This window comes from Streptomyces sp. PA03-1a (genome assembly GCF_033792805.1).
Classification (GTDB): Bacteria; Actinomycetota; Actinomycetes; order Streptomycetales; family Streptomycetaceae; genus Actinacidiphila.
Window position 1 is genome coordinate 1 of the sequence record NZ_JARAVO010000021.1, and the last position, 55357, is coordinate 55357.

Here is a 55357-nt window from a genome sequence, read left to right on the forward strand (position 1 = left end):
CTGTAGATGACGAACGGCTCCTGCCACAGCACCGTGGAGTCGAAGGTCCAGCCGTGGGTGAAGCCGTTGCGCTCGGCGCGCCGCATCAGCTCCACGACCTCCGAGGCGGGCGGGTCCGTCTGCAGGACGAGTCCGAAGTCCATGGGTCCACGCGCCTTTCTCAGATGAGGTACTGGCAGGTTCCGCGCGGGGTGTACTGGCCGTGGCCCGCCCGTCCGACGTACTCCCGGCCGTCGATGACGGGCTCGCCGCGGGAGAGCACGGTGTCGACCCGGCCGGTGATCCGCCGGCCCTCGTAGGCCGAGTAGTCGACGTTCATGTGGTGGGTGGAGGCGGACATGACCTGCTCCGCGTCGGGGTCGTAGATGACGATGTCGGCGTCCGCGCCCGGCGCGATGGTGCCCTTGCGCGGGTACAGCCCGAACATCCGCGCCGGGGTCGCGCAGGCGATCTCGATCCACCGGCGCCGGCTGATGTGCCCGTCCACCACCGCCTGATGGAGCAGGTCCATCCGGTTCTCCACCCCCGGCAGACCGTTGGGGATCTTCGAGAAGTCACCCCGGCCCAGTTCCTTCTGCCCCACGAAGCAGAACGGGCAGTGGTCCGTGGACACCACCTGCAGGTCGTTGGTCCGCAGGGCCCGCCAGAGCACCGCCTGGTGCTCCTTCGGGCGCAACGGCGTCGAGCAGACGTACTTGGCGCCCTCGAAGTCCGGCTCCGCCAGGTTGTCCGTGGACAGGAACAGGTACTGCGGGCACGTCTCCCCGAAGACGTTCAGCCCCTCGTCCCTGGCGAGGGCGATCTGCTCGACGGCCTGCTGCGCGGAGACGTGGACGACGTAGAGCGGGGAGCCCGCGACCTGGGCCAGCCGGACCGCGCGGTGGGTCGCCTCGGCCTCGAGGAGGGCGTGGCGCACCTCGCCGTGGTAGCGGGGGTCGGTCTTGCCCGCGGCCAGCGCCTGCTCGACGAGCACGTCGATGGCGATGCCGTTCTCCGCGTGCATCATGATCAGGCCGCCGTTGTCGGCACCGCGCTGCATGGCCCGCAGGATCTTGCCGTCGTCGCTGTAGAAGACACCGGGGTAGGCCATGAACAGCTTGAAGCTGGTGACGCCCTCCTCGACGAGGATGTCCATCTCCTTGAGGGTGTCCTCGTTCACGTCGGAGAGGATCATGTGGAAGCCGTAGTCGACGGCGCACTGGGCGTCGGCCTTGGCGTGCCAGGTGTCGAGTCCGGCACGCAGCGACTCGCCCACCGACTGGACGGCGAAGTCCACGATCGTCGTCGTACCGCCCCAGGCGGCGGCCCGGGTGCCGGTCTCGAAGGTGTCCGAGGCGAAGGTGCCGCCGAAGGGCAGCTCCATGTGGGTGTGGGCGTCGACACCGCCCGGGATGACGTACTTCCCGGTCGCGTCGATGACGCGGTCGGCGGACGCGGTCCAGCCCTGCGCCGCGTCGGAGTCGTGCGACGCGAGGGCGGCGACCCTGCCCCCCTCGACGAGGACGTCGGCGTGGACCTCCTCCGCGGCGGTGACGACCAGTCCGCCCCGGATGACGATGCGGCTCATGCTCCCACTCCTTCCACTGGCTGAGGGCGGGGTCCCCGGAAACCTCGATGCCATGTCGGAAAGGCTCTACGCACGTAGACCCCGCCATGGTGGAAAACGTATGACCGGTCACCCACGGTGGCAATACCGCTGCTCCCCATCGGCGGGGGCGCTCGCTCCTCCTCCGCACCCCCGTACGGCGAACGCTCACAATATGCCATGAACCGGGCGTGCGGGTCTGTAGGCGACGAGGTGCGAAATCGCGTTGCCCCGGCCGCGGCGGCACGGCGACCATGGCAGGATGGAGGACCCCGCATGCGGCTGAGGCTGCGTCACTTCCGCCCGCGTACCGGCCCGGTGGAGCCCCGCGTCGTGCAGACCTGGCATCCCCCGCGTCACACGGCGCTCACCGACCCCGCCGCGCACGGCTTCCCGGTCGGCGACCACGCAGGGCTCTCGACGCCGGCCGGACTGTTCTCCCTCGCGGTCCACGTCCCGCTGCGCGACGGCCGCGGCGACCTCGTCCTGGTCCACCACTCGGCGGGCCTGCGGGTGAGCCGGTGGCCCCGGCTGCGCCACCGGCTGACGGGCGGGGTGCCGCTGACGGTCCGCACGGACGAGGCGCGCACGGCGCGCGACGCCGACGCATGGTGGCGGCCGTTTCGTCACGCGGACTCCCGCGACCGGCTGCGGCCGGTCGGCCACGCGTGGACGCTGTTCCTCGTCGGCGGCCGCGGCACGTTCTCCTTCGCCGCCACGCAGTTGGCGTGGGCGGCCGGTCAGGGGCCACGTCAGAAGGGCGTGGTGAAGGCGCACATGGCCCTGGTCGAGCAGTTCACCCCGGCGCTGGAGCCCGGAGGCCGGCGACGCGGGCCCGAGCTCGACGTCGCCTTCGAGGCGTACCCGCCGTGCGCCCACTTCCGCAGACCGGGCCGTCCGCGACGCCGGGCCGACGCCCCGTCACCCTCGCCCGCCGCCGCACCGCGGGTGGGGCGCCCATGAGGCTCGCGACGTTCAACGTGCTGCACGGCCTGCCGATCAGGGACGGCGGACCGGCCCCCTTCCCCGGCGGTGCTGCCGCCGGGGAGCCGCTCGCCCGCGCCGTCGCGTCCCTGAACGCCGACGTCCTCGCGCTGCAGGAGCTCGACCGCTTCCAGGAGCGGTCCGGCCGGGTCGACCAGGCCGCGGCCGCCGCCGCGGCGTCGGGCGCCCGGGACTGGCGCTACGCGTCGGCGGTCCACGGCCGCTCGGTGCCCGGCACCGGGTGGGTGCCCGATCCGGCCGTACCCGGGATGCGGGTGTCCGGGCCCAAGGACACGGACCGGGGCGAGGGCCCGCCGTCGCACGGGATCGCCCTGGCGACCCGGCTCCCCGTACGGGAATGGCGGGCCCGGCGGCTGTCCCCCTCGCCCGTGGGCATGCCCCTGCGGGTGCCCGGGCTCGCCGGGCTCCGGATGACGGCCGACCAGCCGCGCTGCGCGCTGGCCGCCGTCCTGGAGGGCGCCCGCGGCCCGTTCACGGTGGTCGCCGTGCACCTGTCGTTCGTCCCCGGCTGGAACGTGGGCCAGTTGACCGCGGTCCGCCGCTGGATCGCCGGTCTGCCCCGGCCCCATCTGCTGCTGGGCGACCTCAACCTGGTGGGCCCGGTGCCCTCACTGGCGCTGGGCGGGGCCTGGCGGGCGCTGGCCCGTACGCGCACCTACCCCTCGCACCGTCCCGTGGTGCAGTTCGACCACGTGCTGGCGGCGGGGGTCGGGCGGGCCGCCGTGCGCTCGGCGTGGGCGCCGGCCGTGCCGGTCTCCGACCACCGGCCGCTCGTCGTCGACCTGAAGCTCTGACCGCGGCGGCGCGGGCCGGGGCCCGTGGCCCCGGCCTTGTGGCGTACCGTCAGGCCGGGCCGTCGCCCAGCTCGCTCTGCGCCTGCTTGAGCGCGGACTCCAGGATCGAGGCGCCTTCCTCCGCTTCGGCGACGGTCAGCGAGAGCGGCGGCGCGATGCGCAGCGCGTCGCCGGCCCGCCCGCCCTTGCCGATCAGCAGGCCCCCCTCGCGGGCCGCTTCGAGGACCACGCCCGCCGCGGCCGGCGAGGCCAGCTCGACGCCGAGCATCAGTCCGCGGCCGCGCACCTCCCGGACCACCGGGAGCCCGGCGGAGATGGCCTCAAGCCGCGACTTGAGCAGGCCGCCCACGCGCCGTGCGTTGCCCTGCAGGTCGTGGTCGAGGAGGTACTGGAGGTTGGCCAGCGCGCCGGCCGTGGTGATGGGGCTGCCGCCGAACGTGGAGATGGAGTTGGCGGTGAGGCAGTTCATCACCTCGGCGCGGGCGACGACTCCTCCCATGGACAGGCCGTTGCCGACGCCCTTGGCGAAGGTCAGGACGTCCGGCGGGCCGGAGCCCTCGTGCGCCTGCCAGCCCCAGAAGTGCTCACCGGTGCGGCCCCAGCCGGTCTGCACCTCGTCGGTGATCCACAGGATGCCGTGCCGGTCGAGGACCTCCTTGAAGGCCGCCAGCAGCCCGTCCGGGCCCGAGGTGAAGCCCCCGACGCCCTGGATCGGCTCGGCGATCAGGGCGGCGACCTGGCCGTTGGCCTGGCCGAGCATGTCCTCCAGGTCCGTCACGCACGCGGCCGTGAACTCGGCGTCGGACAGGTGCGCGTACGGGCCGCGGTGCCGGACGCCCCCGTGCACGTACAGCGTCTGCAGCGGCGACAGGCTCGTCGGCGACCAGGAGGTGTTGCCGGTGATGCCGATCGCCGAGAAGGAGCGGCCGTGGTAGCTGTTGCGCAGCGCCAGGATCTGGTTGGACCTGCGGTACGTGGTGGCGAGCAGCAGCGCGGTGTCGTTCGCCTCCGTGCCGGAGGTGGTGAAGAAGACCCGGGCGTCCGGGATGCCCGACAGACGGGCGATGCGCTCGGCGAGGTCGACCGCCTGGGAGCTCAGGTAGAGCGTGGAGGAGTGCAGGATCCTCCCGGCCTGCTCGCGGACCGCGGCGGTGACCTCGGGCAGGGCGTGCGCGGTCATGGTGGTGAGGATGCCGCCGAAGAAGTCCAGGTACTGCCGGCCTTCGGCGTCCCAGACGTGGCGGCCCTCGCCGTGGGTGATCTCGATCGGCTCCCGGTAGTACGTCGCCAGCCACTGCGGCATCACGGCCTGGTGGCGGGAGTGGAGCGCGGCGTGCGGGTTCTCGGTGATGGTCATGGACGTGTTCACGCCTCCGTCAGGGTGCCGTAGGCGTCAGGGCGGCGGTCCCGGTAGAAGGCCCACTGCTGGCGCACCGCGGGGATCAGGTCGAGGTCCAGGTCGCGCACGATCAGTTGCTCCTCCTTGTCGGAGGCGACGTCGCCCACGAACTGGCCGCGCGGGTCGACGAAGTAGGACGTGCCGTAGAAGTCGTTGTCGCCGTAGTCCGGTTCCTGGCCGACCCGGTTGATGGCGGCGACGAAGTACTCGTTGGCGACGGCCGCGGCCGGCTGCTCCAGCTGCCACAGGTACGAGGAGAGCCCGCGGTGCGTCGCCGAGGGGTTGTAGACCAGTTGCGCGCCGGCGAGGCCGAGTGCCCGCCAGCCCTCGGGGAAGTGGCGGTCGTAGCAGATGTAGACGCCGACCTTGCCGACGGCCGTGTCGAAGACCGGCCAGCCCAGGTTGCCGGGCTTGAAGTAGTACTTCTCCCAGAAGCCCTTGACCTGCGGGATGTGGTGCTTGCGGTACTTGCCGAGGTAGCTGCCGTCGGCGTCGATCACGGCGGCGGTGTTGTAGTAGAAGCCGTCCTGCTCGATCTCGTAGACCGGCACCACCATCACCATGCCCGTCTCCCGGGCGAGCGCCTGCATGCGCTGCACGGTCGGGCCGTCCGGCACCCGCTCGGCCCACCGGTAGTTCTCGGCCTCCTGCACCTGGCAGAAGTACGGGGAGTTGAACACCTCCTGGAAGCCGATCACCTGGGCTCCCCGCGCGGCCGCCTCGCGGGCGTGCTCCTCGTGCTTAGCGATCATCGACTCGGTGTCACCGGTCCACGTCGCCTGGACGAGCGCGGCGCGTACGACATTGGGCATGACAGCTCCTTTGACGCGAGGTCACGCCGGAACGGCGGGCTGGTCTACGCACGTAGATCCGGCGCTGGGACGAACGTAAGAGCCCACAGCCCACTGTGGCAATACCGGCGCCGTTACTCAACGAAGCCGATCAGATTTCGCGGCCGGGCAGACCCGCTCGGCGCAGTGCGGCGGCCACGTCGCGGCGCTTGGACACCGACACCAGACCCGCCGCGTCCAGGAGCGGGCCGACGAGCCCGGCGCCCTCGTGGGCGATGCCGGCGGCCGTCTCCGGGCTGCGGGCGCGCACGAGGGCGACCAGCAGGCTCAGCGCCGCGTCCCGGTGGCCGGCGTCGAGGAGGGCCCCGGCGGTCGCGGCGATCTCGGCGGCGGGCCGGGCGGCCGCCTGGTGCAGCAGGGTCCTGCAGTCGTCACCGCGGCCGGCCGAGTCCAGGGCGCTCGCGGCGGCCGCGAGACGGTGCGGGGGCTGCGCGGCCAGCTCCCACAGCAGGGTGGCCACGTCGGCGGCCAGTCCCGAGCGCTCCAGCGCGGCCGCGAGCTCGGGAGCGTCCTCGGGCGGGCCTGCGACGGCCTCGCTCATCAGCACGTACGCCTCGCCGGTGCGGCCGGTGCGGCGCAGCTCCGCCATGCGTGCCGCGGTCGCCCGCGCGGCCTCCCTGCGGACGTGCGCCTCCCGGACGTCGGTGTGCCCGTGCGCGGCGGAGCACGGTACGGCGGGGCGGGAGCGGACCGCGTCGAGGCGCGCCTGCACCTCCGCGCAGCGCGCGACGGCCCGTTCGCGGTCGTCGCGGGCCCAGGCAAGCTCGTTGCCCAGACGCTCCGCCTCCGCGGGGGTGGGGGCGCCGCGCAGCGCGGCGGCGACGTCACGCTCGTGCAGCACCGCGTACTGGCGTTCCCGGAGTAAGACGTCCAGCCGTGAACTCAGCGCCGCCTCCCCGCCCGGTACGGCGTCGTGGGCGGCGACGGCGGCAGCATGCAGCCTGCGGGCGCGCTGGGCCGCCTCCTGCGCCGGATGGGTGCCACGGGCGGTGGCGACGTCCTGGAGGAGGGCGAGGACGACGTCCCACGGCGGGACGTCGGTGCCGTCGAGCCAGGCCCGTACGCCGTCGGGATCACGTTCGGCGAAGACCGCGTACCAGCCGGGCGTGTCGCCCGCCGCGCCGACGAGCCCCCGGAGGTACCCGGCGAACTCGCCTACCTGCTCGATGGCCTGGCTGTGCGCCCCGCGCTCCACTGTCGCTCCTCCCTGTCCGCCGCCTGGCGGCGGAAGCGTGTGGTCCGCACGGCATTCGACACCCGCTGTGTTACGGCGGTGCTACGGAGAGTTTTCACGGAAGGGGCAGAGGCTGCACGGGCGCCCGGGCCCCGCGCGGAGGCACGGCGGCGCGCCCCCGGCCGGGGCCGCCGCCGGAGGCGTCCCCCGGCCCTCAGGACCCGGCCGCCTCCGGGTGGTGACGACGGTAATGCCGGGCGACACGGGCCCGGTTGCCGCAGGACGGCTTGCACCACTCCTGACGGCCGTGGGACTTGACGAAGTACCGGACGCACCGGGGCGCGGTGCAGGCACGCAGCCGTTCCCGCTCGGGTCCGGCCAGGAAGTCGACGGCCGCGCGGGCCAGTTCGGCGACGATCCGGGCGGCGGGGTCGTCGCGCTCCGCCCCGGGCACGAGACGGGCCACGGGAGCCTGCTCCGCCTCCCACACGAGCCGGGGGACGACGGGGACCCGAGCCGCGGCGGCGTTGAGGTGGGCGAGGGCCTCCTCCGCGGGCATCAGACGCCGGGCGTCGGCGGAGCTGGACGGCCCGGGCGCCACGGCGCGGGCGAACAGGGCCCGGACGGCACGGCGGAGTGCGAGGACGTCGGCGAGGGCGGCATCGTCGGCGGTGAAGCCGCCGGACCCGGGAAGGTGTTCGCGGACCCACGCCGTCAGCGCGGAGGGGTCGCCGAGGTCGTCGGCGACCCCTCCGTCGCCGTCGTGCCGGATGGTGCTCACCAGTTCCAGGGCCAGGTAGCGCTCCACGGCGCCCCTCCTCTTGATCGTCCGCCCGCCGCACCCTACCGTTCTAATGTTAGGACTCGAATTAAGCATTAAGCCTAGAGGGGAGCGGCCCATGCTGCTGCTGGCTCACATCAGCGACCTGCATCTCGACGGCACCGAACGCTCGACGGAGCGCGCCACCCGCGTCATGGCGTACCTGCGCGGGCTTCCCCGGCCGCCGGACGCGCTGCTGGTCACCGGGGACATCGCCGACCACGGCGCCCCCGCCGAGTACGAGGAGGCGGCCCGGATCCTGGAAGCGCCCTTCCCGGTGCTCCCCTGCCCGGGCAACCACGACCGGCGGGCCGCCTACCGCAAGGCGCTGCTGGGCGAGGCCGAGGCGGCGGAACCGGTGAACCGCGCGCACCTCGTCGCCGGGACCGCGGTGCTGATGTGCGACTCGACGATCCCGGAGGAGGACGACGGCCTCCTGGACGAGGAGACCCTGCGGTGGCTGTCCTCGACGCTGGACGGGCTGGCCCCCGGCACGCCCGCGCTGGTGGCCTTCCACCACCCGCCCGTCGCGCTCCACCATCCGCTGCCCGACGGCTACCGGCTGGGCGGGCCCGGGCCCCTGGAGGAACTGCTGGCCGCGCACCCCGAGGTGATCGCCGTCCTGACCGGGCACGCGCACACGCCCGCCGCCACCACCTTCGCCGGGCGGCCCCTGATCGCCGCGCCCGGGGTGACGTGGACGCTGCGCATGCCGTGGGAGGGCGCACAGGACGGCTCGGTCGCCGACCGTTCGGCGCCGCCCGGCGTCGCCTTCCACGTGCTGGACGACGAGCGGCGCCTGACGACCCACTACCGCGTGGTGCTCTGAACCACCATCGCCGAGCCGCCGCCGCGGCGCACCGTCTCGGCGGCAGCGAGCCAGCGGCCGTCCGGCAGTCGCTGGACGCCCGTCGTCGCACCGATCTCACCCGCGTCGGCGAAGCTGTGCCCGATGTCCTTCAGCTCCGCCGCCACGTCGCTCGCGAGGAAGGCCGGCTCGACCTGCGTGGTCGCGGCGTTGCGCTGGCTCGCGCGCGGCGCGGCGATCGCGTCCACCAGCGGCAGCCCGCGGTCGACGTGCTCGGTCAGCACCTGCAGCACGGTGGTGATGATCGTGGCGCCGCCGGGCGAGCCGAGCGCGAAGTCGACGCGGCCGTCCTTCAGCACGATCGTCGGCGACATCGAGGAGCGCGGCCGCTTCCCGGGGCCCGGCAGGTTGGGGTCGTGCACCGAGGCGCTCGCAGGGACGAACGAGAAGTCGGTCAGCTCGTTGTTGAGCAGGAAACCGCGCCCGGGGACGGTGATGGCGCTGCCACCGGTCTGCTCGATGGTCAGCGTGTACGCGACGACGTTGCCCCACTTGTCGGCGACCGTGAGGTGCGTGGTGTTCTCGCCCTCGTACGTCGTCGGGGCGGCCTTGCCGCCACTGCCGCAGCGCGCCGGGTGGTACGGGTCGCCCGGGGCGACCGGGCTGGTCAGCACCGCGTCGTCCTTGATCAGGCAGGCCCGGGAGTCCGCGAACGACTGCGACAGCAGCCCCGCGGTCGGGACCTTCTCGAAGGCCGGGTCGCCGACCCAGCGTCCGCGGTCGGCGAAGGAGATCCTGCTCGCCTCGAGGAAGCGGTGCAGGTACTGGGCGTCGGAGAGCCGGGAGAGTCTGCCGGTCCGCTCCAGGATGTTCAGCGCCTCACCGACGGTGGTGCCGCCGGAGGAGGAGGGCGCCATGCCGTAGACGTCCAGGCCGCGGTAGGAGACCCGGGTCGGGTCCTGCGGCTTGGCCTTGTAGGCCTTCAGGTCCGCCGTCGTGAGGTCGCCGGGGCGGACGACCCGCGTCGCGGCCGGGTCCACGGGCGGCTTGCGCACGGTGTTCACGATGTCGGCGCCTATGCCGCCGCTGTAGACGGCGGAGACGCCTTTGCGGCCCAGCTCGTCGTAGGTGCGGGCGAGGTCGGGGTTCTTGAGCGTGGAACCCACCGCGGGCAGCTGCCCGCCGGGCAGGAAGAGCGCGGCGGTGGCCGGGAAGTCCTTGAAGCGCGCCTGGTTGGCTTCCGTCTGGCTGCGGAAGGTGGCGTCCACCGTGAACCCGTCGTGCGCGAGGCGCTCGGCGGGTCGCAGCACGTCACCCAGGCTGCGGCTGCCCCAGGATCTCAGGGCGGTGTCCCAGGTCGCGGGAGTACCGGGGACGCCGACGCTCAGACCGCTGGTGACGGCGTCGTTGAACGGCAGCGGCTGGCCGTTCTCGACGAAGAGCTTGTCGGTGGCGCTCTTGGGGGCCGTCTCGCGGCCGTCGATGGTGTGGACCTTGCGCTGCCTCGCGTCGTAGTACACGAAGTAACCGCCGCCGCCGATGCCCGAGGAGTACGGCTCGGTGACGCCCAGGGCGGCCGCGGTGGCGACCGCGGCGTCCACGGCGTTCCCTCCGCGCCGCAGCACCTCGATGCCGGCGGCGGAGGCGTCGGCGTCGACGCTGGAGACCGCGCCCCCGTAGCCGACGGCGAGCGGGACCTTGGCGGGTGTGGCGTCCCGGGCCCGGGCGTCCGCCCCCGGCGGGGCCGCGGCCACCGACAGCGCGGCGGTGGCGGTTACGGCGAGCAGCGACAGACTCCGTACAGCGTGACGACGCATACGTGGACCTCCACTGGGGCGACCGTCCGGGCAGCCTAACCCCACCCTGCCTTCCTCGTCAGGAACGCCTCAACTACGATCCCGGCCCATGAGCGACGACGTGCGCAACTTCGTCCTGGGACTCGCCGCGAGCGGTATCAGCGCCGCGCTGGGCTGGTTCGTCCGCACGTACCTGTGGCGGCGCAAGCTGCGGCGCAAACAGCGCTTCTTCGGGCTGCCCACCGGCTCGGAGTGCCTGCTGGTGATCAACCGCGATCCGGGCTCGACACGGGGATGGAGCGTGGCGCGCCATGACGTCTTCGCGCTGATCGAACTGTCCGCGCTGATCAAGGAGTGCGGAGCGCACGCCGAGATCCTGCCCCACGACACCGCCTGGCAGGGCTTCGGCGCGCGCACCGAGTTCTGCGTCGGCGGTCCGATATCCAACCACCGCATGGCGGCGCACCTGCGCTCCATGCTGCCCGGTTTCCAGGTCAACGACTTCACCGGGCCCGTCGAGGACCAGGGCGCGCTGACCGTGGGCGGCGAGACCTACCGTATGGAGAAGGGCAAGGTGGAGTACGTCTTCCTGGCCCGGCTGGCTGCCAACGAGAACACCGGGAACAACCGCCCGGTCTTCCTCGCCTCCGGCCAGCGCGGGGTGACCAACCAGGCCGCCGTGCGCTACCTCGCCCGCCACTACCAGCGACTGTCCCGCAAGTACGGGGTGGACGGCACCTTCTGCCTGCTGCTGAAGGTCGTCAACTCCGACGCCTACGGACCCGACGTGGTGGAGGTCGTCGCCGACGTCACCCGCGAGGCCAAGACCCCCGCCAGCCCGCCGGTGGCCGTCGCCGCGGAGTGACGGCCCGGGACCGGGCGGGACGGCCGCGGGGGCACGGGCCCCCGCGGCCCCGTCATATGCGGCCGCGCACGCAGATCCGGTCCAGGACGGCAGCGGCCATGGCCTTCTCGCCCAGCGCGTTGGGATGGGCGGGCGCGGCCGGAGCGGCGGGCGTGAGCGGCTCGATCCAGCGGACGCCGGGGGCCGTGCACATGTCGTGGCCGACGGTCGGGGTGTAGGTGTCGACGTAGGTCGCGTGGGCGGCCTTGGCACGACGGGCCAGCATGGCGTTGAGCCGCTTCTCGGTGTCCCGGAGGTAGGCGAAGTCCTTGTCGGCGAAGGGCACGGCCGGGCGGCAGCCGACCCCGCTGTCGGGGAGCAGCGCCGGGTAGCCGACGACCACGACGCGGGCCCGCGGCGCGCGGTGGTGGATGGCGTCCAGCACGGCGTCGATCTTCGGTGCCGTCTGCTCCACGGCGGCCCGCAACCGGTCGGTTCCACCCGCCGTGTAGTACTTCTCGCAGGGATTGCCGGTCGGGTCGGAGACCGCGGCGCCGGCGCAGGTGCGGATGATGCTCCCGAAGCCGACGTCGTTGCCGCCGATCTGCAGGGTGACCAGGGAGGTCCGCCGGCTCAGGGCGTCCAGCTGCGGCGGGTTGCTGCCCTGCGCCTTCCACATCTCGGCGGTGGTGGCCCCGCCGCAGCTCACGTCGGTCAGGCTGGTGCCTCTCAGCCGCCCCGCCACCAACGAGGGGTAGTTCCGGTTCGACCGGGCGCAATTGGCGTCCACCTGGTCGGGGATGAGCGGTCCCGACGTGTACGAGTCCCCGAGCGCGACGTACGCGTCCCGGTGGCCGTTGCCGTGACCGTTGCCTTGATGGTGGCCGTCGCGCGAGTGCGCGGTGGCCGGAACCGTGCTCACCGCGGCGAGCACGAGCGCGGCCGCCGCCGCGGCCGCTCCCAGGATCGATGCACGTCCGACACCCATCGGGCCCTCCCCCTGTCGACGCTGACGGGTTCAGATTCGGCGTCCCGCGTGGCCGAAGTCAATGGATGCGTCGCAAGTTCGCTCGATGGACTGACGTTCCCTCAGCTCAGGGCAATCGTTACTGGCACGTAACATGCAGAGGTATTACCAACGGTAAGCGGCTCTGGTTACTCTCCAGTCACTTTGTCACGGGGACATCTGGAGCCGCCATGAGAGCGCTTCGTACCACCGCGGGAACGTTTTCCGCCGTCCTGCTCGCCACCGCGGCACTGGGCATCGCGGCCCCCGCCGCGCACGCGACCCCGCTCGCAGGCCCGGGCACCGCGGCCGGCACGGCCCGCGTGGCGGGCACCGCCGCCCCTTCCGTCCGCTTCGTCGACATCCCGGGAGCCGGCGGGATCACCCTCAAGGGGAACGTCTTCACCCCTTCGGGCAACGGCGGTCGCGACGCAAGTGCGCGCTATCCCGCCGTCGTCCTCCCCAGCAGCTGGGGCCTGAACGACCTGCAGTACCTCGCCCAGGCGCAGAAGCTCGCCGACTCCGGCTACGTCGTGGTGAGTTACACCGCTCGTGGCTTCTACCTCTCCGGCGGGACGATCGACGTCGCCGGGCCGCTCGACGTCGCGGACATCTCGAGGGTCATCGACTGGACGCTCGCCAACACCCCCGCGGACCCCGGCCGGATCGGCATGGCCGGCGTCTCCTACGGTGCCGGACTGACCCTCATGGGCGCCGCGCACGACCCCCGCGTCAAGGCGGTGGCGGCGCTCAGCGGCTGGGCGGACCTGACCGAGTCCATCTACGGCGGCCGCACCCAGCACCTGCAGTCCTCCCTGCTGCTCGGCGCCGCCGGATACCTCACGGGCCGGCCCAGCGCCGAGTTCCAGCGGGTGCTCACCGACTTCCTGGCCTCCGACTACGACCAGGAGGACGAGCTGATCGCCTGGAGCCGGCTGCGCTCCCCCGGCACCTACCTCGACCGGATCAACGCCAACGGCACCGCCGTGATGCTCGCCAACGCCTGGGGCGACACGATCTTCTCGCCCAACCAGCTCGCCTCGTTCTACGACCGGCTGACCGTCCCCAAGCGCCTGGAGTTCCGCCCGGGCGACCACGCGACACCGGAGATCACGGGGCTGTTCGGGCTGCCCAACGACGTCTGGTCCGACACGCGGCGCTGGCTGGACCACCACCTCAAGGGCGTGGACAACGGCATCGACAAGGAGCAGCCGGTCCGCCTGGCCTCCCGCAGCGGTGGCGGCTACGAGGGGTACGGCAGCTGGTCGGCCGTACCCTCGGCCACCCGCGAGCTGCCGCTGGACGGCACCCGCCGCATCGCCGCGAACGTCGACTCGGGCGCGGACGGCGGCATCATCTTCCTCTCCTCGCTCGCCGACCAGCTCGCGCAGGCGCCGCCCGTCGTCTCCGTACCGCTGTTGCCGCGCACCTTCGCCGCGGTCTGGCAGAGTCCCCGCGACGAGACCGTGCAGCAGGTCCGCGGCACCCCCGTGCTGCACACCACGGTGACGCCCTCGGCCTCCCGGGGCACCTTCGTGGCCTACCTGTACGACGTGAACTCCCTCGGCATCGGCAAGCTGATCACGCACGCCCCCTACACCTTCACCGACCGCACCCCGGGAAGCCCCTTCGCGGTGGACCTGGAGCTGTACTCCACCGCCTACGACGTCCCGGCCGGCCACCGCCTGACCGTGGTCGTGGACACCGTCGACCCCCTCTACATCGAGCACAACCCGGCCTTCTCCGGGCTGGCCTTCTCCTCCCCGGCGGCGGACCCGTCCCGGCTCTCCCTGCCGCTTCGCCGACCGTCACTCCCGTAGCGTGCGTACCTCGGTACGCAGCTGTGGCCTGCGTACCTAACGTCGTGCCAGGAGCGGGAGAGAGGACAGCGGGGATGGCCGAGCCGGCGCCGGTGTACCAGTGGATCGCCGACGACCTCATGCGGCGGATCGACGAGGGACTCCTCAAGCCCGAGTCCCGCATCCCCTCCCGTTCCCGGCTGAAGGAGGCCTACCGGGCGAGCGACCAGACCGTCGACCGGGCAGTGCGCGTGCTGAAGGCGGCGGGCTACGTCGAAGGGCAGTTCGGCCGCGGGGTGTTCGTGATCGACCGTTCGGCCCGGGGGACGCTCGACCGCGGCACCGGCGCCGTCGACTCACCCTTCGCCACACGGGTCGCCGGTGACGCCGCAATGGTGGACTGGGAGTCCTCGACGGTCACCACGACCGCCCCGCCGGCCATCGCCGAGCGGCTCTGCATCGCCACCGGCGACCCGGTGGTGATGACCCGTTACGAGTACCTGGCGAACCGCCGGCCCGTGCAGCTCGCGACCAGTTGGGAACCGCTGGCCATCACCGACGGCACGGACGTCGCGCACCCCGAACGCGGCCCCTACGCCCGCCGTGGTGTGCGGGGACGGCTGGCCGCGATCGGGGTCCGCGTGGTGCGGGCCCGCGAGGTCCTGGAATCACGGCCCGCCACCGGCTGGGAGGCGCAGACCCTCGGCTGTGCGCACGGCCAGTGCGTGACGGCGGTCCAGCGGACGTACTTCGACGCCGACGACCGCGCCGTGGAGACCTCGGACACGGTGATCCGCGCCGACCGCTGGCGTGTGGCGTACAGCATCGACTTCTCGTCCTGACCGGCTGCCGGGCGGGCGCGTGGCCGGACCCGGCGAGGCCGCGCCCCTCGGCCCGGTGGTGGCGTGCGATCGCTAACGGCCTCCGGCTGCGGCGCCCGCGTGGCCCTCGCCGAGCACCCGGCCGACCAGCGCGTCGCGGTCGGCCTTGGGGATGGCGGTCCAGCGGGTACCGCGGATCGCGCCCTCGAGGGCGAGCAGGGTGTGGGTGCAGGCGTCCTCGGGAAGCCCTTCGCGGATCATCGCGAAGGCCCCTCCGGATCCGAGGCGGCGCAGCTCGTCGGCGTCCGGCACACCGGCGCTGCGAAGGCGCTCGGCCAGGACCGCGCCGATGTTGGGCATCTGCTGCAGGGAGTCCATGACCCCATCATGCACCTCCCGACGCCCCGTCAGACGGCGATCTCGGCCCAGACACGCTTGCCGCCCGGCAGGAGGTCTGTCCCCCAGCGGTAGGTGAGGGCGGAAACCACCTGAAGACCGCGGGCGCTCCCCGTCGTGTCGGGGACCCGCCCGGTCAGCACCAGGCAGGGCGGAGTGCGGGAGCCGTCGCGGACCGACATGTGCACCAGCGTCAGCCGCCGCGACAGCGTGACGCCCACACGCCGGCCCCCGGCGTGCCGCACGGCGTTGGAGACGAGCTCGGCGAGGACGATGCTCGCGGGGTCCATCAGGTACCCGAGGTCCCACGCGTCCAGGGTCGCCGCCAGGATGCGGCGCGCCTGGGCGGGCGCCAGGTCGTCGGCGGGCAGGAAGACCTCGCCCAGCAGGACGGTGGCGGGTGGGGCCGGGACGGGTTCGGCCGCCGGACCGTGGGTATGGAGGGTATCCGGAGGGGACTCGTCTCCGGCACCGCGGTCGGCGCCGGGGGCGACGCGCCGGAACGGGGGCTGTGCGGCCAAGTTGTCCCCCATGTGACCACCTCACAGGTGTCGTAGGTGGCGCCGAGCATTCCGTGAAGCACACGTGCACGCGATACCCCCGCGCTATTCTCACCACGACATACCCGCTGGTAACGCCGGTGGAAGGAACCGGCGCCGGTACGGACGGGAGTCGTGGATGTCGGGACCGGTTGCCGGCGCTGCCGTCGAGATCCCCGCGTGGGCCTGGGAGCGCGAGGAGATACGGGAGGCCCTGCGGGCCCGCGACGCCGGGGCGATCCTGCGGTTCGCGCAGCAGTACGGCGGCGCGAGCCAGTCGCGCATCGCCGCCGCAACGGGGCTGCTGCAGGGCCGGGTCAACGAGATCGTGCGGGGGCGCCGCTCGGTGGTGCGGTTCGACGTGTTCGAGCGCATCGCGCAGGGCCTGCGCATGCCGGACCACGCACGGATGCTCATGGGGCTCGCGCCGCGCCGCCTGCGCTCGTACGGCGTCCGCGACCTGATGGACCATCCGCAGGTCGCGGCGGTCGCGCTGACCAAGCCCGAGGCGGCCGCGGAGATCCGCGAGGCGGCCGCGAGCGCCGACGCGGTGGACGTGGTGGGCGTGCGCGCCCTGGGCCTGGTGGCGCTCGGCGACTCGCTGCTGCGGGGGCCCCTGACCCGCGACGGCCGGACCGGGTCTCCTCCCCGCATGCGGCTGCTGTTGCTGCACCCGGAGAGCCCCGCGGTCGCCCGGATCGCGGAGGAGGTCGGCGAGACACCGCGCTTCTTCGCGTCGAGCCTGCGCTTCGCGGAGGACATGCTCGCCGCCCTCGCCGATGAAGGAACGATTCAGCTGGAGGTCTACCGCTACCGCACCGCGCCGGTGTGGCGGTTGGTGCGCCTCGACGGTGCCGCCTTCGTCTCCGTCATCGGACCGCCGGCGGACCCGCGGGGCTCGCTGGTCTACCGGCTCTCCGCCACGCCGCCCGGCTCGGTGCTCTATGGCTTCGACCGCTGGTTCGAGGCCATGCTCGGCGAGGCCGAGCGCGTCATCTAGGAGCGCCGGGCGGCGCTCAGGCCTCGGACGCCTCGGCGTGGACCTGGGACAGCTCCGGGGTGCCGCTCTCCGCCCACTCGTGGCCGGCCTCGACGACGTCGAGTTCACGGCCGGAGGCCAGCAGGATGACGGGCCGGCCGTTGGGCCAGATCTGCCAGCTCGCGCCCGGCACGGTGCGCACGACGACCGTGCCGAGGTAGAGCCCGGCGTCGTTGCCGAGCCAGGACAGCTCGTCCGGATCGTCGCGCCAGCGCGGCACCAGTTGGTCCAGGCGCTCCAAAGAGGCGGCCGTGTCGTCCAGTTCCACGCCCTCGGCCTCGGCCCTGGCGCGCAGCAGTTCGCACTCGGAGAGCAGTTCCGCGACTCCTTCCGGGTCCTCGGCGAGGGACTCCGGTACGGCCGCGCCGCGGACCTCGCCGTACCGTTTGCGCCATCTGTCCAGGAAGGAGATGTCCATGGGCATCAGCCTATGGCGTAGGCCTTGCGGAGTGTCTCGTGGACGGTCCATGTCGTGCGGTCTCCTTCGCGGAGGACGCAGACGTCACCCGGGCCGAGCTCCAGGGTCGGTCCGCCCTCCACCTCGACGGTGGCCCGCCCGCTGACGACCACGAACATCTCGTCCGCCTCGGTGTCGGTCACCACGCCCGGGGTGATCTGCCAGATCCCCCTCGAACGGGTGCCGTCGGGCGACTGCCACAGCACCGTTCCGGTGACCTCCGGGGAGCCGGAGACGATCTGCTCCGGGTCCAGGGGGTCGGGTTCGAGCACGGCGGCGGCGATGTCGACGGAGAAGCTCTTCATGGCCGGGAGCGTACGCGCGGGCGTATGCCAACGGTAACGACACGTTGTATACGTTCCGTTGCCGCACAATACGTAACGTAAGGCTGCCCCGCGCGAGAAGGGCCATGCAATGCGGGATGAACGGGAAGCCGCGGCACGGGCGGCGGACCGCGCCTGGCGGCTGCTGGAGGAACTGGCGGCGCGGGCACCGGGGACGGTGCGGCTGGCACCCGGCGCGGACGACGCCGAGATCGCGGCGTGGGGCGTGCCGCTGCCCGACGAGGTGCGGCACCTGGTCGGCAGGGTGCGGTCGATCCGCATCGGGGGGCTGGAGGAGTACCGGCTGGCCCCGGAGCGCGGGCTGCACCCCGGTGGCTGGGCGGTGGGGCCGCCCGGCTCCGCGCACCTGCTGCACGAGTCGGGCGGGGACACGCTCTTCGTCGACGTGGACGAGGGCACCGGCGCCTGGGGCCGGGTGTTCGCCGCGACCGGCGTCTTCCTCGACACCTGGGCGTACGTCGCGCCGTCACTGGTCGACTGGGTCACCCTGCTGGCCCGGGCCGGGCTCACGGCCCTGGAGCGCACGGTGCCCGAGCCGGATCCGGATCCCGAACGGGCGGACGGCACGGCTCCGGACCACACCGCCGTGCTGGAGCGGCTCGCCGAGACCTCGCACGTCTTCTCCTACCGGCCCGACCTGCGGGGCACGCCCGTGGGGCAGGCCCGGCCCGACGCCGACCCGGAGCTGGAGGGCGCGCTGACCGGGCTGCCGGACGACGCCCTGGTGGTGGACCTGCGCGACGTGGCGCATCCGGCCACCTTGCACCTGCCCTGCCCGCCCGGCCTGCGCGGCTACGTCGAGTTCCAGCGCAGGGCCGGCGGGCGCTTCGCGGTGGGCCTGCCCCGGAGCGGTCAGACGTCGAGGTCGACCACGACGGGGGCGTGGTCGGAGGCGCCCTTGCCCTTGCGCTCCTCACGGTCGACGTAGGCGTCGGAGACCGCCTTGCCGAAGGCCTGGTTCGCGTAGACCAGGTCGATCCGCATGCCGCGGTTCTTGGGGAAGGCCAGCTGGCGGTAGTCCCAGTAGGTGTAGGGACGGTCGTACTTCAGCGGGCGGGGCACCACGTCGTTGAGCCCGGCCTCGCGCAGGTGCGCCAGCGCCTCCCGCTCCGCGGGGGTGACGTGGGTCAGCCCCTCGAAGACCGAGGGGTCCCACACATCCTCGTCGGTGGGCGCCACGTTGTAGTCGCCGAGGACGGCGAAGGGGCGCCCGCCGGCAGCGTCCTGCGCGACCGCCGCGCGCAGCGCCTCGAACCAGCGCAGCTTGTAGGCGTAGTGCTCGTGGCCGACCTCACGGCCATTGGGCACGTACACCGACCAGACCCGGACCGGGCCGCAGGTCGCCGAGACCGCGCGGGGCTCGTCGACCTCCTCGTACAGCGGGCCGCCGGGCAGGCCGACGACGACGTCCTCGAGACCCACCTTGGACAGCAGGGCGACGCCGTTCCACCGGCCGGTGGCGTTGACGGCGGTCTCGTAGCCGAGGGCGCGCAGCTCGTCGAACGGGAACTGCGCCTCGGCGCACTTGGTCTCCTGGATGCACAGCACGTCCGGGCTGTTCTTCTCCAGCCAGGGCAGCAGCCGCGGCAGGCGGGCGGTGATCGAGTTGACGTTCCAGGTGGCGATGCGCATGGACCCGAATGTACCGCCCGCCTCCGACAACCGGCCCCGCGGCGTTCCCCGGGGCCGTCCGCGGCAGGTCGTCAGCCCAGGTCGGCGCTGTCGCCGGGGGCCAGCCTGCCGTGCTCCGCGCCGCCGACACCGGGCCCGTCGGGGCCGAGCAGCCGGTCGTAGACGGTACGCGCGATGTCGCTGAGCAGCCCGTCGTGCACGTCGATGGCGCGGGCCGGCTTGACCTCGCGGAGGTAGTCGATGACCTCGGAGACCTTGCTCCAGGGGGCGTGCACCGGCAGCAGCAGCGTCTCGACGGACCGGCCGGGCACGGTGAGCGCGTCGCCGGGGTGGAAGACGGAGCCGTCGACGAGGAAGCCCACATTGGTGATGCGCGGGATGTCGGGGTGGATCACGGCGTGCATCTGACCGTGCACCTCGATGTCGAAGCCGGCCGCACTGAAGGTGTCGCCCTCGCCGACGGTGTGGACCCGGCCCGGGAAGGCGGCCGACACCTGGTCGGCGACGCTCTTCAACGTCCAGATCTCGGCGGCGGGGTCGGCCTCCAGGGCGGCGCGCAATTGCTGTTCGCTGAAGTGGTCCGCGTGCTCGTGCGTGATGAGCACCGCCTCCGCCCCCGTCGCCGCCTCCGGTTCGGTGAAGGCTCCGGGGTCGATGACGAGCGTGCGCCCGTCCTTCTCCAGGCGGACGCAGGCATGGCCCCTCTTCGTCAGCTTCATGGCTCTCCTCCGGAGCGGTGATCCTTTGCATGGCCATCATGGCCGGGGCCGTGCGCACCGCACACGCCGCATCCAGGTGGGGATGGCAAGGGGCTGACGGGGCGACCGGGCTGCCGCCGTGCGCGCGGGCTCACTCCCGTGGCCGAGTCTCCTCCCGGATGACACGCCGCGCCACCGCGAACGCGGAGGTGGCGGCGGGCACCCCGCAGTAGACGGCGGTGTGCAGCAGCACCTCCTCGATCTCGGCCGGGGTGAGGCCGCCGCGCAGCGCGGCCCGGGTGTGCCCGGCCAGTTCCGTGTGGTGGCCGCCGGCGACGAGCGCGGTCAGGGTGACGACGCTGCGGGTGCGCCGGTCGAGCCCGGGCCGGTTCCAGACCTCCCCCCAGGCGTAGCGGGTGACGAACTCCTCGAAGTCCCCGGCGGACTCCTCGGCCTCCCCCGCCGCCCGGTCGACGTGGGCGTCGCCCAGGAGCTCGCGCCGGGTGCGGTCGCCCTGCGCGTACGCGTCCGGGCGTTCGCCCGCGGTACCGCCCCGGTGCTGCGGCGGCCCCCGTACGGCCCGCGCCGCAGCGGGCTCGGGGGCCGCATGTGCGGGCTGCGCGGGGAGGGTCACGGCGGCGGGCTGCTCGGTCCAGGTGGCCTCGAAGTGGCGTACGAGGAGTTCGCCCACGGCGGCGGGCTGCTCGACCGGCACCAGGTGCGAGGCCCCGGGGACGACCGCGAGCCGCGCGTCCGGTATCCCGGCGACCAGGGCCCGGGCGTCGGCGGGCGGCGTCACCTGGTCCTCGGCGCCGCCCAGGACCAGCGTCGGCACGGTGATCAGGCCCAGCTCGGCGCGCACGTCATGGGCGGCCAGCGCCTCACAGGCGGCGATGTAGCACTCGGGGTCGACGGCGCGGGCCATCTGCACGGACCAGTCCACGATGGCGGCCTGGGCGGCACGGAAGGCGGGGGCGAACCAGCGCTCGGGGGTGCTCAGGGCGATCTGCTCCAGGCCGTTCGCACGGACGACGACGCCGAGCTGCCGCCATGCGTCAGGGGTTCCGAAACGGGCGGCCGAGGAGACCAGCGCGAGCGAGGCCACGCGCTGCGGGGCGCGCAGCGCGAGCTGGGTGCCGATGGCGCCGCCGAAAGCGCAGCCCGCGTAGCCGAAGCGCTCGACGCCGGCCTCGTCCAGGGTGCCCAGCAGGCGGTCGGCGAGGTCGGCGGTGGAGGCAGAGGGGTCGGCGGGGGCACCGCCGTGCCCCGGGAGGTCGTACCGCAGAACCCTCCACTGCCGGGTCAGCTCGGGTATCTGCCGGTCCCACATGTGCCACGTCGTGCCCAGTGAGGGGCCGAGGACCAGGACCGGGGCGTCCTGCGGGCCGTCGATGCGGTGCTGGAGGGTCTTGGGGGTCTGCTCGTCGGTCACTCGCTCCACGCTATCGAGGCGTTCGCGGGCACGGACGCCCGGGCCCCGTGACGGCGCGGGACCCTTGCGGCGCCTGGGCGCCGGTCAGCGGAAGTTTATCGTGGACACGACATAGACCACGGGGTGGTCCGTGTTGGAGAGGTCGACCGTGATGTTGTGGTCCGGCTTGTCGCCGTGCTGCTTGAGCTTGAGACCGGCCCACCGGCGGTCCGTGCCGAAGGTCCAGCGCACCGTGCGGGCCTGCTTCGGGCTCACGGTCACGTCGCCGTCCCTCAGGGCGGAGCGGCTCGTGCCGACCTGGGCGAGGAAGGTGTCCAGGCCGCCCTGGTTGGTGCGGAACTGCACGTAGAAAGAGCTGGAGGCCCAGTTGTTGGTCTCCAGGTACGCCACCGGCGTCGACCCGGACGGGATCGGCACCTCGTAGATGCGCCGCTGCACCTTGGTGGGCCACAGGTAGGTGAGCGTGGTGGCGGCGGCCTGCTGCTGCTTCTCCTCGCCGCTGTCCCGGCTCTGCTCGGCGGAGATGATCACGTAGCCGATCGGCACCAGGATCAGCAGCGGGACGACCGTCCACTGCACCCAGCGCGGCGGCTTCCTCGCGGGCATGGCACTCACTTGCCGACGACCTTCGCGTAGCGCTCGTACCGCTCGACCCGCCGCCGGTTGGCCCGCCGGAAGCGGCGCGCGACCAGCCGCGCCAGGTCCGCGGCGCCGACCATCCCGGCCTCTGGGCCGAGCTGGGCCTTGACGATACGCGCCTCCGGCCGGTAGCCGCGGCCGGTCAGATGGCGCCGGAAGGCGTCGCGGGCCGGGGCGATCAGCAGGTCGTCGGCCGCGCTGACGCCGCCGCCGATGACGAAGCAGGAAGGATCCAGGGCGGCGGCGAGGTTGGCGATGCCGACGCCCAGCCACTGGCCGATGTCCTGGAAGAGCTCGACGCACATCGGATCACCCTCACGGGCGAGCTCCGTGATGAGCGGTCCGGTGATCTCCCGGACCTGGCCGTCGACCCGGTCGATGATCCCGTACGCGACAGGGGACTCCGCCGCCGCGAGTTCGCGGGCCTCGCGCACCAGGGCGTTGCCCGAGCTGTACTGCTCCCAGCAGCCGCGGTTGCCGCAGGCGCAGCGGTGGCCGCCGGGCACGACCTGCATGTGGCCGAACTCGCCCGCGACGCCGTAGCGGCCCCGCTTGACCTGGCCGTCCTCCAGGATGGCGCCGCCGATCCCGGTGCCCAGCGTGATCATGACGAGGTCGTTCTCACCGCGGCCGGCGCCGAAGCGCCACTCCGCCCATGCGGCGGTGTTCGCGTCGTTGTCCACCATGACGGGGACCCGCAGGCGCTCGGTGAGGCGGGCCTTCAGCGGCTCGTCGCGCCAGGACAGGTGGGGGGCGAAGAGCACCCGGGAGCGGTCCGCGTCGACCCACCCGGCCGCGCCGATGCCCACGGCGTGCACGTCGTGCCGCTCGGACAGGTCGAGGACGAGCTCGGTGATGGTGTCCTCGACCACCTTCGGGCTCTTGCTCTTGTCCGGGGTCTCGGTGCGCAGCTTCTCCAGGATGGTGCCGTCCGCGTCGACGACGCCGGCCATCACCTTGGTGCCGCCGATGTCGATGCCGACGGTGGGGACCCGGGGCGCGGTGAGGTGCGAGCGGCGCTCGCGGCGGCCCACCGTGCTCAGGAGTGTGGAACTGCTGGAGGAGCGGGCGGCACCTCGGTACATGCTCATCGGTTCACCCCCGTGGATCCGATCCCGGACTCGGTCCCGAACTGCTGCTCGGTCGTCGCTCGCAAGGCTCGTCTCTCCGGGGTCGGGGGCGTTTCTCCGAGTGATTCTAAGTGCCGGGGCCGGCGGGGGCGTGGCCCGCTGCCCCGGGCGCCGGCGGAGCGGGTGCCCGGGTGGACGACCGGGGGCCGCCCACCCGCCCTCACGGCGCCGGGCGGCGCAGTTCGTGCGCGAGCGCCTCGAGGTCCGAGCCGCCGGCCATCTCCCGCGTGAGCTCGTCCACCGTGATCCCGTCCCTGGTGTAGGAGCCGGTCATCGTGCCGCGGCGCAGCAGGACGAAGCGGTCGCCGACGAGGTGGGCGTGGTGGGGGTTGTGCGTGATGAGGACCACACCCAGCCCGGCGTCCCGGGCCGCGGCGACGTACTTCAGGACGACGCCGGACTGCCGGACGCCGAGTGCCGCCGTGGGCTCGTCGAGGATGAGCACCTTGGCCCCGAAGTGCACGGCCCTGGCGATGGCGACGCTCTGCCGCTGCCCACCCGACAGGGTGCCGATGGGCTGGTCCACGTCGCGCAGGTCGATCCCCATGTCGCGCAGTGCCGTGCGCGTGGTCTCCCGCATCATGGCGACGTCCAGGCGCTTGAAGGGGCCGCGGCCCTTCCTCGGCTCGGAGCCGAGGAAGAAGTTCCGCCACACCGGCATCAGCGGGACGACGGCCAGGTCCTGGTAGACCGTGGCGATGCCTCGGTCGAGGGCCTCGCGGGGGGAGGCGTGGCGTACGGGCACGCCCTCGACCTCGTAAGTGCCCCCGTCGTGCTGGTGCAGCCCGGCGATGATTTTGATCAGGGTGGACTTGCCCGCACCGTTGTCACCGAGGACGCAGGTGATCTCCCCCGCGTGCACCTCCAGGGAGACGCCCTCCAGGGCGCGCACGTGCCCGTACGCCTTGCTGACGTCGGTCAGCTTCACCAGGACCGTCACTTCGCCGCCTCCGCCCGCTTGCGCACCCAGGCGTTGAGCAGCGTCGCCAGCAGCAGCATGGCGCCCAGGAAGAACTTGAACCAGTCCGGGTTCCACTCGGCGTAGACGATGCCCTTGCTGGTCATGCCGAAGATGAACGCGCCGACCGCCGAGCCGACGGCGGAGCCGTAGCCGCCGGTCATCAGACAGCCGCCGATCACGGCGGCGATGATGTACAGGAACTCGTTGCCGATGCCCTCTCCCGACTGCACGACGTCGAAGGAGAACAGCAGGTGCTGCCCGGAGATCCACGCGCAGAAGGCGACGGCCATGTACAGGCCCGTCTTCGTACGGGTGACGGGGACGCCGACCGCGCGGGCCGCGTCGGGGCCGCCGCCGGAGGCGAAGATCCAGTTGCCGGCGCGGGTGCGCAGCAGGACCCACGTGGCGACGGCGACCAGCGCGATCCACCACAGGATGGTCACCTGGAGGTCGACGTCGCCGATCCTCAGGTGCGAGGCGAACAGCGCCCGCGCCGACGCGAAGCCCTCCATGTCGGAGATGGACTTGGTGCTGACCGTGCCGTCGATGAGCTTGGTGAAGCCCAGGTTGAGGCCGGTGAGCATCAGGAAGGTGCCCAGCGTGATGATGAAGCTCGGCAGCTTCGTGCGGGCCAGCATGATGCCGTTGAAGAAGCCGATGGCGAGGGTGACGAGCAGCGAGACGCCGACGCCCACCCAGACGTTCGCCGTCATCTGGTAGCTGAACATCGACGACACCAGGGCGGAGGACGTGACCAGCACGCCCGCCGACAGGTCGAACTCGCCGCCGATCATCAGCAGCGCCACTGGCACCGCCATGATCCCGATGGTGGACGCCGCGTAGAGGACGGTCCCCAGGCTCGCCGGCCGCAGGAAGGAGTCGGCCGCCACGGAGAAGAAGACGAAGACGGCCACGGCGCCGACGACCGCCCCGAGCTCGGGGCGGCTGAGCAGGCGGTGCCCGAGCCGTCTCGGGGGCGCGAGGCTGTCCGCGGTCATCGGGTGCCCCGCTTCGCGTAGTCCTTCAGCGCGGCCGCGTCGTCCTTGGTGACGATCTGCGGGCCGGTGAGCACGGGCCTGCCACCGCCGAGCACGTCGGCGTTGTACCGGTAGAGCCACAGCAGGTCGACGGCCTCGTAGCCCTGCAGGTACGGCTGCTGGTCGACGGCGAAGCCGATGGTGCCGTCCTCCAGCGCGCCCGCGACCTGGCCGTTGAGGTCGAAGGTGTCGACCTCGGCCTGGCTGCCCGCCTGGTCCTTCGCCTTGGCGGCGGTGGCGGCGTAGGGCGCGCCCAGGGTCACGACGGCGTCGATGGAACGGTCGGCCGCCAGCTTGGCCTGGAGGGCGGACTGGACGTCCGGCATGTTGGTGCCGTTGACGTAGAGGTTCTCCGTCGTGCCCGCGAAGGTGTTCTTCACGCCCGCGCAGCGCTGCTCGTGGCCGACGTTGCCCTGCTCGTGGAGCACGCACAGGACGTGCTTCCTGCCGCGCGCCGTGAGCTCGTCGCCGACGGCCTCGCCGGCGACGGTCTCGTCCTGGCCGATGTGCGCCAGGGCGCCGTACTCCTTGGACTGGGCGGACCCGGAGTTGATGGTGACGACCGGGATGCCGGCCTTCTCCGCCTTCAGGACGACGTCCTTCATGGCCTCGGGCTTGGCGAGCGTGACGACGAGGCCGTCGACCTTCTGGTCGATGGCGGTCTGCACCAGCTGCGCCTGGTCCTTGCCCTGGTCGCTGTTGGAGTACAGGAATTTGATGTTGTCCTTGGCCGCGGCCTGCCGGGCGCCCTTCTGGACGATGTCCCAGAAGCTGTCCCCGGCACCGGCGTGGGTGACCATGGCGACCGTCCACTTCGGTGTGTCGACGGCCGATCCGTTGGCCTGGGCCTCCTTGGCCCGCTGCTCCGCGCGCAGGCCCCCGGTGCTGCTGCAACCCGCCAGCGCCACACCGATGACCACTGTCAGTAGCGCACCGAGCGCACGCTTTCCCCTGTTCGCGCTCTCCACGTCGTGCCTTTCCCTGCAGGTCTTGGAACCGACCAAGTATCCGTCACAGGGTGCGATGCTTGCGGAAGGGGGGGGTTCCGCGGTCGTTCAGGCCCGTACGAGGAGCTGGAACTCGAAGGCGTAGCGGGAGGCGCGGTAGATGTGCGTGCCGTATTCGACGGCCCTTCCCGTGTCGTCGTACGTCGTCCGGCTCATGGTGAGCAGCGCGGCCCCGGGGTCCTCGGCGAGCAGCTCGCCCTCCGCCTCGGTGGCGCACCGGGCGCCGACCGACTGACGGGCGCTGTGCAGGGTGATCCCGGCGGCGCGCATCATGCGGTACAGGCCGGTGGACTCCAGCCTGGCGTTGTCCAGGGACAGCAGTCCCGGCGGCAGGTAGTTGCACATGTGGGCCATTGGCTCACCGTGGGTGAAGCGCAGCCGTTGCAGGACGACGACGTCGCTGCCCTCGGCGAGGCCGAGGGCGGCGGCGACCTGGGCGGAGGCCGGCTCGGTCTCGTTGCGCAGCACCTGGGTCGCAGGGCTCTGCCCGGCCGCCTGGAGGTCGTCGAAGAGGCTGCTCAGCTCCAGGGGCCGCTTGACCTGGCTGTGGACGACCTGGGTGCCCACGCCGCGACGGCGCACCAGCAGTCCCTTGTCCACGAGGGACTGGATGGCCTGCCGGACGGTCGGCCGGGAGAGGCCGAGCCGTCCCGCGAGTTCGATCTCGTTGCCCAGGAGGCTGCCCGGGGCGAGCCTGCCGTGCTCGATGGCGCCCTCCAGCTGCTGGGCGAGCTGGTAGTACAGCGGCACCGGGCTGGAGCGGTCCACCTCGAACTCGAGCGGCGCGGACTCTGCTTTGGACACAGGGGGAGCGTATCCGCCGGTCTCGAACTCAGGAAACTCTGACATCACATTGTCCGAACATTTGGGTCCACCCCTTCTCGAAGAGCCCGCGGGCGGGCCGGTGCGGTCGGTGGCGCGGCCGGTGGTGCCGGGTTCCTGGAGCCGCCTCACAGGTGGCGGCGGCGGTCGCCCAGGTGCCGTTCGTAGGACTTGCGGGCCTCGACGGCCGCCTCCCGCGAGGCGGTCTCGGCGACCGGCACGTCCCACCAGGCCTGGGCGGCGGGGGCCGTCGGAGTGGGGTCGGTCTCGACGTACACGCAGGTCGGGCGGTCGGAGGCACGGGCGGCGGCCAGCGCCTCGCGCAGCTCGCGCACCGTCCGCGCGCGCAGCACGTCCATCCCGAGGCTGGCGGCGTTGGCGGCGAGGTCCACCGGGAGCGGGTCGCCGGTGAAGGAGCCGTCGGCGACCCGGTAGCGGTAGGCGGTGCCGAAGCGCTCGCCGCCGACCTCGGAGGACAGTCCGCCGATGGAGGCGTAGCCGTGGTTCTGGATGAGGAGGAGGTTGACGTTCACGCCCTCCTGGACGGCGGTCACGATCTCCGTCGGCATCATCAGGTAGGTGCCGTCCCCCACGAGCGCCCACACCGGCCGGTCGGGCGCAGCCATCCGCACGCCGATCGAGGCGGGGATCTCGTAGCCCATGCAGGAGTATCCGTACTCCAGGTGGTACTGCCGCGGTGAGCGGGCGCGCCACAGCTTGTGCAGGTCACCGGGGAGGGAGCCGGCGGCGTTGATGACCACGTCGTCGTCGCCGACCACCGAGTCGAGCGCGCCGAGCACCTGGGTCTGGGTGGGGCGGTCCGTGTCGTCCGCGGCGTACGCGCCGTCGACCACGCGCTCCCAGCTCTCCTTGCCCTCGCGGTACTCGGCCTCGTACGCCGGGTCGACGCGGTGTCCCGCCACGGCCCCGGCGAGGGCTTCGAGGCTCGCGCGGGCGTCGCCGACCAGGGTGCGGGCACCGAGCTTGTGGGCGTCGAAGCCGGTGACGTTGAGGTTGAGGAACCGCACCCCGGAGGCGGCGAAGAGGGTGGAGGAGGCGGTGGTGAAGTCGGTGTAGCGGGTGCCCACGCCGATGACCAGGTCGGCGGTGCGCGCGATGTCGTCGGCCACGGCGGTGCCGGTGTGCCCGACGCCGCCGAGGTCGGCCGGGTGGTCGTGGCGCAGCGAGCCCTTGCCGGCCTGGGTGGACGCCACCGGGATTCCGGTGGCGTCGGCCAGCGCCTGCAGGGCGGGCTCGGCCTCGCTGTGGTGGACACCGCCACCCGCGATGATCAGCGGGCGCCGCGCGGCGCGCACCGCCTCGGCGGCCGCGGCGAGTTCGGCGGCCTCGGGGACCGGGCGGCGTACGTGCCAGACGCGCTCGGCGAAGAACTCCTCCGGCCAGTCGTACGCCTCGGCCTGGACGTCCTGCGGGAGTGCGAGCGTGACGGCGCCGGTCTCGGCCGGGTCGGCGAGCACCCGCATCGCCTGGAGCGCGGACGGGATCAGGGCCTCGGGCCGGGTGACCCGGTCGAACCAGCGGGAGACCGGGCGCAGCGCGTCGTTGACGGAGACGTCGCCGTACTGGGTGTGCTCCAGCTGCTGCAGCACCGGGTCGGGGAGGCGGTTGGCGAAGGAGTCGCCGGGGAGCAGGAGCACCGGCAGCCGGTTGACGGTGGCGAGCGCGGCGCCGGTGACGAGGTTGGTGGCCCCGGGGCCGATGGAGGTGGTGACGGCCTGCGCGGACAGCCGGTTGAGCTGACGGGCGTAGCCGACGGCGGCGTGCACCATGGCCTGCTCGTTGCGGCCCTGGTGGTAGGGCATCTCCTGGCGGTACTCCACCAGGGCCTGGCCGATGCCGGCGACGTTGCCGTGGCCGAAGATGCCCCACGTGCCGGCGACGAGCCGGCGGCGGACCCCGTCGCGCTCGGTGTACTGCGCGGACAGGAACCGCACCAGCGCCTGGGCGACCGTGAGGCGTCGTACGGACTGGCTGCTCATCAGGACCTCTCGGGGGCTTCGTCGGTGACGGCGGGGGCGGTGTACAGCGGAAGGCGCGGGTCGACGGGCTGGTCCGGCCAGGTGGCCCTGACCCAGGCGTGGTCGGGGTGGTCGCAGATCAGCCAGGCGCGCTCCTCCCCCGGGCCCGCCATGACGTTGAGGTAGTACATGTCGTGGCCGGGGACGGCCATCGAGGGGCCGTGCCAGCCGTCGGGGATGAGGACGACGTCGCCGTGCCGGACCTCGGCGAGGACGTCGGTGTTGCGGCCGTTGCCGGAGGGTGACACCCGTTGGTAGCCGATGCCCTCCTTCCCGTGCGCCGGGGCGATCTCGAAGTAGTAGATCTCCTCCAGGCGCGATTCGCCCTCGCGGTCCTCGTCGTGCTTGTGCGGCGGGAAGGACGACCAGTTGCCCGCCGGGGTGAGCACCTCGACCGCGATCAGCCGGTCGCACTCGAAGACCCCGGCGGCGCCGAAGTTGTTGACCTGGCGGCTGCAGCTGCCGCTGCCCCGCAGCTCGACGGGGACGGCGGAGGCCGGTCCGTAGCGGGCGGGCAGCCGGCGGTCGCAGCGGGCACCGGTCAGGGCGAAGCGGCCGCCGGAGGCGGTGGTGACGGTGACCGTCTCGTCGCGCGGCACGTACGCGAAGTCGCTGACGCCGGCGAAGACGCTCTCGCGCCCGGTGAGCCGGGACGTCCCTTCTCCGGTGGAGACCTCGCAGCCTCCGGAGAGCGGCAGCACGATCCACTCGCTGTCACCCGTGGCGAACTCGTGCCGCCCGCCGGGCGCGAGTTCCAGGATCCGCAGCGAGGAGTGGTCCCAGCCGGCCCGTCGGGGGTCGACGTCGACGGCGTACGGGCCGGCGGCGGCCTTCCCTGCGGCCAGGTGGTTCTCGGTGCTGGTCATGGCGTGAGCCTCGCACTTCTCGCGGTTCGACCGGGACGTCACAGCAGGCCGACGGCGGTGTCGACGGCGGTCTCCACACCGCCCTCCGCCGGGTAGAGCAGCGTGCGGCCGACGACCAGGCCCTGGACGGTGGGCAGGCGCAGCGCCTTGCGCCACTTCTCGTAGACCGCGTCCTGTTCCCTGCCCACCTCTCCCCCGAGCAGGACGGCGGGGAGGGTGGAGGTCTCCATGACGGTGGCCATGTCGTCGACGTCATCGGTGACGGGCACCTTGAGCCAGGTGTAGGCGGAGGTCCCGGCGAGCCCGGAGGCGATGGCGATGGACTTGGTGACGGCCTCCGCGCTCAGGTCGTTGCGCACCCTGCCGTCGACGCGGCGGGATATGAAGGGCTCGACGAAGACCGGGAGCCGGTGCTCGGCCATGTCGTCGATGGCGCGGGCGGTGGCGACCATGGTGCTCAGCGAGCCGCTGTCCTCGTAGCTGATGCGCAGGAGCAGCTTGCCCGCGTCGAAGCCGAGCCGGGCTATGTCCTGGGCGCGGTGGCCGGTGAAGCGGTCGTCGAGCTCGAAGGAGGCACCGGCGAGGCCCCCGCGGTTCATCGACCCCATGACGACCTTGCCCTCGAGCGCGCCGAGCAGCAGCAGGTCCTCCAGGATGTCCGCGGTGCCGAGGACCCCGTCCACGCCGGGGCGGGAGAGCGCGGTGCACAGCCGCTCCAGCAGGTCGACGCGGTTGGCCATGGCGAACTCCCGGTCGCCCACGGCGAACGCGCCCCGCGCGGGGTGGTCCGCGGCCACGATCATCAACCGGCCGCTGTCGCCGACGAGCGGGCGGCGGACGCGGCGGGCGGCGGCTTCGGCGATCGCCTCGGGATGGTGGGTCCGCACCTTCACGAGGTCGGAGATGCTGATGCTCAAGAGGAGCTCACTTTCGGGCAGAGGACGGACCGTCAGCCGCGGTCGAGGAGGTCCTGGACCTCCGACGCGGTGGGCATCGCGGAGGAGCAGGCCAGGCGCGACGCCACGATCGCGCCGGCGGCGTTGGCGTGGCGCATGATCCGCTCCAGGTCCCAGCCGGCGAGCAGCCCGTGGCAGAGGGAGCCGCCGAAGGCGTCGCCCGCGCCGAGCCCGTTGACGACTTCGACGGGCACCGGCGGGACCTCTGCGGTGCTGCCGTCGCGGTGGACGGCCAGGACGCCCTTCGGGCCCTGCTTGACGACGGCCAGTTCGACACCGGCGGCGAGCAGCGCCTCGGCCGCGGCGCGTGGTTCGCGCACCCCCGTGGCGACCTCGCACTCGTCGAGGTTGCCGACGGCGACGGTGGCCGAGGCCAGCGCCCGTGCGTAGTAGGGACGGGCCTCGTCCGGGTCCTTCCAGAACATGGGGCGCCAGTCGAGGTCGAAGACGGTGGTGCCGCGCCGCGCCCTGGCTTCGAGGGCGGCGAGGGTGGCGGTGCGGCTGGGCTCCGCGCACAGGCCGGTCCCGGTCATCCAGAAGATGCGGGCGGTCCGGACGGCGTCGAGGTCCAGTTCGGCGGCGTGGATCTCGAGGTCGGGGGCCTTGGGGAGCCGGTAGAAGTAGAGCGGGAAGTCGTCCGGCGGGAAGATCTCGCAGAAGGTGACCGGCGTCGGGTACGCGGCGACGGGGGTGACGTAGCGGTCGTCGACCCCGAACTCCTTGAGGGCCTGGTGGCAGTAGGCGCCGAAGGGGTCGTCGCCGGTGCGGGTGATGACGGCGGTGCTGCGGCCGAGGCGGGCCGCGGCGACCGCGACGTTGGTGGCGGAGCCGCCGAGGAACTTGCCGAACGTCTCGACCTGGGGCAGCGGCACACCGGTCTGCAGGGGGTAGAGGTCCACCCCGATCCGGCCCATCGTGATCAGGTCGTACGGCTCGGTCATGGGCGTGACTCCTCGTCGTGCGTCACCGGGGGGGTCGCTCTGCGGCCCTGTCAGGTCTAGCCCGCCCGGTCGCGCGATGTCAACACTATGTCCTTACATACGAACGTACCGCCCGCCGGAAGTCCGGGTCGTTATCTTGTCGTTACGTCGAGATGAATTGATGTCTTGACAAAGTCTTGACAGGCGTCCCGCGGAGGGGTTTGCTCCCGTGCAGCACCCGGCCATGTGAACACGTCCGTCCCCTTCTCCCTCCCACCGCAGTGAGGTGCAGGAACATGGAACGCTCTCGCAGAAACCGTCGGATCTCCGCCGTCGCGGCCCTCTCCGCCGCGGCGGTCCTCCTCGCAGCGGGCTGTTCCAGCAGCTCAGGCGGGAAGAAGGCCGAGGAGTCGGCGGACGCCCCCGCCGCGGGCAAGGCCGGCACCCCGCGGATGAAGATCGCGATGGTCACCCACGCCGCCCCCGGTGACACCTTCTGGGACCTGATCCGCAAGGGCGCCCAGGCCGCCGCCGCCAAGGACAACGTGGAGCTCATCTACTCCAACGACCCCAACGCGGCGACCCAGGCCAACCTGATCCAGAACGCGATCGACCAGAAGGTCGACGGGATAGCCGTCACCCTGGCCAAGCCCGACGCCATGAAGGACGTCGTCGCCAAGGCCGAGGCCGCGGGCATCCCGGTGGTCGGCTTCAACGCGGGTCTGGACGACTGGAAGGACCAGGGACTGCTGGAGTACTTCGGGCAGGACGAGAGCGTCGCCGGTGAGGCGCTGGGCAACAAGCTCAACGACCTCGGAGCGCAGCACAACATCTGCGTGATCCACGAACAGGGCCACGTCGCCCTGGAGGCCCGCTGCGCCGGCGTGAAGAAGACCTTCAAGGGGAAGACCGAGAACCTCTACGTCAACGGCACGGACATGCCGTCGGTGAAGTCCACGATCACGGCGAAGCTCAAGCAGGACTCCGGCATCGACTACGTCGTCACCCTGGGCGCGCCCTTCGCCCTCACGGCCGTCCAGTCGGTCGCGGACGCCGGGAGCAAGGCCAAGGTCGGCACGTTCGACCTCAACAAGGACCTGGTCAAGGCCGTCCAGGACGGTGGCGTGCAGTTCGCCGTCGACCAGCAGCCGTACCTGCAGGGCTATCTCTCCGTCGACTCCCTGTGGCTGTACAAGACCAACGGCAACGTCAGCGGTGGAGGCGTCGCCCCGGTGCTGACCGGCCCGGCCTTCGTCGACAAGGACAACGTCGAGTCCGTGGCCTCGTTCGCCGCGAAGGGCACCCGGTGATCCCTGTGTCCCAGGCAGCCGCCCCAGCGGCGTCCCCCTCACCACCCGCGGCACCCGCCTCCAAGACGGACGGCCGCACCGCCGAACGCTCGCTGCTGCGCAGGACGCTGGCCCGCCCGGAGATCGGCGCGCTGATCGCCGCCGTCGCGGTCTACCTCTTCTTCTTCGCGGTGGCGCCGTCCTTCCGCGAGGCGGGCTCGCTGGCCACCGTGCTCTACCAGGCGTCGGTCATGGGCATCATGGCGCTGCCCGTGGCCCTGCTGATGATCGGCGGCGAGTTCGACCTCTCGGCCGGCGTCGCGGTCACCGCGTCGGCGCTGACCGCGAGCATGTTCAGCTTCCAGCTGAGCATGAACGTGTGGACCGGGGTGGCCGTCGCCCTGGTGGTGTCCCTGGGCATCGGGGCGCTCAACGGCTACATGCTGGTGAAGACCGGGCTGCCCAGCTTCCTCATCACCCTGGCCACCTTCCTGATGCTGCAGGGCCTCAACCTGGCGGTCACCAAGATCTTCACCGGCAACGTCGCCACCGACTCCATCAGCGACATGGACGGCTTCGGCCAGGCGCGCGCGCTGTTCGCCTCGGAGATCGGCATCGGCGGGGTCCAGCTCAAGGTGACGGTGCTGTGGTGGCTCGGCTTCGCGGCGCTGGCCACCTGGGTGCTGCTGCGCACCAGGTTCGGCAACTGGACCTTCGCGGTCGGCGGCAACAAGGACAGCGCGCGGGCGGTCGGCGTACCGGTGGCCTTCACCAAGATCGCGCTGTTCATGGCCGTGGGCTTCGGGGCCTGGTTCACCGGCATGCACCTGCTGTTCTCGTTCAACGCGGTGCAGTCGGGCGAAGGCGTCGGCAACGAGTTCCTGTACATCATCGCGGCGGTCATCGGCGGCTGCCTGCTCACCGGCGGCTACGGTTCGGCGATCGGCTCGGTGATCGGCGCCTTCATCTTCGGGATGGTCTCCCAGGGCATCGTGTACGCCAACTGGAACCCCGACTGGTTCAAGTTCTTCCTCGGCGTGATGCTCCTGATCGCGACCCTCGTCAATCTGTGGGTCCGCCGCACGGCGACCCGGAGGTGAGCCCGATGACCACCGCCACCACCACCGACCCCGACGGCACCGCCGCCGTCCCCGGGCCCGTCGTCGAACTGGACCGGGTGGGCAAGAGCTACGGCAACGTCCGCGCCCTGCACGGGGTCGACCTGGCCGTCCGGCCGGGGCAGGTCACCTGCGTCCTCGGCGACAACGGCGCGGGCAAGTCCACCCTGATCAAGATCGTCTCCGGGCTGCACCAGCACACCGAGGGCGAGTTCCGCATCGACGGCGCACCCGTACGGCTGAACACCCCGCGCGAGGCCCTGGACCGCGGCATCGCCGCCGTCTACCAGGACCTGGCGACCGTCCCACTGATGCCGGTCTGGCGGAACTTCTTCCTCGGCTCCGAACTGACCCGCGGCCCCCGGCCCGTACGGCGCCTGGACATCGCCCGGATGAAACGGACCGCGGACGAGGAACTGCGGGCGATGGGCATCGTCCTGGACGACCTGGAACAGCCCATCGGCACCCTCTCCGGCGGCCAGCGGCAGTCCGTGGCCATCGCCCGCGCGGTCCACTTCGGCGCGCGGGTGCTGATCCTGGACGAGCCGACCGCGGCGCTGGGCGTCAAGCAGTCGGGTGTCGTCCTGAAGTACATCGCGGCCGCACGCGACCGGGGTCTGGGCGTCATCTTCATCACCCACAATCCGCACCACGCCTTCATGGTGGGCGACCACTTCTCGGTGCTGCGGCTGGGCACCCTGGAGCTGAGCGCGGGCCGCGACGAGGTCTCCCTGGAGGAGCTGACCCACCACATGGCCGGCGGCGCCGAGCTGGCCGCGCTCAAGCACGAACTCGCCCAGGTCCGCGGTGTCGACGTGGAGGAACTGCCCGAACCGGAGGACCTGGGCGAAGGCCGTCCCTCCCCGTGAGGGCCCGCCCGACCCCGGTTCCACTCTGACATGACGTCCGTATGTCAGGACTAACTCTTGACGGCTGCCCGGCCGGACGGCGAAGCTTCCAGCGGGACCACGGAGCTTCGCGGGCATCCGTACCACCGCCCTGACGGGCCGCCCTACCGAACCACGACCGGTCCGCGGCGACCGGTGAGAGGAGCCCTCTTCATGACTGCCCCCTCCCCCGTTCTGGACCGGATCCGGATCGGCTCCGCGCCCGACTCGTGGGGCGTCTGGTTCCCCGACGACCCGCAGCAGGTGCCCTGGCAGCGCTTCCTGGACGAGGTCTCCGAGTCGGGCTACGAGTGGATCGAGCTCGGCCCGTACGGCTACCTGCCGACCGACCCCGCCCGGCTCACCGAGGAGACCGCGCGCCGGGGCCTGAAGGTCTCCGCGGGCACCGTCTTCACCTCCCTGCACCGCGGGCCCTCGGTGTGGGACGCCACGTGGGAGCACGTCGGCCAGGTCGCCGCCCTCGCCCAGGCCATGGACGCCGGTCACCTGGTAGTCATCCCGTCCTTCTGGCGCGACGACAAGACCGCCGAGGTCATCGAGCCGCGCGAGCTCACCGCCGAGCAGTGGGGACACCTCGCGACCGGCATGGAGCGCCTGGGCCGCCAGGTCCGCGACACGTACGGCCTGGACATCGTGGTCCACCCGCACGCCGACACGCACATCGACACCGAGGAGCACGTCGAGCGCTTCCTCGACGCCACCGACCCCGGTCTGGTCAGCCTCTGCCTGGACACCGGCCACTACGCCTACTGCGGCGGCGACAGCGTCAAGCTCATCGAGACCTACGGCGAGCGGATCGGCTACCTGCACCTGAAGCAGGTCGACCCGGAGATCCTCGCCGACGTCGTCAAGAACGGGATCCCCTTCGGCCCGGCCGTGCAGCGCGGGGTCATGTGCGAGCCGCCGGCCGGGGTGCCCGCCCTGGAGCCCGTGCTGGCCGCCGCGCAGGGCCTGGGCGTGGACCTCTTCGCCATCGTCGAGCAGGACATGTACCCCTGCGAGCCGGAGCGGCCGCTGCCCATCGCGCAGCGCACCCGGAAGTTCCTGCGCTCCTGCGGTGCCTGACGCACCGCCCACGAAAGGGAAGACACGCATCATGACGCAGCACGGACCGCTCGGGGTCGCCGTCATCGGCACCGGCAAGATGGGTGCCGACCACGTACGCCGCATCAACGACGTCGTGAGCGGCGCCCGGGTGACCGCCGTCGTCGACGTCGACGCCGAGCGGGTGAAGGCGGTCGCCGACGGCATCGAGGGCTGCACGGCCTACACCGACCCCGCCGCGGCGATGGCCGCGGCCGACGTGGACGCCGTCCTCATCGCCTCCCCCGGCCCCGCCCACGAGGCGGCGCTGCTCGCCGCCTTCGAGCACGACCTGCCGGTGCTGTGCGAGAAGCCGCTCACTCCCGACGCCGCGTCGGCGCTGCGCGTGATGGATGCCGAGCAGAGGCTGGGGCACCGGCGGGTGCAGGTCGGCTTCATGCGGCGCTACGACGCGGAGTACACGAAGCTCAAGGCCCTGCTGGACAGCCGTGAGCTGGGCCGGACGCTGATGCTGCACAACCGGCACCGCAACGCGAGCATCCCTCCCGGCTTCACCAACGCCAACCTCGTCAACGACTCGCTCGTGCACGAGATGGACGTGACCCGCTGGTTGCTCGGCCAGGAGATCACCGCCGTGACGGTGCTGCGCCCGCGCCCGTCCTCGAACGCGCCCGAGGGCCTGGACGACCCGCAGTTCGTGGTCTTCGAGACCGACGGCGGGGCCGTCGTCGACGTCGAGGTCTTCCTCAACTGCGGCTTCGGATACCAGGTGCAGGCCGAGGCGGTCTGCGAGCGCGGCAGCGCCCGGATCGGCGACGCGCACGACCTGCTCGTCAACACCGCGGGCCGCTGGGGCGGCACGATCGCCGAGGACTTCGTGGAGCGCTTCGCCGACGCCTACGACCGCGAGGTCCAGGCGTGGGTAGACGCCACCCGGCGCGGTGAGGTCACCGGCCCGAGCGTGTGGGACGGCTACGCCGCGGCGGCGATCTGCGAGGCCGGTGTCCGCTCGCAGAGCACGGGCGGACGCGTCGAGGTCGAGCTGGTCGACCGACCGGCGTTCTACCGCTGAGGGACGCACGTCCCCGGTCACCCCGGATCCGGCGCGGGTGGGGCGGTTACTCCCTGGCCGCCCTGCCCGCGCCTCCACCGCACCCGTGAGAAAGGCACCCCGTACATGCGCGTCGTCCTCTTCGGTGTCGGGCGCCTCGGTTCCTTCCACGCGGCCACCCTCCACGCCCACCCCGAGGTCTCCGAACTGGTCCTCGCGGACGCCGACGCCGCGCGGGCCGCCGAGGCCGCCGCGCGGCTCGGTGCCGGTGCGCGGGCGGCGGCCTCGGTCGACGCGGCGTTCGCGGGCGGCGCGGACGCGGTCGTCATCGCCTCGGCGACCTCCGCCCACGCCGGGCTGATCTCCCGCGCCGTGCGGGCCGGGCTCCCCGCGTACTGCGAGAAGCCGGTCGCCCTCGACCTGGAGTCCACGGTCACCGCCCTGCGTGAGGTCGAGGAGGCCGGCTCCGTCCTCCAGATGGGATTCCAGCGCCGCTTCGACCCCGGCTACCGCGCCGCCCGCGAGGCGGTCCGGGCCGGCCGCCTCGGAAGGCTGCACACCGTACGGGCCCTGACCTCCGACATGGCGCCCCCGCCGCCGGAGTTCGTGCCGCTGTCCGGCGGGCTCTACCGGGACTGCCTGATCCACGACTTCGACGCGGTGCGGTGGGTGACCGGCCGTGAGGTCGTCGAGGTGTACGCCATGGGCGCCAACGGCGGGGCCGGCTTCTTCCGTGAGGCGGGCGACGTGGACACCGCGGCGGCGCTCCTCACCCTCGACGACGGCACCCTCGCGACCGCCACCTCCACCCGCTACAACGGCGCCGGCTACGACATCCGCATGGAACTCGCCGGTTCACTGGACCAGATCGCGGTCGGCGTCGGCCCCCGTACGCCGGTCACGTCGGTGGAACCGGGCGCGGCGCCGGGCGTGCCGGATCCGTGGACGGGGTTCGTGGACCGCTTCGGGGACGCGTACCGGGCGGAGATCGACGCCTTCGTGCAGGTGGTGGCGGGCCGGTCGGAGAACCCCTGCGAGGGGCGCGAGGCGCTCGATGCGCTGCTCGTGGCGGAGGCGTGCGAGGTCTCGCGCAGGGAGCGGCGGCCGGTCACGATCGCCGAGATGACCGAGGTCGCGGAGCGCGCCCGCAAGCGCGCGGGGTGACCGCACGGGGCGCCCCGGGCACGTCACCCCCGCGGTCCGCCCCGGGTGGCGTGATCACGTACGCCGGTGCTTCCTGGGATGAGTCGGTCCCGGCTGTCCACGAGGGAAGAACCTTTCATGGCGATGAAGGTCCAGGTGCTGCGCACGCCTCGAGCGGCGGGGCTGGTGGGGATCGCGTTCGCGGTGCTGATCGGCGCCGCCATCGTCCTGGTCCGGGCCTCCATCCCCAGCGGTGAGGGCGCGCTGACCAGCTCGCCCCTCACCCTCTCCTCGCGCAGCGGGGTCCAGACGGCGCTGGCCCTCATCCCCTTCGCCGGCATCTTCTTCCTCTGGTTCATGGGCGCGGTGCGCGCGCACGTCGGCCCGGGCGAGGACAAGTTCCTCTCGACGGTGTTCCTCGGCAGCGGCCTGGTGTTCGTCGCGACGCTCTTCGGCGCCGCCGCGGCGGCCGGCAGCCTGCTGGCCACCACGGAGGTGGCCTCGCCCGGCCCCCCGCGGGCCGAGTTGTCGTACTTCGGGCAGCACCTCACCTACAGCCTGCTGACGACGTACTCGATGCGGATGGCCGCGGTGTTCGTGCTGTCGGCCTCCACCGTCGCGCTGCGGCTGGGGACGTTCCCGCGCTGGCTGGTGCTGCTGGGGTACCTCGTCGGCGTCACGCTGCTGTTCGTCGTGCCGAACGTGCGGTTGGCCGAACTGGTCTTCCCCCTGTGGGCACTGGTCGTCAGCCTCCACATCGTGGTGGCCAGCTTCCGTGCCCGGCCGGCCGAAGCGCAGGCCTTCTGAGCGGTGCCGCTCAGGAGGTCGTGCGGCGCAGCAGCAGCGTGACGAAGCCGAGCGTGCCCCGGTAGCCGTGCAGCCACTCGGCGCGGTGGACGGCGGCGGCTTCGAGGGCGGCGCCGCTGTCGGGATCGGCGGGGTGGTCCAGGGCCCACTCGGCGAGGGAACCGGTCCAGGACCACTCGTAGTCGTCCCACTCGCGGACGGTGCTTACGTGGGCGAGGACCGGGGTCCAGCCGTCCGCGACGATCCGGTCCACGGTGCTCGCCAGGTCCTCGTACTCCCCCAGCGTCTCGACGAGTTCCGGGGTGGGTTCGCGCTCCCAGAAGACGTCGCCGACGATCACGGTGCCCCCCGGGGCGAGGTGGGCGCGGGCCGCGTCGAGGGTCGGCAGGAGGCCGCCGAAGGCGTGTGCGGCGCCGACGCTGAGCACGACGTCGAAGGGGTGCGGCGAGGTGAAGTCGCCCGCGTCCTGTTCGTGGAGGGTCAGCCGGTCGCCGACGCCGAGCGCGGCCGCCTCGCGGACCGCCTTCCGCAGTGCCCCGGTGTCCAGGTCGACACCCTCCGCGGTGACACCCGGGCGGCCGTCGAGGGCCCGCAGCAGCCAGGCGCCCTCCCCGCAGCCGAGGTCGAGGACGCGTTCGTCGCCGCGGCGCAGCGCCCTGCCGAGCAGACTGCGCACGGTCGCGTCGTCCAGCGGTGCGGCGATGGGGTGGTGGGTGTGCGCGATGCGCGAGATGCGGCGTCGGTCCATCGGCGCAGCTTCGCAGGGCGGGCCCTTCACCGCATCCGGTTAATTCCGCGTGGCCGTGCAACGCGATCCGCGGCGGTGGCGGTTTCCCGGTTCGAAGGGCCGTCACGGGAGCACGGCCATCGCGGCCGTCAGGGCCGTCACGGGGAGAGGACGACCGAGATGGACAGGAAGAGGGACACGAAGACGGACGGGAAGACGGACGGGAAGATCCTCACGGCGGCGGGCCGGCGCGGTCCGCGGCTACAGGCCCCACTCCTCGCGCAGCGCGCCGAACACCTCGTGGAACTCGGGGAAGGTCTTCTTCACGCAGCCGGGTTCGTCGAAGGTCACCCCTTCCGTGCGGAGCGCGGCGACGGCGAAGCTCATCGCGATGCGGTGGTCGCCGTGGCAGGCGATCTCGACCGGGGCGGGGGTGCCGGGGTGGATCTCGATCCAGTCGCGGCCGGTCTCCACCCGGATGCCCTGACGGCGCAGGTTGGCCGCGCAGACCTCCAGGCGGTCGCACTCCTTCACCCGGGTGTTGTAGACGTCCTCGATGCGGACCGGGCCGTCGGCGAACGGCGCGATCGCGGCGAGCGTCGGCATCGTGTCGGAGATGTCCCGCATGGTCGTGGTGATCCCGCGCAGGGTGCCGGTGCCGGAGACGGTGGTGGCGCCGGCGTCGGTCTCGACGCGGGCCCCCATGCGGCGCAGGACGTCGACGAAGCCCAGGTCGCCCTGGAGCGCTCCTGTGCCCAGGCCGGGAACGGTGACCTCACGGCCGGTCAGGGCGGCCGCGGCGAAGAAGTAGCTCGCGGTGGAGGCGTCGGGCTCGACGGCGTAGTCCACGGCACGGTAGCCGCCGGGTGGGACGACGAGCACGCTGCCCTCTCGGCCGACCTCGACGCCGAAGGATCGCATCATGGCGATGGTGATCTCGACGTAGGGGACGGAGACCAGCCCGGTGATGTTGACGCGCAGACCCTCGCGCATGAGCGGGCCGGCGAGGAGCAGCGCGGTGAGGAACTGCGAGGACAGGCTCGCGTCGAGGTCAAGCGCGCCGCCCTCGATGCCGCCGGCGGCGACGGTCAGCGGCAGGTGGCCCTCCGCCTCCTCGTGGCGCAGGTCGACACCGAGCGTCCGCAGGGCGGTGGTGAGCGGGGCGACGGGACGGCGGCGCATCTGGGCGGAGGCGTCGAAGCGGTAGGTGCCGCGCCCGGCCGCGGCGAGCGCCGGCAGGAACCGGGCCGCGGTGGCGGCGTCGCGGCAGTAAACGTCGGCCTCGGGGACCGCGGGTCCGGTCGGGCGTCCTTCGACGCGCCATACGTCCGGGCCGCGGTCCACACGGTAGCCGAGCCGGAGCAGCCCCTCCGCGAAGCCGTCGGTGTCGTCGGAGAGCAGCGGCCGCCGCAGTGTGGTCGTCCCCTCGGCCGCCGCCGCCAGGAACAGCGCCCGGGCGGTGACGGACTTCGAACCGGGGACGGCGACGACGGTCACGGTGTTCTCCTGTGCTGCCTGACGTGCGGGGACGCCCTGGTGAGGGGCACCGGCATTCTAGGCGCCGGGCGAGCCGGGGACCGTGGGCGTGAAGCGCACGGGGAGCCGGCGCACACCGCGCATGAGCATGCCGGGCAGCCAGTCCAGCTTCTCCGGATCGGCGTCGAGCGCGAGGTCGGGGCAGCGCTCCAGGAGGGCGCGGACGGCGATGCGTCCTTCGAGGCGGGCGAGCGGGGCGCCGAGGCAGTAGTGCAGGCCGTGCCCGAACGCGACGTGGCCCCGGGTGTCCCGGCGGATGTCGAAGCGGTCGGCCTCGGTGAAGCGGTCCGGATCGCGGTCGGCGGAGGCCAGGGCGACGAGAACGGGTTCGCGGGCCGGGATGACGGTGCCGGCGACGTCGACCGGTTCGGTCGTGAAGCGGAAGGTGGCGGTCTCGACCGGGCCGTCGTAGCGGAGCATCTCCTCCACCGCGCCGTCGATGAGGCTCATGTCGGCCCGCAGGAGGGCCAGTTGGTCCGGATGGGTGAGCAGCGCGCGGACGCCGTTGGAGACCAGGTTGACCGTCGTCTCGTGTCCCGCGATCAGCAGCAGGAAGGCCATGCCGCCGAGTTCGGAGCGCGAGAGCCGGTCGCCGTCCTCGGAGGTGGTGCGGATGAGCGCGCTCATCAGGTCGTCGCCGGGCGCGCAGCGCTTGTCCTCGATCAGCTCGTGCAGGTAGGCGGCGAGTTCCTCGAAGGCCCTGCGCTCGGCCTCCGGCCCGGTCGGTGCGACGACCTCGTTCGACCAGGCGCGGAAGGCCGCACGGTCCAGGTCGGGCACCCCGAGCAGCTCGCAGATGACCGTGATGGGCAGCGGGTAGGCGAGCGCCTCGACGAGGTCGGCGGTGCCGTCCGGACGGGCCAGCATCGCGTCGAGCAGGGCTGCCGTGATCTCCTCCACGCGCGGCGCCAGCTCCTCGACCCGGCGCCCGGTGAACTCCCGGGCCACCAGTTTGCGCAGCCGGGTGTGCTCCGGCGGGTCGGAGACGAGCATGTGGCGGCCGAGGAGTTCCTCGTCGTAGGAGGTCCACCCGAGTGCGCGGGAGTCCTTGGCGAACCGGGTGTCGGCGAGCGCGGCCCGGGCCTGGTCGTGGCCGACGATCAGCCACAGCTCCCCGACGTCGGCGGTGCGCACGCGGTGCACGGGCCCCTTCTCGCGGAGCCTGGCGTAGACGGGATAGGGATCGGCGGTGAACTCCTCGCCGTAGACCGTGAGATCGACCGTGTCCATGTGCCGCACGGTAACCCGGGGGCCCGCCGCGACACGTCACCCTGCGGGACGAGACACCCCGGACGGTCTCATCCGAAGGGTTCAGCCGATCGTGGCGGTGCGCCAGGTCTCCTCGTCCGCCTCCAGCAGCGCGGCCAGGACGGCGGGGTCCGGCAGCGGCCCGTGGTCAGCCGGGACACGCAGGGCCGAGGCCGCGGTCAGATGGCCGAGCCGAAGGGCCCGCTCCACGGGCAGGTCCCGCAGCAAACCGCTGAGGAAGCCCGCGGCGAAGGCGTCCCCGGCGCCGACCGGCTCGGCCACCCGGACGGTGAGGGCGGGCACGCGGTGCGCGTCTGTCCCGGTGAAGGCCGTGGCCGCACGGGACCCGTCCTTGACGACGAGGACACCGGGCCCGGGCAGCAGCTCGCGGACCGAGCGCGCGTCGGTGATCCCCCCGCCCCACAGGGCCTGGGCCTCGTCGAGACCCACGAGGACGATGTCGGCCCGGTCGGCGAGCGGCCGCAGGACGTCCGCGGCGGAGCGGTCGGTCCACAGCGCGGGACGGTGGTTGACGTCGAAGCTGACGGGCCACGGGCGGTCGGGGCTCAGCGCCCGTTCGACGAGGGCGTGGCAGCCGGGCGAGAGGGCGGGCGTGATGCCGCTGAGGTGGACGAGCGCGGCTCCGTCCAGGGCCGGGTCGTCGAGCACGTCGGGGGTGAGCGCCGAGGCGGCGGACCCCGCGCGGTGGTAGTGGACGCGGGTGCCGTGCGCTCCCGGGTCCTTGAGCAGGAGCCCGGTGGGCCGTGCGGGGTCGGTGCGCACCCCGGTGACGTCGACGCCGCCCGCGGCGATCCGCGCGCGGACCCGCCGGCCGAAGGGGTCGTCGCCGAGCGCGGAGACCCATCGGGCGGGGATTCCGTGGTCGGCGAGGTACAGCGCGACGTTGGACTCGGCGCCCGCGATGTCGACGCGCAGCAGGTCCGCGTCGTCGAGCGGTCCGAGGGGGTCGGGGGCGAGGGCGGCCATGGTCTCGCCGACGCAGACCACGGGTCCGGGTCGCAGCGGCCGGGGGGTGCTCATGGGGGCTTCCTAGGGGGTGTCGGCGCGGTCCGCCGGGCGGTACGGGGCGGCCAGTGTGCCGGGGACGTCCACCCGGACGGCGAACACGGCGCCGTCGAGCGGTCCCGGGGCGGCCAGGCCGATGTGCGCGCTGGTGACGAGGAGGGTCCGGCCGTCGGGGCCGCCGAGGCAGAGTCCGGCGGGCTGTCCGGCGGGCAGGTCGACGATCCGGTCGAGGTTGCCGTCCGGGAGGTAGCGGTGGACCTGTCCGGTGCCCCAGACGGCGGTCCACAGCCCGCCCTCGCTGTCGGTGGTCATGCCGTCGGGGCTGCCGTCGGCGAGGGTGACGAAGGTGTCCGGCGTGCCGGGGTCGCCGCTGGCGGGGTCGACCGGATAGCGACGGATGACGCCCCGGGCGCTGTCGGCGAGGTACATGACGGTGCCGTCGGCGGTGAAGGCCGGCCCGTTGGGGATCGTGATGTCCCGCAGCACACGGGTGACACGTCCGTCGCGGTCCAGGCGGTAGAGCGAGCCGGCGTCCTCGGTGGTGTCGTAGGCCATGCTGCCCGCCCAGAAGCGGCCGTGCGGGTCGGCGACGCCGTCGTTCATCCGCATCGTCACCGGGGCGTCGTCTTCGGGGCGGGCGATCCACTCGGCCCGGCCCGCGGGGTCGATGCGGCAGATGCCGGTGCCCGCGGCCGCGACCCAGTGGCCGGGGCGGCCCTGGACCGGTGCCACCGCACCCAGCGGGTACGGCAGTTGGGCGATCAACGTGTGCGGGGCGGCGGGGCCGTCGGAAGCGGCCAGCAGCCGGCCGCTGAGGATGTCGGTGAGCACGGCGCGGCCGTCCGTCCAGCGGATGCCCTCGCCGAGTTCGAGGCGGTCGGTCCCGAGGACCGCCGGGGACGCGGTGGCGGTCACGGGCGGTCCTCCGCGCGGACGACGTCCAGGAAGGTGCGGGCCCGTTCGCGCAGCGCGGTGACGCTGCCGCCCTCGGCGGCGTCGCCGATCAGGGGCGATCCGACGCCGACGGCGAGGGCGCCACCCCGCAGGTACACCGCGGCGGCCTGCGCGTCCACTCCCCCGACGGGCACGAAGGGCAGGTCGGGGAAGGGGCCGCGCAGGTCCTTCAGGTACCCGGGGCCGCCGGCGCTGCCGGCCGGGAAGAGCTTGAGGGCGTCGGCGCCGAGCCGCAGTGCCTGGAGGATGTCGGTGGGGGTCATCACCCCGGCGAGGACCGGGAGTCCGAGCTCCCGGCCGGTGGCGATGCCCTCGCTGACCGCAGGGGTGACGAGGAAGGCGGCGCCGGCCTTGTGGGCGTCCCGTGCGTCCTCGGCGCTGAGCACGGTTCCGGCCCCGAGGGTCGCATCCGGGCCGAGCGCTGCGCGCGCCCGGGCGATGACGTCGAGCGCGTCACGTCCGCTGAGGGACACCTCGATGAGGGTGATCCCCTCCTCGGCGAGGGTGAGCACGGTGGTCAGCGCGGCGTCCGGGTCGCTGCCGCGGACGATGGCGAGCAGCCGGTGGGCACGCAGCGCGGCGAGCAGGTCCATCCGACATCCCTTCTGGTGATGGGTGTTCAGGGGCGGCGGGTCGCGGTGACGGTGAGCCGCCAGGCGACCTCGCCGGAGGGCGGGACGACGACCGTGTCGTCGTCGTCCGCCCCGGTGCGGTCGAAGACGCGGCCGAGCATCGGCTCGACGCCGATCGAGCGGTACGGCGCGTCCTGCGGGAAGCCGCCGAGGTTGCGCCACAGCGCGACCGCGACGGGCCGGCCGCCGGCCTCGACCGCCAGGTGCAGCGCGTCGGTGCCGTCGTGCACGGTCACCCGCGGGGTGAGGACGACGGCCCCGACGGCGGTCCCGTCGTCCGGGCCGAGCCGGTCGAGGGGGATGCCCTCGACGTGCGGCCATCGACCGGTGATCCACCCCGCGCCCTCGTCCGGGTAGAGCCGGGTCTCCGCTGCCGTGTCGATGCCGAGCCACGCGCCCGGGGAGAGTTCCAGCAGGGCGTGGGCGGCCCACACGAAGCGGTAGCCGGGCTCGGCGGTGAGCGTGTAGTCGACGACGGCGGCTCCCGCCTCCGTGCTCAGGCGCCGGGTCAGCCGGAAGTCGGGGCAGTCCACGACCTCCGCCTCCGCCTCCCGGCGCCAGGGCCGTGACCAGGCGTCCCCGTGGTCGGGCAGCCCGCGCACGGTGGGTACGCACTCCTCCAGGCCGCCGGCGTCGGCGAAGGGGTCGCCGGGCCGGACCTGGAGGCGGCGGGGCTCGTCGCGGTGCCAGAGCCATTCACGGCCGCCGGCGGTCAGCGAGGTCCACCGGCCGCCGTGGTCCAGGTCGGTGACCACGGAGACCGGGATCCGGTTCCCGGTCACCATTCGGCGAAGGAGCCGTCGGCGTGCCGCCACACCGGGTTGCGCCAGGCGTGGCCGGAACGGTCCGCGGCGCGGACCGCGTCCTCGTCCACGGCGACGCCGAGTCCCGGCAGGTCCGTGCGGCGCGCCTGACCGTCGACGAACCGGAAGGGCTCGGTGTCGACCAGGTAGGACAACAGGTCGGCGTCCTTGTTGTAGTGGATGCCCCGGCTCTGCTCCTGGATCAGGAAGTTCGGGGTGGCGAAGGCGACCTGCAGGCTCGCGGCCAGCGCGATCGGTCCGAGCGGGCAGTGCGGTGCCAGGTGCGCGCCGAACGTCTCGGCGAGCGAGGCGATCCGGGTGACCTCCGATATCCCGCCGGCGTGCGACAGGTCCGGCTGGGCCACGGCGATGCCGGCCGTCAGCACCGGGAGGAAGTCGGCCCGCCCGTAGAGCCGTTCACCGGTGGCGAGCGGCACGGACGAGGCCGCGACCAGGCCCGGGAGCAGGTGCGCCTGCTCGGGCAGGACGGGTTCCTCGACGAACAGCGGGTGCAGCGGGGCTATCTCGTGCAGCACGCGCCGCGCGTTGGCGGCGCTGAACCGTCCGTGGAAGTCCACCGCGACGTCCCGGTGCGGGCCGAGGGCCTCCCGGGCGGCGGCGACGCGCTCCACGACGGCGGCCGTCTCGGCGGGGCTGCCGAGCGGCGGGGTGCGCCCGGCGGCGTTCATCTTGACGGCCGTGAACCCCGCCTCCACCTGGGCGGTGACCTCCTCCTTGAGCCGGTCCGGCTCGTCGCCGCCGACCCAGGCGTACACCCGGACCGAGTCGCGGACGGGGCCGCCGAGCAGGGTGTGCACCGGTACCCCGAGGGCCTGGCCGGCGATGTCCCACAGGGCCTGGTCGATGCCGGCCACGGCGCTGGAGAGCACGGGCCCGCCCCGGTAGAAGCCGCCCTTGGTGAGCACCTGCCAGTGGTCCTGGATCCGCAGGGGGTCCTGGCCCACGAGGTGTTCGGCGAGCACCTCCACGGCGGCCCGCACCACCTCGGCCCGGCCCTCCACCACCGGCTCGCCCCAGCCGACGACGCCGTCGTCGGTCTCGATGCGGCAGAACAGCCAGCGGGGCGGGACGAGGAAGGTCTCGACGCGCGCGATCTTCACTGTGCCTGGCCGTCCTTCTGTTCGGTGGAGCCGTCCGCGCCCTCGGGCGCCTGCGGGCCGCTGACCTTGTCGAGGTCGCGCGTCGCCTGGTCGAGCAGGGCGCGCATGGCGTGTTCCGCGGCGTCCGGGTCCCGGTCGCGCACGGCGTCGAGGACGGCACGGTGACTGGGCACCGGGTCCTCGCTGTGCGGGGCGCTGTGCACGAGCTGGTCGCGCTGGGCCAGGCCCGACTCGATGACCATCTCCATGCGTTCCAGCAGTTCGTTGTGGGTGGCCGCGAGCAGCGCCCGGTGGAAGGCGAGGTCGGCCTCGACGGCGTGGTTCGCGCCGCCCTCCTCGCCCATGGCCGTCAGTGCCGTCTCCAGCAGCTCCAGATCCGCGTCGGTGCGGCGGGCCGCGGCCAGCCGTACGGCGGCGGGTTCGATGATGCCGCGGACCTCGCCGAGGTTGCGCAGCAGCGCCAGGTCGGCGCCGGTGTCGCTGCCCTCGGAGAACTGCCAGCGCAGCACATCGGCGTCGAGCAGGTTCCAGTCCGAGCGGGGCCGTACGAAGGTGCCGCGCTTCTGCCGGGCATCGACCATGCCCTTGGCCGCGAGGACCTTCAGCGATTCGCGCAGGGCCGTCAGACTGACGTCCAACTCGCTCTGCAGGGCCGCCATGTCGAGCGTCGCTCCCTCGGGGATCTCGCCGCTGAGCACTCGGCGGGCGAGGGTCTCCACGGTCTGGCCGTGCACTCCGCGGCGCGCGTATGGCGTCATGTGTATGCCTTTCTTGCTGGTCGGTGGGGCTGGACCGTCGTCTCGGCCGTCTCCGTCGGGGCGTACCCGTCAGGCGGAGGCTTTGACGACGCTCCAGCCACCGTCGACGAGCAGGCTCGATCCGGTGATGTACGAGGCTTCTTCGGCGGTGAGGAAGGCGACGGCGGCGGCGACCTCCTCGGGGGTGCCGAAGCGGCCGGCCGCGGTCTCGGCGACGCTCTGTTCGCGTTCGGCCTGCGGCACCCGGTCCCAGGCGGCGGTCAGGATCGGCCCGGGGATCACCGCGTTGACGCGGACCTCCGGTCCGTACTCGACGGCGAGCTGGCCGCACAGCGACAGCAGCGCGCCCTTGCTGGCCGCGTAGGCCGGGTGACCGGGGATGCCCCGGTGGGCGTGGACGGAGGAGGTGAGCACCACGGCGCCGCGCTGCTCGCGCAGGTCGGGCAGCGCCGCCTTGAAGCCCAGGAAGGCGCCGGTGAGGTTGACCGACAACTGCCGTTCCCAGGAGGCGAGGCTCGTCTCGTGCGCGGGGGCGACCTGCACCGTGTACGCGTTGCTGACCAGGACACCCACGGGCCCGAAGCCGTGGGCGGCGTCCGTGACCCGCCGCCAGTCGTCCTCGCTCGCGACGTCGGCGGCGACGAAGACGGCGCGCGCGCCGTCCTTGCGCAGCCGCGCGGCGGTCTCCTCGCCCCGGTCGGCGGCGATGTCGACGAGCACGACGGCCGCTCCCTCGGCGGCCAGGCGCGCCGCGGTGGCGGCGCCGATGCCCGAGGCGGCGCCGGTGACGACGGCGACGCGGTTGGTGAAGCGGGCCGCTGGGTTCATGGTGCTGGTCGTCTCCTGTTTCATCGCTGCTGTGCTGATTCTCGCCGTGCCGTCACTGCCGGGCCAGGACGACGAGTTCCGCGTCGTACTCCGCCGTCCACGCGAACGGCAGCCCGGAGTGGGTCAGATGGGCGCCGCTGTAGCGGGTGCCGGTGGCGGTGTCGGTGTAGACGGCGTCCGCTCGCAGACCGCGCAGGCGGAGCCGGGCGGCGCGGCCGGGCACCAGCGGCGCCCCGTCGAGGGGGCCGGTGTTCCAGGCCGTCACCACCATGCGGTCGCCGCCCGGTTCCTCGTACTGGATCCCGCACGTCTGGTCGGCGGGGCCGCCCAGCAGGTGGACCTCGCCGTGGTGGACGACGTCGCGGACCTCCTTGTAGCGGGCGATCCACCGCGCGGCCTCGGCCCGCTGTTCCGGCGTCCAGTGGCGGATGTCGGCACCGATCCCGAGCACGCCCGCCATGGAGTTGACGAAGCGGAAGGCCAGCGAGCGGGGCCGAGGGTCGAAGACGCCGGGGGCGTCGGTGACCCAGGAGCTCATGGTGTGCGGGGCGTGCGCGTGGAGGTAGCCGTACTGGATGCGCAGCCGGTCCATGGGCGCGGTGTTGTCGCTGGGCCACACCACGTCGGTGCGGGCGATGGTGGCGTGCTCGACGCGGCCGCCGCCGCCCGCGCAGCCCTCGACGGTGACGTGCGGGTGCGCGGCGCGCAGGTGGTCCAGAACGCGGAGGTAGCCGGCGACGTGCGCGGCGTCGAGGTCCTGGCGCTCGGGGTCGGCGCCCGCCAGGTGGCCGGGGCGGCCGCGCTCGGTGGGCGGACGGTTCATGTCCCACTTGAGATAGCTGATGGCGTGGGAGCCGAGCAACCGGTCCAGGGTGCCGATGACGAATTCCTGGACGTCCTCGCGGCCGAGGTCGAGCAGCAGCTGGTTGCGCACGAGCGTCGCGGGCCGGCCGTCGATCCGGTACACCCACTCGGGGTGCTCGGCGTAGAGCTTCGAGCGGGGGCTGATGCCCTCGGGTTCGACCCACAGGCCGAAGTCCAGGCCGAGGGCGCGCACGTCCTCGACGAACCGGTCGAACCCGCCGGGGAATTCGGCCGGGTCCGGGTCCCAGTCGCCGAGGCCGCCGGTGTCGTCCGGCCGCCCGGTGAACCAGCCGTCGTCGACGACGAAGAGTTCGGCGCCGAGTTCGGCGGCGACCTTGGCGAGCTCCAGCTGGTTCCCGGCGTCGACGTCGAAGCCGGTGGCCTCCCACGAGTTGTAGAGGACCTTGCGGGGCCGCTCGATGCGCTCGCCGGTCAGGTGCCGCTCGTAGCGGTGCCAGACGCGGGCCAGGCCGTCGAGCCCGTCCGGGCTGAACGCGCAGGCCAGCCGCGGCGTGACGAGGGCGGCGCCGGGGGCGAGGCGGACCGCGCCCTCGTGGGGCACCCGGCCGGCCCGGACGCGCACCGCGCCGCCGGGCTCGGCGTCGGCGGTGATCCGCCAGTTGCCGGACCACTCCAGGGCGATGCCGTAGGTGGGGGTGGCGCCCTCGGCGGGGGCGGCGGCGTCCTGGACGGCGAGCCACGGGTGGTACGCGTGCCCGGCGGAGCCCTGGGTGCTCTCCATCTCGAAGCGCCCGCGTTCCAGTGCCACCTCCTTGAGCTGGAACTCCTGGGACCACTGGCCGGCCAGGTAGGTCAGCCGTGCGCCGCCCTGGACGGGCACGTTGACGGCGGCGGAGTCGAAGCGCTCCAGCCGCACCTCGTCCTCGCCGGTGCAGGTCAGCTCCGTCCAGCGCAGGACGACGTCGGTGCCGGGCACCGTCTCGTAGCACAGCGTGGTGCGCAGCCCGAGGAGGTCGTCGGCGAAGTCCAGGCGCAGGGCCCGGTCGCCGTCCTGGGTGGCGCCGTCGAACCGCCACCAGCTCCCGCGGTCGCCGCCGGGGCGGGAGGCGACCAGGTCGGCGCCGGTGAACGGCCGCAGCCCGTACGGGATGTACTCGGCCGGGGCGGCGTCGGCGGGGGTGATGAAGTGGGTGCGGCGCGACCACTCCATGGGCGACGGGCCGTCCTCGGCGCCATGCGGCCCCCAGGCGGCGAGTTCGGCCCAGCGGCGGTCGCCGCCCAGGGTGACGGCGTAGGTGGTGGCGTCGGTGCGCAGCAGCCACCGGTCGTGCGTGGTCACTTGACGGCTCCGAGGTTGAGTCCCGCCACGAAGTGGCGCTGGAAGCGGAGGAAGACGGCCACCGTCGGGGCGGCGGCGATCACCGAACCGGCCGCGATGACGTTCCACATGGAGACGTACTGGCCCTGCAGGCCGATGAGGGACGCGGTGATGGGCATCTGGCTGTCGGTGCGCAGCACCGTGATGGCCCACAGCAGGTCGTTGAAGATCCAGGTGAACGACAGGGCGGTCAGTGCGGCCAGCGCCGGCCGGGCCAGCGGCAGGATGATCCGCCAGTAGATCTGCCAGGGGCCCGCGCCGTCGATGACGGCGGCCTGCTGGATCTCGCCGGGGATCGACCGCATGAAGCCGTGCAGCACGAAGACGTAGAAGCCGACACCGAAGCCGACCTGCACCCCGATCAGGGCGTACAGCTGGTCGTAGATGCCGAGCACTTCGCTCAGCTTGGACACGGGGATCAGCAGGATCTGCGGGGGCAGCAGATTGCCGCCGAGCATGAGCAGCAGCAGGACGCGCCGGAAGGGCAGGTCGTAGCGGCTGAGCGCGAAGGCCGCCATGGAGGCGAGGCCGAGCGAGAGCGCCACGGTGGGGATGGTGACCAGCATGCTGTTGATGAGCGCGCGCTGCTGGCCGCCGTCCACCCACGCCTGACGGAAGCTGTCGAAGGTGAAGGAGTGCGGCCAGCTTCCGACGCCGTGCGCGGCGATGTCGTCGAAGGTCCGGGTGCTGGTGACCAGGACGAGGGCGATCGGCAGCAGCCACAGCGCGGACAGCAGACCCGCGGTGAGGTGGAAGCCGGTGGTGCGCAGGGCGCGGCCGCGCAGCGCGGGCCTGCGGGGCGCCGCGGCCGGGACCTTGGCGGTCCCGCCGTCGCGGCCGGCCGGGTCCTCGACGCGCGCGGAGGCTTGGGTGGCGGTCATCAGTCGGCCTCCCGGAAGGCGCGCACGAGGTATCCCACGATGACGCCGAACGCCAGCACGAAGATGACGACGGCGAGCGCGGAGCCGTATCCCAGGCGCAGGGACTGGAACGCGGTGGAGTACATGTAGGTGCTCAGCAGTTCGGAGGAGTGGTACGGGCCGCCGCGGGTGAGCGCCCACACCACGTCGAACGAGCGCAGCGAGTCGATGACGATCACCGACAGGACGACCGCGTTGACGCTGCGCAGCTGCGGCAGCGTGATGTGCCGGAACTGCTGCCAGCGGGTGGCGCCGTCGACCTTGCCGGCCTCGTAGAGGGCGGGGTCGATGCCCTTGAGGCCGGCCAGGTACAGCACCATCACGTAGCCGACCTGGCGCCACAGCGCGGGCACGATGACCGCGTAGAAGGCGGTGTCCTGGTCGGCCAGCCAGGCGTGCTTCAAGCTGCCGAGGCCGACGCCGTCCAGCACGTTGTTGATCAGGCCGTCCGGCTGGTACATGGCCTGCCACACCAGGGCGGTGGCGACCAGCGAGAAGACCACCGGCAGGAAGAGCGCCGCCCGGTAGAACCCGATGCCGCGCCGCTCCTGCTGGAGCAGCAGCGCGGCACCGAGGCCCAGGGCGGCCGACAGCCCGCCGAAGAGCAGAAGCCACAGCACCGTGTTGATCGCGGCGGTGCGGAAGACCTCGTCGTGCAGCATCTCGCTGAAGTTGCCGAGGCCCACGAACTTCGGGGCTCCCAGACCGTCCCACGACGTCAGGGAGAGGTAGAAGCCCTGGAGGGCCGGCCAGAAGACCCAGAAGGCCTCGGCGAGCAGCGGGATGAGGACGAAGGCCAGGACCACCGGGGGCACCCGAGTGGCCCTGGACCGTCGTGTGGAGCCGATCAGCGCCATCGTCACTGGCTCCAGATCTTCTGTGCGCTGCGCTGCCACGTGGTGAGGATGGAGCCGATCTCCTTGGGCTTGGCCAGGTAGTGCACCAGCGCCGTGTCGGCGGTCGGCTGGAGCGCGTCGCTGGAGTCCCGGTTGAAGAACTGCGTCACGTCGGCGGCGCTCTCGATGAGCTTGCGGCCCTTGACCACCAGCGGGGTGCCGGCGTCCTTGGCGTCCGGGTGGGTGGGCAGCGCGGTGCCGGAGGAGTTCTTGAGGTAGAGCTCCTGCGCCTCGGCGGTCGCCAGGTAGCTCAGCAGCTCCTTGACACCGTCGGTGTGCTTGCTGCGGGCGCTGGCGAAGTAGCCGTCGGTGGGCGCCTCCTCGGCGACCGGCACCTTGGGGTCGATGATGGGGAACTGGAAGAAGTCGATGTCGCCCAGGGCGTCCTTCGGCGCGGCGTCGGCGAAGAAGGTGCCGATGAGCATCATGCCGGTACGGCCCTGGAGGAGGGCGGTGGTGGCGTCCTGGAACGGTATCGCCGTGCCGTTGGGGTCGAAGAACGGCCGGGCCTGGTCCCACGTGTCGAAGACCTTGCGGACCTCGGGGTCGTCGAAGCGGTGCTGGCCCGCAAGCAGTTCGCGGTGGTACGTGGCACCGTTGACGCGGATGTTGAGGTAGTCGAACCAGGCCGAGGCGACCCACGGGGTGTCGCCGCCGGCGCCGAGGCCGATCGGGGCGACGCCCTTGCTCTTGAGTTTGTCGCACAGGTCGAGGAACTCGTCCCAGTTCTTCGGCTCCTGGACGCCCCACTTGGCGAAGTTGGACTTCCGGTAGAACATGCCCCACCAGTAGTAGCTGGTGGGCACGAAGACCTTCTTGCCGCTGGAGGCCGAGGTGCACAGCTTCTTCAGGGCGTCGGTGTAGCCGGACAGCTCGGGCTTGCCCCAGATGTCGTCCAGGTCGAGGAGCAGGTCCTTCTTGGCGTACGACTCGGCGACGGAGCCCGGGTACCAGGTGTAGATGTCCGGCGGGGTGGCCGAGGTGAGGTACGTCGGCAGCTGCGTGCGGAAGGTCTCCGACGCGACGGTGTTGAGCTCCGCCTCGGCGCCGCCGCGCTTGTTGAAGGCGGCCACGAGCTGCTGCATCGAGGTCTTCGCCTGCGGGGAGGAGAGGTTGGACTGCAGGGTCACCGGGCCGCCGGACTTTCCTCCGGAGGCGGACGGGCTCTGGGTGACGCAGCTGCTGAGCAGCGCGCCGGCGCCGACGGCGCCGGACACGGCGAGGAACCGGCGGCGGCTGGCGTTGAAGGCGGTCATCTGTGAACTCCCTTAGTGCCCACGGAACGGAGCTGAGGCCCCCTGACGGCCCGGCTCTGGGTGCGGCAGGCACAGCCTGTCGCAGGGGTCAGCGTCCCGTCAAGATTAATTAGTAATTTATTTTCGAGAGGGATGTGCCCTCGGCCGAACAAGGCCCGGGGGCACCCCTGTTGGCGCCGGATGGCATCGGTTGACGCAGGTGGAGCGGGATGGAACGGGGTGGAGCGATGCGCTGCCAGACGCAGCGGACGGGTCGCGCACAGGGCTCGGAGCGCGGCCTGACGGACGCGGCCGTCCACCCCACGGAGGGCGACGTGCCGGGCGCCGGTGCCACGGCGGAAACTGTGGCCGGGCCCCCGAAGCCTGTCAATATTAATTGCTAATTAACTTAAAAACGCGATCTTCCGGTGACCTGGACGGCGTCGCGGCACCGGCTTCCGTAGGATGCGGCGATGCCCCACCCCCGCCTGGTCGCCACCGATCTCGACGGCACGCTCCTGCGGAACGACGGCACGCTTTCCGCCCGCACGCTGGACGCCCTGCGCGCCACGGCCGGCGCGGGCGCGGAGGTCGTCCTCGTGACCGCCCGGCCGCCCCGCTACCTCGACGCGCTCGCCGCCGCCACCGGCCTCACCGGGACCGCGGTGTGCGCCAACGGCGCGATCGTGTACGACATCGGCAGCCGCACGGTCACGAGGTCCACCCCGCTCCCCGTCCCCGTCGCACGTCGGGTGGCCGCCGCCCTGCGGGACGCGGCGCCCGGCGTCGGCTTCGCCCTCGAGACGGGCCACCGGCTGCACTGGGCCCCGGGGTACGGGCACCACCTGCCCGAGGACTCCGGCGCCGAGGTCCCCGTGCCCTCGCTCGCGCAACTGTGGGCGAGCCCGGGCCCGGTCGTGAAGCTGCTCGTCTGGTCGCCCGCGCTCGACGCGGACGCCCTGCTCGCCGTGGCCGAGCACGCGGCGGGCGGCCGGGCCCAGTTCACCCACTCCGGCGGCCACGGGCTGCTGGAGGTCAGCACCCGGGGCGTCACCAAGGCGGCCGCCCTCGCGGCCCTGTGCGCCTCCCGCGGCATCGCCGCCGAGGAGGTCATCGCCTTCGGCGACATGCCCAACGACCTGCCGGTCCTGAGCTGGGCGGGCACGTGCTGCGCCGTCGCCAACGCGCACCCGGCCGTGCTCGCCTCGGTCGCCCACCGCACGGCCTCCAACGAGGACGACGGCGTGGCCCGCGTCCTGGAGCGGCTCTACGGGACACGCGCACGGGAACGCTGACGGGACGCTGACGCACCGAAGGGCGGCGCCCGGTGGGACCGACCGGGCGCCGCCCCGAGGACGGTGGACGGGTCGCGTCAGCAGCCGTGGTCGATCAGGTCGAAGGTCACGTAGTGGTCGCCGGTGTAGTAGTCCTCGTCGGCTCCCTGGCCGGTGATGATCCGCCGGGCGCCCCGGGTCGAGGAGCCGGGCGTCTTGA

General features: G+C 72.7%; 55 protein-coding genes and 1 pseudogene (1 of these 56 cut by a window edge). 16 read left to right on the forward strand and 40 right to left on the reverse strand.

Annotation, left to right across the window (positions count from 1 at the left end):
• Positions 1–143: pseudogene (locus PV341_RS06730) on the reverse strand (TIGR03842 family LLM class F420-dependent oxidoreductase); the annotation flags it as partial.
• 17 nt (positions 144–160) lie between these two features.
• Entirely contained in the window at positions 161–1567 is a 1407-nt protein-coding gene (hydA, locus tag PV341_RS06735; protein WP_500357003.1) for a dihydropyrimidinase, read from the reverse strand.
• A gap of 294 nt (positions 1568–1861) precedes the next feature.
• Between hydA and PV341_RS06740 the strand changes: the two genes are divergently transcribed.
• Both PV341_RS06740 and PV341_RS06745 read left to right on the forward strand, forming a co-directional pair.
• On the forward strand, positions 1862–2548 hold the full coding sequence (locus tag PV341_RS06740) for a hypothetical protein (protein ID WP_500357005.1): 687 nt from the start codon (positions 1862–1864) through the stop codon (positions 2546–2548).
• The gene (locus tag PV341_RS06745) at positions 2545–3384 is read left to right on the forward strand and encodes an endonuclease/exonuclease/phosphatase family protein (RefSeq protein WP_500321595.1); all 840 of its coding nucleotides are present in this window, start codon (positions 2545–2547) and stop codon (positions 3382–3384) included. The genes PV341_RS06740 and PV341_RS06745 overlap by 4 nt, the downstream gene beginning before the upstream one ends.
• Positions 3385–3433: 49 nt before the next feature.
• Here PV341_RS06745 and PV341_RS06750 read toward each other — a convergent pair whose 3' ends face one another.
• The 4 genes from PV341_RS06750 to PV341_RS06765 form a co-directional block, all read right to left on the reverse strand.
• Positions 3434–4741, reverse strand: coding sequence for an aspartate aminotransferase family protein (locus PV341_RS06750; RefSeq protein ID WP_500357006.1), 1308 nt, complete (start codon positions 4739–4741; stop codon positions 3434–3436).
• Positions 4742–4749: 8 nt separating this feature from the next.
• Positions 4750–5595: a carbon-nitrogen hydrolase family protein gene (locus PV341_RS06755; protein WP_499514796.1), complete on the reverse strand. Its 846-nt coding sequence runs from the start codon at positions 5593–5595 to the stop codon at positions 4750–4752.
• A 130-nt stretch (positions 5596–5725) separates the two neighbouring features.
• Complete coding sequence (locus tag PV341_RS06760) at positions 5726–6829, reverse strand: hypothetical protein (RefSeq protein WP_500357007.1); 1104 nt, start codon at positions 6827–6829, stop codon at positions 5726–5728.
• 193 nt (positions 6830–7022) lie between these two features.
• Positions 7023–7616, reverse strand: a complete 594-nt coding sequence (locus PV341_RS06765; RefSeq protein WP_500357009.1) for a CGNR zinc finger domain-containing protein — start codon at positions 7614–7616, stop codon at positions 7023–7025.
• A gap of 91 nt (positions 7617–7707) precedes the next feature.
• On the opposite strand from PV341_RS06765, the gene PV341_RS06770 reads away from it, so the two are divergent.
• Positions 7708–8457: a metallophosphoesterase gene (locus PV341_RS06770; RefSeq protein WP_500321600.1), complete on the forward strand. Its 750-nt coding sequence runs from the start codon at positions 7708–7710 to the stop codon at positions 8455–8457.
• On the opposite strand, the gene ggt is transcribed toward PV341_RS06770, so the two are convergent.
• On the reverse strand, positions 8439–10253 hold the full coding sequence (gene ggt, locus PV341_RS06775) for a gamma-glutamyltransferase (protein ID WP_500321601.1): 1815 nt from the start codon (positions 10251–10253) through the stop codon (positions 8439–8441). The genes PV341_RS06770 and ggt overlap by 19 nt on opposite strands.
• Positions 10254–10341: 88 nt before the next feature.
• Between ggt and PV341_RS06780 the strand changes: the two genes are divergently transcribed.
• Positions 10342–11097, forward strand: a complete 756-nt coding sequence (locus PV341_RS06780) for a hypothetical protein (protein ID WP_500321602.1) — start codon at positions 10342–10344, stop codon at positions 11095–11097.
• A 52-nt stretch (positions 11098–11149) separates the two neighbouring features.
• On the opposite strand, the gene PV341_RS06785 is transcribed toward PV341_RS06780, so the two are convergent.
• The gene (locus PV341_RS06785) at positions 11150–12064 is read right to left on the reverse strand and encodes an SGNH/GDSL hydrolase family protein (protein ID WP_500321603.1); all 915 of its coding nucleotides are present in this window, start codon (positions 12062–12064) and stop codon (positions 11150–11152) included.
• Between the two features lie 209 nt (positions 12065–12273).
• On the opposite strand from PV341_RS06785, the gene PV341_RS06790 reads away from it, so the two are divergent.
• Both PV341_RS06790 and PV341_RS06795 read left to right on the forward strand, forming a co-directional pair.
• Positions 12274–13902, forward strand: a complete 1629-nt coding sequence (locus PV341_RS06790; RefSeq protein WP_500357010.1) for a CocE/NonD family hydrolase — start codon at positions 12274–12276, stop codon at positions 13900–13902.
• 74 nt (positions 13903–13976) lie between these two features.
• A complete protein-coding gene (locus PV341_RS06795; protein WP_500321605.1) occupies positions 13977–14723 on the forward strand; it encodes a GntR family transcriptional regulator in 747 nt (248 codons plus the stop codon).
• 72 nt (positions 14724–14795) lie between these two features.
• Here the strand turns inward: PV341_RS06795 and PV341_RS06800 are convergent, their stop codons facing one another.
• Together PV341_RS06800 and PV341_RS06805 are read right to left on the reverse strand one after the other, a co-directional pair.
• Positions 14796–15080 (reverse strand): TfoX/Sxy family DNA transformation protein, encoded by a 285-nt coding sequence (locus PV341_RS06800; protein ID WP_326571765.1) that lies wholly within the window; start codon positions 15078–15080, stop codon positions 14796–14798.
• Between the two features lie 29 nt (positions 15081–15109).
• A complete protein-coding gene (locus tag PV341_RS06805; RefSeq protein ID WP_500357012.1) occupies positions 15110–15631 on the reverse strand; it encodes an ATP-binding protein in 522 nt (173 codons plus the stop codon).
• A 145-nt stretch (positions 15632–15776) separates the two neighbouring features.
• Between PV341_RS06805 and PV341_RS06810 the strand changes: the two genes are divergently transcribed.
• On the forward strand, positions 15777–16637 hold the full coding sequence (locus PV341_RS06810) for a helix-turn-helix domain-containing protein (RefSeq protein ID WP_500321607.1): 861 nt from the start codon (positions 15777–15779) through the stop codon (positions 16635–16637).
• Between the two features lie 16 nt (positions 16638–16653).
• Here PV341_RS06810 and PV341_RS06815 read toward each other — a convergent pair whose 3' ends face one another.
• Both PV341_RS06815 and PV341_RS06820 read right to left on the reverse strand, forming a co-directional pair.
• Positions 16654–17094 (reverse strand): DUF6278 family protein, encoded by a 441-nt coding sequence (locus PV341_RS06815; protein WP_500357013.1) that lies wholly within the window; start codon positions 17092–17094, stop codon positions 16654–16656.
• A gap of 5 nt (positions 17095–17099) precedes the next feature.
• Complete coding sequence (locus PV341_RS06820; RefSeq protein ID WP_499514784.1) at positions 17100–17438, reverse strand: cupin domain-containing protein; 339 nt, start codon at positions 17436–17438, stop codon at positions 17100–17102.
• A gap of 109 nt (positions 17439–17547) precedes the next feature.
• Here PV341_RS06820 and PV341_RS06825 point away from each other — a divergent pair, with 109 nt between their 5' ends.
• A complete protein-coding gene (locus PV341_RS06825) occupies positions 17548–18405 on the forward strand; it encodes an SMI1/KNR4 family protein (protein WP_500357015.1) in 858 nt (285 codons plus the stop codon).
• On the opposite strand, the gene PV341_RS06830 is transcribed toward PV341_RS06825, so the two are convergent.
• From PV341_RS06830 to iolC, 13 genes are all read right to left on the reverse strand, one after another.
• A complete protein-coding gene (locus PV341_RS06830) occupies positions 18330–19109 on the reverse strand; it encodes an exodeoxyribonuclease III (protein ID WP_500357017.1) in 780 nt (259 codons plus the stop codon). The two genes, PV341_RS06825 and PV341_RS06830, sit on opposite strands and share 76 nt — an antisense overlap.
• A 71-nt stretch (positions 19110–19180) precedes the next feature.
• Positions 19181–19828 (reverse strand): MBL fold metallo-hydrolase, encoded by a 648-nt coding sequence (locus PV341_RS06835; RefSeq protein ID WP_500321611.1) that lies wholly within the window; start codon positions 19826–19828, stop codon positions 19181–19183.
• A gap of 130 nt (positions 19829–19958) precedes the next feature.
• Complete coding sequence (gene pcaDC / locus PV341_RS06840) at positions 19959–21239, reverse strand: bifunctional 3-oxoadipate enol-lactonase/4-carboxymuconolactone decarboxylase PcaDC (protein ID WP_500357019.1); 1281 nt, start codon at positions 21237–21239, stop codon at positions 19959–19961.
• 84 nt (positions 21240–21323) lie between these two features.
• Entirely contained in the window at positions 21324–21845 is a 522-nt protein-coding gene (locus tag PV341_RS06845) for a hypothetical protein (protein WP_500321613.1), read from the reverse strand.
• 5 nt (positions 21846–21850) lie between these two features.
• Positions 21851–22969 carry an ROK family glucokinase gene (locus PV341_RS06850; RefSeq protein ID WP_499514778.1) on the reverse strand — a complete coding sequence of 373 codons (1119 nt, stop codon included), beginning with the start codon at positions 22967–22969 and terminating at the stop codon, positions 21851–21853.
• A gap of 199 nt (positions 22970–23168) precedes the next feature.
• A complete protein-coding gene (locus tag PV341_RS06855; protein WP_500321614.1) occupies positions 23169–23948 on the reverse strand; it encodes an ATP-binding cassette domain-containing protein in 780 nt (259 codons plus the stop codon).
• Positions 23945–24967, reverse strand: a complete 1023-nt coding sequence (locus PV341_RS06860) for an ABC transporter permease (protein ID WP_500321615.1) — start codon at positions 24965–24967, stop codon at positions 23945–23947. Before PV341_RS06860 ends, PV341_RS06855 begins: the two co-directional genes overlap by 4 nt.
• The gene (locus tag PV341_RS06865) at positions 24964–25926 is read right to left on the reverse strand and encodes a sugar ABC transporter substrate-binding protein (protein WP_500321616.1); all 963 of its coding nucleotides are present in this window, start codon (positions 25924–25926) and stop codon (positions 24964–24966) included. The genes PV341_RS06860 and PV341_RS06865 overlap by 4 nt, the downstream gene beginning before the upstream one ends.
• Positions 25927–26061: 135 nt before the next feature.
• On the reverse strand, positions 26062–26862 hold the full coding sequence (locus PV341_RS06870) for a GntR family transcriptional regulator (protein ID WP_500357021.1): 801 nt from the start codon (positions 26860–26862) through the stop codon (positions 26062–26064).
• A gap of 101 nt (positions 26863–26963) precedes the next feature.
• On the reverse strand, positions 26964–28835 hold the full coding sequence (gene iolD / locus PV341_RS06875; protein WP_500357022.1) for a 3D-(3,5/4)-trihydroxycyclohexane-1,2-dione acylhydrolase (decyclizing): 1872 nt from the start codon (positions 28833–28835) through the stop codon (positions 26964–26966).
• Positions 28835–29740: a 5-deoxy-glucuronate isomerase gene (gene iolB, locus PV341_RS06880; RefSeq protein ID WP_500321619.1), complete on the reverse strand. Its 906-nt coding sequence runs from the start codon at positions 29738–29740 to the stop codon at positions 28835–28837. The genes iolD and iolB overlap by 1 nt, the downstream gene beginning before the upstream one ends.
• 38 nt (positions 29741–29778) lie before the next feature.
• Entirely contained in the window at positions 29779–30657 is an 879-nt protein-coding gene (locus tag PV341_RS06885; RefSeq protein WP_499514772.1) for a Cgl0159 family (beta/alpha)8-fold protein, read from the reverse strand.
• A gap of 32 nt (positions 30658–30689) precedes the next feature.
• A complete protein-coding gene (gene iolC / locus PV341_RS06890) occupies positions 30690–31637 on the reverse strand; it encodes a 5-dehydro-2-deoxygluconokinase (RefSeq protein ID WP_500357024.1) in 948 nt (315 codons plus the stop codon).
• Positions 31638–31912: 275 nt separating this feature from the next.
• On the opposite strand from iolC, the gene PV341_RS06895 reads away from it, so the two are divergent.
• The 7 genes from PV341_RS06895 to PV341_RS06925 all read left to right on the forward strand — a co-directional run bounded on the left by PV341_RS06895 (position 31913) and on the right by PV341_RS06925 (position 38976).
• Positions 31913–32926, forward strand: a complete 1014-nt coding sequence (locus tag PV341_RS06895; RefSeq protein ID WP_499514770.1) for a sugar ABC transporter substrate-binding protein — start codon at positions 31913–31915, stop codon at positions 32924–32926.
• Positions 32923–34005, forward strand: coding sequence for an ABC transporter permease (locus PV341_RS06900; protein WP_500321622.1), 1083 nt, complete (start codon positions 32923–32925; stop codon positions 34003–34005). Before PV341_RS06895 ends, PV341_RS06900 begins: the two co-directional genes overlap by 4 nt.
• A 5-nt stretch (positions 34006–34010) precedes the next feature.
• On the forward strand, positions 34011–34892 hold the full coding sequence (locus tag PV341_RS06905) for an ATP-binding cassette domain-containing protein (RefSeq protein WP_500321623.1): 882 nt from the start codon (positions 34011–34013) through the stop codon (positions 34890–34892).
• A 192-nt stretch (positions 34893–35084) separates the two neighbouring features.
• On the forward strand, positions 35085–35996 hold the full coding sequence (locus PV341_RS06910) for a sugar phosphate isomerase/epimerase family protein (protein ID WP_500321624.1): 912 nt from the start codon (positions 35085–35087) through the stop codon (positions 35994–35996).
• Between the two features lie 31 nt (positions 35997–36027).
• Positions 36028–37047 carry a Gfo/Idh/MocA family protein gene (locus tag PV341_RS06915; RefSeq protein ID WP_500357025.1) on the forward strand — a complete coding sequence of 340 codons (1020 nt, stop codon included), beginning with the start codon at positions 36028–36030 and terminating at the stop codon, positions 37045–37047.
• Positions 37048–37152: 105 nt separating this feature from the next.
• A complete protein-coding gene (locus PV341_RS06920) occupies positions 37153–38190 on the forward strand; it encodes a Gfo/Idh/MocA family protein (protein ID WP_500321626.1) in 1038 nt (345 codons plus the stop codon).
• 117 nt (positions 38191–38307) lie between these two features.
• Positions 38308–38976 carry a hypothetical protein gene (locus PV341_RS06925; RefSeq protein ID WP_500357026.1) on the forward strand — a complete coding sequence of 223 codons (669 nt, stop codon included), beginning with the start codon at positions 38308–38310 and terminating at the stop codon, positions 38974–38976.
• 10 nt (positions 38977–38986) lie between these two features.
• Here PV341_RS06925 and PV341_RS06930 read toward each other — a convergent pair whose 3' ends face one another.
• The 14 genes from PV341_RS06930 to PV341_RS06995 all read right to left on the reverse strand — a co-directional run bounded on the left by PV341_RS06930 (position 38987) and on the right by PV341_RS06995 (position 53884).
• On the reverse strand, positions 38987–39724 hold the full coding sequence (locus tag PV341_RS06930) for an SAM-dependent methyltransferase (protein ID WP_500321628.1): 738 nt from the start codon (positions 39722–39724) through the stop codon (positions 38987–38989).
• A 240-nt stretch (positions 39725–39964) separates the two neighbouring features.
• Complete coding sequence (gene aroA / locus PV341_RS06935) at positions 39965–41200, reverse strand: 3-phosphoshikimate 1-carboxyvinyltransferase (protein ID WP_500321629.1); 1236 nt, start codon at positions 41198–41200, stop codon at positions 39965–39967.
• 57 nt (positions 41201–41257) lie between these two features.
• Complete coding sequence (locus PV341_RS06940; protein ID WP_499514761.1) at positions 41258–42469, reverse strand: cytochrome P450 family protein; 1212 nt, start codon at positions 42467–42469, stop codon at positions 41258–41260.
• 81 nt (positions 42470–42550) lie between these two features.
• Positions 42551–43528, reverse strand: a complete 978-nt coding sequence (locus tag PV341_RS06945) for a sugar kinase (RefSeq protein ID WP_500357028.1) — start codon at positions 43526–43528, stop codon at positions 42551–42553.
• A 9-nt stretch (positions 43529–43537) separates the two neighbouring features.
• Complete coding sequence (locus PV341_RS06950) at positions 43538–44428, reverse strand: SMP-30/gluconolactonase/LRE family protein (RefSeq protein ID WP_500357030.1); 891 nt, start codon at positions 44426–44428, stop codon at positions 43538–43540.
• Positions 44425–45060, reverse strand: coding sequence for a bifunctional 4-hydroxy-2-oxoglutarate aldolase/2-dehydro-3-deoxy-phosphogluconate aldolase (locus tag PV341_RS06955; RefSeq protein ID WP_500321633.1), 636 nt, complete (start codon positions 45058–45060; stop codon positions 44425–44427). Before PV341_RS06955 ends, PV341_RS06950 begins: the two co-directional genes overlap by 4 nt.
• Before the next feature lie 26 nt (positions 45061–45086).
• Complete coding sequence (locus tag PV341_RS06960; protein WP_500357032.1) at positions 45087–45884, reverse strand: hypothetical protein; 798 nt, start codon at positions 45882–45884, stop codon at positions 45087–45089.
• A complete protein-coding gene (gene dgoD, locus PV341_RS06965) occupies positions 45878–47023 on the reverse strand; it encodes a galactonate dehydratase (RefSeq protein WP_500321635.1) in 1146 nt (381 codons plus the stop codon). Before dgoD ends, PV341_RS06960 begins: the two co-directional genes overlap by 7 nt.
• Positions 47020–47781 (reverse strand): FadR/GntR family transcriptional regulator, encoded by a 762-nt coding sequence (locus PV341_RS06970; RefSeq protein ID WP_500321636.1) that lies wholly within the window; start codon positions 47779–47781, stop codon positions 47020–47022. Before PV341_RS06970 ends, dgoD begins: the two co-directional genes overlap by 4 nt.
• Before the next feature lie 69 nt (positions 47782–47850).
• Complete coding sequence (locus tag PV341_RS06975) at positions 47851–48609, reverse strand: SDR family NAD(P)-dependent oxidoreductase (protein WP_500321988.1); 759 nt, start codon at positions 48607–48609, stop codon at positions 47851–47853.
• Between the two features lie 52 nt (positions 48610–48661).
• Positions 48662–50773: an alpha-galactosidase gene (locus PV341_RS06980; RefSeq protein WP_500321637.1), complete on the reverse strand. Its 2112-nt coding sequence runs from the start codon at positions 50771–50773 to the stop codon at positions 48662–48664.
• Positions 50770–51693: a carbohydrate ABC transporter permease gene (locus tag PV341_RS06985; RefSeq protein ID WP_500321638.1), complete on the reverse strand. Its 924-nt coding sequence runs from the start codon at positions 51691–51693 to the stop codon at positions 50770–50772. The genes PV341_RS06980 and PV341_RS06985 overlap by 4 nt, the downstream gene beginning before the upstream one ends.
• The gene (locus PV341_RS06990; protein WP_500321989.1) at positions 51693–52589 is read right to left on the reverse strand and encodes a carbohydrate ABC transporter permease; all 897 of its coding nucleotides are present in this window, start codon (positions 52587–52589) and stop codon (positions 51693–51695) included. The genes PV341_RS06985 and PV341_RS06990 overlap by 1 nt, the downstream gene beginning before the upstream one ends.
• 2 nt (positions 52590–52591) lie before the next feature.
• Positions 52592–53884 (reverse strand): ABC transporter substrate-binding protein, encoded by a 1293-nt coding sequence (locus tag PV341_RS06995; RefSeq protein ID WP_500321639.1) that lies wholly within the window; start codon positions 53882–53884, stop codon positions 52592–52594.
• A gap of 452 nt (positions 53885–54336) precedes the next feature.
• On the opposite strand from PV341_RS06995, the gene PV341_RS07000 reads away from it, so the two are divergent.
• Positions 54337–55158, forward strand: a complete 822-nt coding sequence (locus PV341_RS07000) for an HAD family hydrolase (protein WP_500321640.1) — start codon at positions 54337–54339, stop codon at positions 55156–55158.
• A 77-nt stretch (positions 55159–55235) separates the two neighbouring features.
• On the opposite strand, the gene PV341_RS07005 is transcribed toward PV341_RS07000, so the two are convergent.
• Positions 55236–55357, reverse strand: partial view of a guanyl-specific ribonuclease gene (locus tag PV341_RS07005; RefSeq protein ID WP_500321641.1) — the final stretch only. 304 nt of this gene lie beyond the right edge of the window; the window shows 122 of its 426 coding nt (coding positions 305–426); its start codon lies off the right edge, out of view — the gene reads right to left on this strand; its stop codon occupies positions 55236–55238.

Coding starts and splice junctions, on each gene's coding strand:
- hydA (WP_500357003.1), bottom strand. CDS start 1,567: ATGAGCCGCATCGTCATCCGGGGCGGACTGGTCGTCACCGCCGCGGAG.
- PV341_RS06920 (WP_500321626.1), top strand. CDS start 37,153: ATGCGCGTCGTCCTCTTCGGTGTCGGGCGCCTCGGTTCCTTCCACGCG.
- PV341_RS06905 (WP_500321623.1), top strand. CDS start 34,011: ATGACCACCGCCACCACCACCGACCCCGACGGCACCGCCGCCGTCCCC.
- PV341_RS06795 (WP_500321605.1), top strand. CDS start 13,977: ATGGCCGAGCCGGCGCCGGTGTACCAGTGGATCGCCGACGACCTCATG.
- PV341_RS06780 (WP_500321602.1), top strand. CDS start 10,342: ATGAGCGACGACGTGCGCAACTTCGTCCTGGGACTCGCCGCGAGCGGT.
- PV341_RS06870 (WP_500357021.1), bottom strand. CDS start 26,862: ATGTCAGAGTTTCCTGAGTTCGAGACCGGCGGATACGCTCCCCCTGTG.
- PV341_RS07000 (WP_500321640.1), top strand. CDS start 54,337: ATGCCCCACCCCCGCCTGGTCGCCACCGATCTCGACGGCACGCTCCTG.
- PV341_RS06830 (WP_500357017.1), bottom strand. CDS start 19,109: ATGCGCATCGCCACCTGGAACGTCAACTCGATCACCGCCCGCCTGCCG.
- PV341_RS06990 (WP_500321989.1), bottom strand. CDS start 52,589: ATGGCGCTGATCGGCTCCACACGACGGTCCAGGGCCACTCGGGTGCCC.
- PV341_RS06825 (WP_500357015.1), top strand. CDS start 17,548: ATGCGGGATGAACGGGAAGCCGCGGCACGGGCGGCGGACCGCGCCTGG.
- PV341_RS06810 (WP_500321607.1), top strand. CDS start 15,777: ATGTCGGGACCGGTTGCCGGCGCTGCCGTCGAGATCCCCGCGTGGGCC.
- PV341_RS06895 (WP_499514770.1), top strand. CDS start 31,913: ATGGAACGCTCTCGCAGAAACCGTCGGATCTCCGCCGTCGCGGCCCTC.
- iolC (WP_500357024.1), bottom strand. CDS start 31,637: ATGACCGAGCCGTACGACCTGATCACGATGGGCCGGATCGGGGTGGAC.
- PV341_RS06745 (WP_500321595.1), top strand. CDS start 2,545: ATGAGGCTCGCGACGTTCAACGTGCTGCACGGCCTGCCGATCAGGGAC.
- ggt (WP_500321601.1), bottom strand. CDS start 10,253: ATGCGTCGTCACGCTGTACGGAGTCTGTCGCTGCTCGCCGTAACCGCC.
- PV341_RS06850 (WP_499514778.1), bottom strand. CDS start 22,969: ATGAGCATGTACCGAGGTGCCGCCCGCTCCTCCAGCAGTTCCACACTC.
- PV341_RS06770 (WP_500321600.1), top strand. CDS start 7,708: ATGCTGCTGCTGGCTCACATCAGCGACCTGCATCTCGACGGCACCGAA.
- iolB (WP_500321619.1), bottom strand. CDS start 29,740: ATGACCAGCACCGAGAACCACCTGGCCGCAGGGAAGGCCGCCGCCGGC.
- PV341_RS06930 (WP_500321628.1), bottom strand. CDS start 39,724: ATGGACCGACGCCGCATCTCGCGCATCGCGCACACCCACCACCCCATC.
- PV341_RS06960 (WP_500357032.1), bottom strand. CDS start 45,884: ATGGTGACCGGGAACCGGATCCCGGTCTCCGTGGTCACCGACCTGGAC.
- PV341_RS06995 (WP_500321639.1), bottom strand. CDS start 53,884: ATGACCGCCTTCAACGCCAGCCGCCGCCGGTTCCTCGCCGTGTCCGGC.
- PV341_RS06820 (WP_499514784.1), bottom strand. CDS start 17,438: ATGAAGAGCTTCTCCGTCGACATCGCCGCCGCCGTGCTCGAACCCGAC.
- PV341_RS06750 (WP_500357006.1), bottom strand. CDS start 4,741: ATGACCATCACCGAGAACCCGCACGCCGCGCTCCACTCCCGCCACCAG.
- PV341_RS06945 (WP_500357028.1), bottom strand. CDS start 43,528: ATGAGCACCCCCCGGCCGCTGCGACCCGGACCCGTGGTCTGCGTCGGC.
- PV341_RS06975 (WP_500321988.1), bottom strand. CDS start 48,609: ATGAACCCAGCGGCCCGCTTCACCAACCGCGTCGCCGTCGTCACCGGC.
- PV341_RS06985 (WP_500321638.1), bottom strand. CDS start 51,693: ATGACCGCCACCCAAGCCTCCGCGCGCGTCGAGGACCCGGCCGGCCGC.
- iolD (WP_500357022.1), bottom strand. CDS start 28,835: ATGAGCAGCCAGTCCGTACGACGCCTCACGGTCGCCCAGGCGCTGGTG.
- PV341_RS06800 (WP_326571765.1), bottom strand. CDS start 15,080: ATGGACTCCCTGCAGCAGATGCCCAACATCGGCGCGGTCCTGGCCGAG.
- PV341_RS06915 (WP_500357025.1), top strand. CDS start 36,028: ATGACGCAGCACGGACCGCTCGGGGTCGCCGTCATCGGCACCGGCAAG.
- PV341_RS06790 (WP_500357010.1), top strand. CDS start 12,274: ATGAGAGCGCTTCGTACCACCGCGGGAACGTTTTCCGCCGTCCTGCTC.
- PV341_RS06940 (WP_499514761.1), bottom strand. CDS start 42,469: ATGGACACGGTCGATCTCACGGTCTACGGCGAGGAGTTCACCGCCGAT.
- PV341_RS06835 (WP_500321611.1), bottom strand. CDS start 19,828: ATGAAGCTGACGAAGAGGGGCCATGCCTGCGTCCGCCTGGAGAAGGAC.
- PV341_RS06955 (WP_500321633.1), bottom strand. CDS start 45,060: ATGGACCTGCTCGCCGCGCTGCGTGCCCACCGGCTGCTCGCCATCGTC.
- PV341_RS06845 (WP_500321613.1), bottom strand. CDS start 21,845: ATGCCCGCGAGGAAGCCGCCGCGCTGGGTGCAGTGGACGGTCGTCCCG.
- PV341_RS06910 (WP_500321624.1), top strand. CDS start 35,085: ATGACTGCCCCCTCCCCCGTTCTGGACCGGATCCGGATCGGCTCCGCG.
- PV341_RS06860 (WP_500321615.1), bottom strand. CDS start 24,967: ATGACCGCGGACAGCCTCGCGCCCCCGAGACGGCTCGGGCACCGCCTG.
- PV341_RS06925 (WP_500357026.1), top strand. CDS start 38,308: ATGGCGATGAAGGTCCAGGTGCTGCGCACGCCTCGAGCGGCGGGGCTG.
- PV341_RS06815 (WP_500357013.1), bottom strand. CDS start 17,094: ATGGACATCTCCTTCCTGGACAGATGGCGCAAACGGTACGGCGAGGTC.
- PV341_RS06755 (WP_499514796.1), bottom strand. CDS start 5,595: ATGCCCAATGTCGTACGCGCCGCGCTCGTCCAGGCGACGTGGACCGGT.
- PV341_RS06805 (WP_500357012.1), bottom strand. CDS start 15,631: ATGGGGGACAACTTGGCCGCACAGCCCCCGTTCCGGCGCGTCGCCCCC.
- PV341_RS06970 (WP_500321636.1), bottom strand. CDS start 47,781: ATGACGCCATACGCGCGCCGCGGAGTGCACGGCCAGACCGTGGAGACC.
- PV341_RS06740 (WP_500357005.1), top strand. CDS start 1,862: ATGCGGCTGAGGCTGCGTCACTTCCGCCCGCGTACCGGCCCGGTGGAG.
- PV341_RS06785 (WP_500321603.1), bottom strand. CDS start 12,064: ATGGGTGTCGGACGTGCATCGATCCTGGGAGCGGCCGCGGCGGCGGCC.